Below are 57,671 nucleotides of genomic sequence, written 5' to 3' on the forward strand. Positions count from 1 at the left end.
ATAGCTTTGGCAATTCTATAATCAAAGTTAGTATCAATTTTGTTCTATATTATTTAATTTAATAGTTATTGTCAGATTGGATTTAAACTTCCTAAAAGCACAAAGTTATTTACAGACTCTTAAAACCTAAAAATCAATAGTTATTGGATGATTAAATCTAAAGAAAAATAATTGCCAACTATTACTTGACAGTAACCTGGTAATAGTAGCATTTGTAATAATTATATTTCTAATGATATTATTAGTATATCCCATTGATTTTAATAATCCTATTTCCATTGTACAATTTTTAATAGCTTTTATGGTTGTTATCATTATATAGCTACCTCCAATTCCAAACACAAATATACTTAACAAATTTCCAAGTACATATATATATCTTGCTAATTCACCTATATAACCTACCTTTGCTTGTCTTTTAAAATATACATTATTATTTTTTAAATCTTCAATTACTGTGTCCATATGTGCATAATTATCTACTAATGCATATATTTGTTTACTTTCAGTTTGTTCATTACTGTTTTGCTCAATATTTGTCTGTATTTTTTTCATATCTTTATAAGGAATATAAATATCGTAAGATTCATTAAGCGTATTAACATTATCATAAACACCGATAACTTTAAATGTATAATTATATGTTCTATTAATTTTAAATGTAGTATCCATATAATCATAGGAATAATATTCAACCGTTATAGTTTTATCTATATAATTTTCTCCATTCAAATACTCTATATCATCTTTTAAAAATTTAGTTTCATTAAAGTAATCTGGATAAAAATATTTAGGAATAACGGCAACATTTGTATCCTCTCTAATTGCCCTTCCAGCTATTATTTCTTTTGAAATTTCTTTACTATTACTATGCAATCCTATCTTTATTTATTGAAGTCTCTCCAAATATCTCTTCTGAATTAACTACATCAAATAAATTAGGCATGAAATATTCATGAGCTTCTATAATCCTATTATTATTACTTATGATTCTATATATTTCTTCTTCTAATCCTTTTTCCCATATCATAAAAGGTTCAGAAAGTAATGTTCTATGTAGTGGAGTATTTACAACTTTCTTATCAATATAGCTCTGTATAGAAGTTGATATGGAGCTCATTGTAAGTAGTATGGTAAACGCAATTGATATTAAAATAATATTAATTATCACAGACTTTTTATTCCGAATAATATTGAAATAAGCCATTTTAAAATAATATTTCATGTCCATTTATTTCTCCTCCAGACATCCATCAGACATGTGATATATCTTATCTGCATAACTGTCAATAACCTCATTATGAGAAACCACTATAACACTTTTGCCTTGTCTAGTTAACTCCTTTAATTTATTAAGTACTATCGTTTCATTATTAGTATCAAGATTGCCTGTAGGTTCATCTGCAATAATGCACTGAGGATCGTTGGCTAAAGCCCTCGCTATAGCAACACGCTGCTGTTCTCCAGCAGATAATTCTCTTGGAAAATGATTAATCCTGTTGCTTAAACCTAAAGAATTTAATAAATTAATTGCTTTCTCTTTCAAATCAACTTTTCCATATTCAGGATTAATATACATAGGAATCATTACATTTTCAAATGCTTTTAAACTAGGATTAAGATAAAATGCTTGAAATATAAATCCAATTTTCTTCATTCTTATTTTTGCTCTTTCATCTTCTTTTAATTTAGAAACATCTACATTGTTTATATAAATTTCTCCTGAATTAGGAGTATCAAGCAATCCTAACATGTTGATTAATGTGGTTTTGCCCGAACCTGAAGGTCCCATAATTCCATAAAACTTGTGATAATCAATATTTATACTAACATCTTTAAGTGCCTTAACATCAGTATATTCTTTATTAAGTTTATATGCCGAAATAATATAATCCATACGTTTTCTTCCTTTCCAAAATATATACCTAATCATTATATGTGCCAAGGAACTTATTATTAATAATAAGTTCCTTGGCATTGATAAAATTATCTGCATTTTTATCAAATTATATTCTACTAAAAAACAATGAATTTATAAAGTCACTTAATCATATGAAGTCATAGTAACATTTTTTGAAGTAAATGTATCACTTTTATATCCGTTTAATGTTTCCTTATAATTATAGTAATTATCAAAGTAGTATCTAAACTTTCCTTTTCCCTGTTTACCATATGAAAAATAATATGTGCTATCTACATTTTTACAATTTTTCCTAATTGTTTTGCAATCTTCATATGAAAAAGTTTTCTTTTTTTCCAGTGTTACATCAACATAATTTTTATCATCATCTCCATTATCGTAACCCCTTGAATCAATATGCATTGACATTTTATGATAAGGTTCAAAATAATCTCTAGTTTGTCCTGTAGCCGAACTTTGCATTGACAACGATAGAGTTGAAGTATATTTTGTTGAATTAGCTAAAGCAGTAATTGAACTTAGTACTAAAACTAATGACAATATTTACATACTAAAATTTTTTTTACCTTCATTTTTATCTTCCTTTCTAAAATATTTTATCTTATACATATCTAATAAACATACGCATAAGACTTCTATATAATAATTGTGCACAAACTATTATATGTGTGAAATATAGACAAGCTATCTATATTTATTATGTTACCATATCATTCCAATTTTGTAAACTAATTTCCTGCAACTACTTTACGACATTTTATTACAACAATATAACTGTATTAAATAACAAAAAAGTTAGTAGGCAACAGTTCGTAGTAAGTAGCTTAATGATGAAATCCATAGGATTTCTACCATAAACTACTAACTACTAGCTAATACCTACTAACTACAAACTCCTCATCCCAACACCACTTCTATATGATGATTATTTTTATCATTTTGTAATTCTATGATATTGTCCTTCACCATCTTGCCATCTATAATCATATATTTTACATTTCTATTTACATTATAGGGATTTTTAACTATTATATGATAATTTGTATCTTCATATCTATAATCTATTTTGTATTCATTCCACACTTTGGGTATGCAGGGTTCTATTTTTATCTTTTTACCCATTTTTCTAAATCCTAAAATATCTCTGACTCCTACTCTATACATCCAACCTGCTGCACCTGTGTACCATGTCCATCCACCTCTACCTATATGTTGGGGATTATAATATACATCTGCAGCAACTACATATGGCTCGACTTTGTAATTACTGGTCTCTATAGGCGTCCTACTGTGGTTTATTGGATTTATCATATTAAAAATCCTAGATGCCTTATCTCCCTCTCCCAATAATGCAAATGCACTTATTACCCAAGTAGCTGCATGGGTATATTGTCCCCCATTTTCTCTAACTCCCGGTACATATCCCTTTATATACCCTGGATTTAATGCTCCATGATCAAATGCAGGAGTAAAGAGTAGGACCATACCATTATCATATTTTACTAAATGAGATTCTACTTCACTCATCGCCTCTATAGATTTAGATTTGTCACCATTTCCTGATATGACAGACCAGGATTGTGCCAATGAATCTATCATACACTCTTCATTTTCTCTAGACCCTAAAGGAGTACCATCATCAAAATATGCCCTTCTATACCAGCTTCCATCCCACGCCTCATTTTCCAAGGCATTACCTATCTTTTCTAATTCATTACTATAATATTCTACTCTATCATAATCTTGTAATCTCTCACATAATGGTATCATCTTAGAAAGTATATAAGATATAAACCATCCCAGCCATATACTTTCTCCTCTACCTTCATTTCCAACCATATTCATTCCATCGTTCCAATCTCCAGAACCCATAAGTGGTATCCCATGGACACCATATTTTAATCCCCTATTTATTGACCTATTTATATGATCATATACCGTTCCTACTTCTGATGAAACAGCAGGTATGCCATACTTTTCATCTTCCCCCTCTTTTAGCAGTTCTCCTTCTATAAAAGGTTCTTTCTCATCCAATATATCATAATCACCTGTTATCTCTATATACTCCAATACTCCAAAGGCCAACCATAGTAAATCATCGGAAAATCTAGTCCTTATTCCTGGACTTCCTTGATCTTCGCCTCCAGGATGCCACCAATGTTGTACATCTCCTTCCTTAAATTGATGTCTACAATGCAGCAATATCTGTTTTTTTGTCAATTCACTATCTAGGTATATGGCATTTACAGAATCTTGCAATTGATCTCTAAATCCATATGCCCCTCCTGATTGGTAAAATGCAGATCTTGCCCATATCCTACATGCAATATTTTGATACATTAACCATCCATTTATCATCAGGTCCATTGATTTATCTGGAGTCTCAATCTGAATACTTGATAGCTCCCTGAGCCAATATTGTTTAATATTGTCTAGTTCTTCTTTGCACGACTGTATATCTCTATATTTATGGGCTATATTTTTTATAGTATCCATATTACTTTCCTGACCAAATATAAAACTTATATCTAAATCTTGATTATGTCCTATCTCTATAGATGTTTGAACACATCCACATGGAGATGTAAATATACCTGTTTCATTGGACAGTCCATCTCTCTTCAGTGCCTCTGGTGAATCTATAGAGCCATCAGCACCTATGAATTCCCACTCATTGCCAGTATAACTTCTAGATAAATTAGATACATCTAAAAAAGAAATATTATTTGAATAATCTATGCTATATTTATTATCCATACAAAATGTCCCTGTGTCTTCATCTATCCAAGTCTTTATATGCTGATTAGTTTTTGTATAGTTTTCTCCCAAAACTGGTCGAACAAAATATGTCAATGTCAATCTTCTGCTGAATCCAGATACATTTTTTATATTTATCAAATTGACCTTTACTGAATCCTTTTCTGGAACAAATACTGTAAGTTTATTTTCAAAACCATGGGTATTATGTTCAAAGGTTGTATATCCCTTTCCGTGCCTTATTATATATTTTCCTTTTTCTCTTATAGGCAAAGGTGTTATACTCCATACATCTCCTGTCTCTTCGTCTCTTATATATATAATCTCTTGGGGTGGATCTGTTACTGGATCATTGGACCACTGAGTTAATCTATTTTTCTGACTATTCTCCGACCATGTAAATCCTGAACCACTTTCTGTAACTATACAGCCGAATTTTTTATTTGATAATACATTAACCCATGGTGCTGGAGTATTAAAACCATCTTTTAACGTTATTATATACTCCCTACCGTCCTTACTAAATCCTCCATACCCATTATAGTAATCTAATGCTATATCCCTTTCCATATCCACATATATTATATTGTTTTTATAAAACTTCTTTATTTTTGGTAATTCATATGGAATTACTGATACCTTTATTTGTTCTTCTATCGGCCCTTTAGTTGAATCCAATATCAGTTTAGAACTTCCAAATATAAGGCATCTGTCTTCCTGAGACAATCCTTCATCATCTATTATAAATATGCCCCCTGAAACATTTTCTAGAGCATTTTCATTGTTTTTTTGTAACCTCTCTCTTATCTCATTTCTAACTTTATTAAAGTATACATCTTTACTATTGATTAAAAATACTAAATCAGTCTCAATACCTAAAATTCTCCAATATGAATGGGCATTTATGGTTTTATCTACGATATCCATATCCTCATCCTCTGATACACTCACCAAAGTTATAGGATTATCACCTGATATTCCATATTTCCAAAGTCCCCTTTGACTCTCTATATTTTTAACAATAAATTCTTTATAGTTCCTTCGTGTGGGACTATTAAATAATATATGAGGTAAAAGCTCTTGGTATAGTGTTATTTCATCAGTGGGTATATTTAGATACTTATATTCTCCTAGCCCTTTCATTTGGATATTTTCAAATACTTTATCTATTACATTGGAATTCTCATACTTCCTAGCTAACCTTATGGCAGATTTCTTATCTTCTGCTATTCCTGTTATGAAACTTAATGTATATTTTTTTCCTGCTTTTATATTCACATTGGTCCTCAATGACATCACAGGATCCAGTACTACAGACTTTGTATTGGTCAATGGAGTATTAATAGATTTAGGACTAGAGATGTCCTTACCTCTACCAATAAAATTATCCCTATTAGTTTCAAAATCTACTTTTAATTCTTCATCTAATACTACTTTATGAATAGCCCAAATACTGTCTTCTTCCTGAATTCTTGGTCTTCTCCATGCCAATAATGTGTTATATTCCTTAATAAAATCTGTTCTAACAAAAAGATTACTAAATGCACTATGGGCTAAATCTCCCAAATGAGAACCTATTACTGGTTCCATATAACTGGTAACCTGAAACTCCACATCTTTTGTACTATGATTGTTCAATGTCACCCTTCTTATTTCAATATTATCTTCAGGTGCAACTATTACTTCTGTTACAGTCTCTATATTATTATCTAATCTTATATACTTGGCTTTATTATCAGAAAATACCACTTTATATCCATCGGGAACCTTATCTATAGGTGCTGTTCCAGCAGACCAGTGGAGTCCCTCTTTCAAATTCTTTATAAATATAAATGTACCATATTGCTCTAAAAGGATATCTTTTCTCCATCTAGTTATTTGAATATCTTCCAACTTACTGTAACCTGTTCCCTTATGGGTAAGTAAAACTGTATATTTTCCATTTGATATCAAATGACAATGAGGTAAAGATTGACCTTCTTCTTCTGTATATATTCTAACATTTTCTTTACGATAATTTTCTCTATCTATATTTATAGGTCCCACATCTTCCTTATGCTGTTTAGTCATCACTGCTGTCAATGGCACTTTTTCCTCTAACAATATTTCCCCAGCTTTTACCATAGGTTCCCTATGGAATCGTTGTTTTATTATATCTTCGCAAATATAATTTACTATAGCTACAAATCCCATCCCTTGATGATGGGCCATATAACTCTTCACTAAACCCTTCTTTTCTCCTTTGGGTACTCTCTTAGTAGTATAATCCATTGCTTCATATAGTCCATATTCTCCCTCCATTTGTTCATCTATTAGCCTATTTATATTCATAGCCACATCCTTAGGAGAAATAGATAATGCCAATAGAGATGAATAAGGTGAAACTACAATATCTTCTCCCAGTCCTCTTTTCAATCCTAAATCAGGGACCCCAAATGCTTTATATTGGTATCTATAATTTATATCAAATCCAAAATATCCAGATTCTGATATCCCCCAAGGTATGCCTTTAATTCTAGCGTATTTTTTCTGTTCCATTATTACAGCATTGTATGTTTCATCAAACAATGTATTCCGTTTATTTTTAAATACCAATAATGGCATAAAATACTCAAACATTGTCCCTGTCCAAGATACCAAACTCCTATATTTACCTAAAGATGTCAATGCCCTAGATAATTTAAACCAATGCTTTACAGGTATTTCTCCCTTTGATATAGCAATAAAGCTAGATACTCTAGCCTCTGAAGCCAATAAATCATAGAATGAAGGTATTAATTTGCCCTCCTCCACATCATATCCCACAGAAAGAAGGTTTCTATTGTCATCATATAAAAATCCAAACTCCATATTATCAAAAAATAATTGAATATCATTTATAAGTTTATCTATTTTGTCTATATACGTATCTATACTATCTATATATTTTAATATATATTCTCTCAAATTTTGATTTTTACCAGCACTGTCTAGTAATTTTTTATAAAGTTTTTTTAAGTCTTTTAAGGACATAGATCTATCTAGTTTATTTAATTCATTTTCTACATCATCTAGCCCTCTATTATTTTCCAATTCAATAATTTCTGTTACCTTTGACTCATCTAAAAATACCATATCTATATCCTTCAGTATTGCTTCTACCATCTTTCTAAACTTCAATATCCATTTTTCTTCACCATTTATTTCTTCTAAAAGCTTATTGAGATTTTCTATAGTTTTTTCAATAGAATAATTGTATTCAAAGTCAATTAGTTGGAAAATATCACTATCTTTTTTATCCTCATATCCTGCTAAATACAAAGTATCTTTTAATCCATCAAAAATAGCTTTATTAATTAAAGGCCTATCTTTGTACTCTATTAATCCCTGTTTCAATACAAGTAAATATGATGCAAAGTTTCCACTATCTACAGTAGAAATAAATACTGGTTTCAAAGGTTCCAAAGTCTTTATGTCATACCAATTATATAAATGTCCTCTATATGTTTCCATATCTTTTAATGTATTTATAGTATTTATCAATTTCTCTACCATATTAGTAATAGTTATATATCCTAGGTCTACTGCTCCAACAATAGATATTAATAAAAATCCTATATTAGTTGGAGACGTTCTATAATCCACTGCATTTTTAGGCTCTTCCTGATAATTATCTGGAGGCAAAAAATTAGAACTTTCATTTACAAATTCTTCATAGTAATCCCATGTCTTTCTAGCTATCCTTCTTATTGTATTTTTATCTTTTTCCTCTAACTGAACTATTTCTTCTTCTTTGTCCTTGCTAATTGTATAAGCTATATATGGTGATATTGTCCATAATACTAAAAGGGGGACTAATAAAAACATATCACTTATTTTAAAGACAAAGATATAGGCTAAATATAAAATAGGTACTAATATACCAATATTCATCTTCCTTATATATCCCATTAAATCACTCTGAGATTTCTTTTCTACATCTTTAGCTGTAGTCCATTGAAGGATATTCTTTTTTGAAATACCCATTCTGTATATAGCCCTTATTATAGCATCACTATATACATATCCTCGATGAAATAAAAAAATTATATTTAATATTGTTCTATACAGATGCTGTATCATATTTCCCTTATTATTTTTATATTGTTTATCATAAAAATAACCTACAATATCTATAAAAAAAGGAAAAAACATAATTAAAGCTATTAATAAAAGCATTGTTCCTATAGCTTTAGGAAATAAAAAACCACCTAATAATATTAATAACACTAAAGAAGGTTCAAAAATACTCCTCCTGATATTATCTAATATTTTCCATTTAGACAGTCTATTTATGGGGCTTTTGCTACTTAGCCAAGATATAATTTGCCAATCTCCTCTTATCCATCGGTGCTGTCTCTTAATATGAGAAATATACTTTTTAGGATAGTCATCATATAGTACTATATCTGTAGCAAGTCCTGTCCTAATATAGCTACCTTCTAACAAATCATGACTTAATACTTTATTCTCTGGTATAGCTTTATCCAATACTTTATTAAATATATGTAAATCATATATGCCTTTTCCTGTAAATATTCCCTCTCGAAATAAGTCTTGATATACATCTGATGCAGCAGTGGTATATGGGTCTAATCCTCCTTGTCCTGCGAAAATCTTAGCAAAATTACTCTCATTTATGCTTTCTATATTTATTCCTATTCTAGGTTGTATGATCCCATATCCCTTTGTCACAATTCCCTTTTCACTATCTAAATATGCCTTGTTTAACGGATGAGATATAGTTCCTATAAGTTTCTTTGCTGTATCAAAGGGCATTCTAGTATCAGCATCTACTGTTATTATATATTTTATTTTATCTTTTATATTATCTATTTCTGGATATATTACATTGTAAGATGTATCTTTAGTACCCGTTAAAACTCTATTTAATTCAACCAAAGCCCCTCTCTTTCTTTCCCATCCCATCCATTTCTTTTCCACTTCAACATAGGATCTTGCTCTATGAAAATAATAAAATAAGGGCTCATTATCATGACTATATTTCTTATTTAAATTTTGTATTTTTTCCTTAGCGTATCTAATTATTTCCTGATCATTGCCATCTATCTTTTTATCATTGTCTTTAAAATCTCCTGCAATAGCAAAATATATATTTTTTTCTTTATTAGATAAATAATGCACTTCCAATTGTTCTGTTAATTCCTCTACTCCTCGTGTATCAGTTATCAAAGATGGAATAACCACTAAAGTAGTGCTTTCTTCAGGGATTTCTGATTTATATTTTAGCTTAGGTAATAATACTGGATTTATTCTATGAATAATGATCCAATTCAATATAGTAACAGCAATACTACTAACAGGTATAAATGCCATGAATAAAAATACTATTCCTATAGCTATATTATTGTAATATCTATATCCATAAATACCAAAAATCAATGACCCTATTAAACTTAAAATTATAATAGGTATTACATATGCCCCAACAGGATAATTATGATAATAATCACTGTCACTATTGTAATTTAACCCTTTGAATAATTTTTTTCTTCCAACGTCTACAAGATAATACCCCACATGCCGTTCTCTATAGTTATTTTGTTTCTTAGACAATTCTATTGCCTTCTTTGTAACTATTGATTCTGAAACCCCTATTTTTTCAGATATTAACTCTATCTCTTTTCTATAATAATCTCTAGAATCAAAATCCATTTTCTCATATATCCCAGATGGATCCTGTAATAGTATTTTATTTATTACACATATTGATTCAAATATATCCTTCCAATCTAATAAAGATACCATTCTTAAACTAGTTATGCAATTTCCCAGATATACAGACCAATCTTCCCTTTCTTCTGATATCTTATCTGCTTTTTTTATATTTCTACATATATAGTGTATATAATCTACTAAAGCAATTCTCATCATAATTGCTAAAGACCATACCTCACCTATTGATAATATATTACTTTTTTGATAATCCCTTATATAATCTATAAAATCTATTTCGTCTAGTTTCCCACTATTTCTATTTATATAATCCAATGTAATAGCAAAGGCCCTGGGATATCCCTCAAAAGGACCTTTGTCTATAATTTCTAATCTCAAAAATTTATTCTTTTTTACCTTCAATTTTAACTCATTTATTTGTTCTTCTACTATATAATAATTGTCAAGTAACCACTGATACTCAGGAATGTTTGTTTTGTTTTGGGAGTCTTTATTTATCTCCATATAAAAATTAGTAATTTCCTCAAAGTTTTTTTCAAGCCTTCTAATTAACTTTTGGGGAAATTTCTTTCTATCAGATATATTGTAGTATCCCTTTGTTTCCTTATCTCTCATATCCATTGTCTAATCTCTCCCTTATCAGCCTAAGTCTCCAAGGTACTGTTTTTTACCATTTCTTTCAATTTATCATCATAGAATATAGAAAGTTCTTTAGCAAATTCTTCTGAGTCTCCCTGGGCATATATCTTAAAAAGAGGCTTTTCACTATGGGGCAAAATTAATGCCCAACCCCTATCATCATTGATTTTAACCCCTTCAAACATCTCAATATTATCATTTTCGTGATCCTCAATAATCTTTCTCAGGATCTCTCCCTTTTTATCCCATTGACAATGTACATCCCTCTTTATGAAATGATAATCAGGTATTTCTTCCAATATTTTTGCCAATGATACATTTTCCTTTACCATATAATCTAATATTGTAACTGTCCCTAATATCCCATCAAAAATTAGATTATATTGATTTTTTGTTTTGTTTGCAGCAGATTTTAATGTCTCATTCATTATAGATGAAATATCGGATTTTACCCTTTTAGTCTCTATGTCATATTTTTTAGTCATTCTTTCTATTACATCTGGATAATGATATGGTACAATTATTTTTTCCTTAAAACCTTTTTTTAGCATAATGAGAACTGCTAATAAAAAATACCTATGTCCATTAACAATATTTCCTTGTGAATCAATGAGCCAAACTTGTTCTCCATTTCCACTAAGTATAATACCTAAATCATATTTATGCTTTTTAATCTTATTTGTCATCAGTTCTACATAGTCGTCTAATTTTGTTGTTGTATCTATAATATCTATTCCTTGAATATCTACTCCCATATAATCTAACATGCTTTGAGCTATATCTATAGCTTCTTTAGCATAAGAGGCCAATACAATCTTTATCTTTTTTCCATCACTTTTGTACCTTTCAATCTCCTCGATATTTCTTTTAATATAATAGATATTAAAATTATTTATCTCCAAAGGCACTTTTACATCTCTATATCCACATATGGGATAATCTCCCCTATTTAATAAATTTTCAACCTTTCTCTCCTTTGCCCTATCTATATTAGCTCCATTACTATTCATAAGCTCTATCTGTACTCTATCTTTATCCATATAATCAGTATCTACATATATCCCACCCTTAGCTCCAAAAAAATCAATAGCAAACCGAGTTATGGGCATTAATGTCTCCTTGATATCTATAACATATGCTCCAGTAGCCATTATGCCACTAATTAATGCATTTTTTAGATATTGAGTTCCGTAGGAACCATTGCAACCTATAACAAATATATCTTTATTGCCCATAGCCGAAGCAAATGCTCCTCCTAATTTGGATGCAAATTCCGATGTCATTTCTTTATTTAAATGCCCCGATATATTCCTTTGGCCAAAAATATTTTTAGTATATTTAGTACCCCATATTATGTCTTCATATACCTTAGTACCATCGTCTACTTTTTTATTAGGCCATATCTTTACCGAAGAACTTATAGATGCATTTGATAGTAGATGAGTAGAGGTACCTATTACAGCATCTTCATAAATAGAAACATTTTTATGGGTATGGACATGGTCACATAAAACAGATCCCCTTATCTCATTATTTTCTCCTATATCTACGCCATTCCACAATATACTTCTCTTTATAGAACTATTTGTCCCTATCTTGCAATTATCACCTATTATAGAATAACTATTCAATTCAACTCCATCTTCAATTTCACAATTATTTCCTATAAATATCGGGGGAGTAATTTTTACATTTTTACCTACAATTGTATCTTTACCTATCCATATATTGGGTTTTATTTCTTTTCCCTTTATATGAACATCTATATTCTTATCTAACATATAAAATTGAGTTTCTTTATAGGAATTTAAGTCCCCAATATCACACCAATAATTTTCAGTAACATAACCATATATAGGTACTCTATCCCTTAAAAGCTTAGGAAATAAATCCTTGCTAAAATCAAAATTCTCTCCTTTTTTATAGTAATTCAATACCTCTGGCTCTAATATATATATACCTGTATTTATAGTATCGCTAAATACCTCTCCCCAACTGGGTTTTTCTAAAAACTGTTTTACTTTGCCTTCCCTATCTAATAATATGACTCCATATTCCAAGGGCACTGGTTCTTTTTTTAACACCAATGTAGCTTTAGAACCTTTCCTTTTATGAAATTCTAAGGCCTTTTTTATATTCATATCTGTAATAGCATCACCACTAATTACTATAAAGGTATCATCTAAAAATTCTTCTGCATTTTTTACGCTACCTCCAGTGCCTAGAGGTATATCTTCTACAAAGTATCTAATATTTAATGGTCCATATTTATTAGAAAAATATTCTTCTATATTATCAGGCAAATATGCCAAAGTTACACCAACATCTGTTATGTCATATTTTTGTAAAAGCTCCAATGTGTATTCCATCACTGGTTTGTTTAATAATGGAACCATAGGTTTTGGCAAATCACATGTCAAAGGTCTAAGTCTAGTTCCCTTTCCACCAGCCATGATTACTGCTTTTATTTTGATCACATCCTTATGATTTTTTAGTCATACATAGTGATATTTTGTGAAACATATCAGTTTTATATTCATATAACTAAAATAAAAAACACATTTTATAAAATTATCTTAGAATATTGACAAAGATATAAAGATGTTAGTAGTTCGTAGCTAGTAGTTAGTAGTTTAACGATGAAATCCTATGGATTCCCACCATCAACTACTAACCACTAACTGTTACCTACTAACATCTTTATATTCTACGCACTATGGACTAGCTTTACAAAATCCTTGTTTTTTTATCATGTTTGATTATTTTATAAAGACCTATTGTCAATAATGGAATAGCATATACCAATATCATTCCATATGCCATTAAAGTATATCCCTTGCTTATGAGATCTACTATTCCTATTTTAGAAAGTCCCATTGCAAATATTAATACACCTACTGTAAGCCCTGCTTTTTGAGAATTTGTCATAGTCTTTTTTCCTATTTCTCTAAGTCCTCCATCTATTCTTTCCGCAAGTGCATGGAGTATTCCTGTGGATGTTTCTATAAAAGTCCAGCCCATGACCATTCCAAATACTGCAATTACCCATGACCCTCCAGCCTTTTGAAGCATCCCTAGCCATGGAACTCCAGCTTCAAGTATATCCTTCGAAGGATAATATCCCATAATAGAAAAATATGTCATAAACCAAGGTATGGTCATAAGGACTCCTGAAATTATTCCCGATATTATAGTTTCTCTTCTCTTTGTCTGTCGTTCAAGTGTAAAAAGAGTTGCTGGATAAACTACGACATTATATCCCACATATACTATCCCAGTCCAGAGCACAGTTCCAATCCCTATACTTCCCTGTATATAACTAGTATCTGTATTGATAAATACATTATGTATATTTTCCCTTGTGCTTGATATAACTATTACACTAAAAATTATATAACCTATATATAATGCTATTGTTCCATATGTTTCAAACCTCTCAATTAGCCAACTTCCATAAAAATTAAGGATACCAACCAAAACTACAACTCCACCTACTCCCACCCAATAGGACAGTCCCAATGTTTTATTTACAATTTCTCCAGTAGCTGAAGACATTACTGCTATTATAATTATAGACAATAAAATATATATCACATCATAAACAACACTTAATTTACCTGCTATCTGCTTAACTAAAGATTTATAGTTATAAGTTCTATATATCCTTGCAATTTCAAATGTCAATACGCTAATAAGAGTGAATCCAATAAATATACCTAATCCTCCAAGCCATCCAAGGGCACCAAATTTAGCTCCAAACGCCACAATTTCACGACCAGTTGCATAACCTCCACCTATTAAGACTGATTGAAGCACAATCCCTGGAATCAAATATCGCCCAAAAGCACCATCAAAGAAACTCTTTTTTCTTCCAACTGATTTTGCCATAATACATCTCCCTTCACTTTATTGATTTTGAAAATTCAGAATATTGTTCCGCTGCTGTTACATATTTTATAAACTTCCACTTACCACCCTTTAGTGATTTTAAATACCTCTTCACCTATCTGCCCATTTAAATATTCATTTATAGATTTTTCTACTATGTCCAATGCTTTATCCACTTGTTCCTTTGTTATAACTATTGGAGGCTGTACTCTTAACACCGACTGTCCTATGAATATGAGTATTAGTCCCCTTTCGATACATCTATAACATATCTTTGCAGCTGCTTCATAATTTTTCTCCATAGTATTCCTGTTTTTTACCAAATCTACAGCTATGGACATTCCTACTCCTCTTACATCACCAATAATTTCATATTTTTCTTTAAGTTCTAAAAATCTATTTTTGATGTATTCTCCCATTTCATACGCCCTAGTATTTAAATCTTCTCTCTCAAAAATTTCAATCATCTTTAAAGCAGCAGCACAAACAGTAGAATTGCCTGTCATAGAAAACAGATGCCCAGGTGCATCCAAGCTATCCATTATATCTGATTTTCCTATTACAATTCCAAGAGGAAGACCTCCTCCTATAGATTTACCTAGTACTATAAGATCTGGCTCTATATCAAAATGTTCAATCCCAAACCATTTCCCAGTTCTTCCAACTCCCTGTTGTATTTCATCAGATATAAATAATATCCCATTCTTTTTACATAATTCATGCAATGCTTTCATATATCTCTTAGGAGGAACTATCAGCCCAGCATCTCCAGCTATAGGTTCTATAAAAACAGCTGCCACTTCTTCTGCTGGTAAATAATAATTAAACGCATACTCTATATCTTTAAGACACTCCTTTTTACAACTTTTCTCTTTTTTGCCATATCTACATCTAATACAATTTGGATAGTTGAAATGGTATACTTCAGGAAGTAAAGGGCCGATATTTTTCCTCATATTTGTATTTATTGCAGATATAGATAAGGCCCCATATGTGCTCCCATGATATGATTCACAAAACGATATTATCTTACTTCTACCTGTATATGCTCTTGCCAATTTAATAGCACCGTCTATTGACGCAGACCCTGTAGTACTAAACATTACCTTCTTATTATCATCACCCGGTGCCACACTTATTAGTTTTCTTGCAAGTTCAACTGGTTCTCTGGCATAAAAATACGCCAATGTATATTGAGCTAGATTTTCCATCTGTTCCTTTACCACTTTTGCTATCTCTTTATTTCCATGTCCTATATTTGCTGAAGATGCACTAGATAGAAAGTCTATATATTCCCTATTTTCATAATCGTATAACAATGCTCCCTTTCCTTTTTGAAAAGCCACAGGATAATAGGGTATCTTCTGACTATTGGATACATACTTCTTTTCTTTAGAAGCAATAATATGATTCTGATTTACATTCTTTAACATAATTATTAAACCTCCTCAACACACTGGAATTTAAACTTATTTTTATTGACCCTTTAATCTACACCCATAGCATCATCCCTTTCTTTTATAAACTTGTTAATAGATTCTACATATAATAGTAGCAATTTACATACCAAAAATAATCAAAGCATAATATTAGCTACATGCAGCCATTTTACAGGATTAACTATATCCAATACACAAAAAAAGACTGTAAAGAATGTAAAATGATTTACACTCTTCACAGCCTAATATTACTTATTATCCTTATCAATCTAGATATTCTAACCAAATCTTTATATGTAAACCCTTTACATGTAAAGGATTTACATTATTTCACATCATATTTTTTAAGCATTTTATATAATGTAGGCCTTGAAATGCCCAATGCCTCTGCTGTTTTCTTTTTATTTCCCCCCATTTTTGACATCATATCCGTTAATATTTTTTTATCTATTTTTATAATGTTTCTTTTTATTATTTCGTCATATCCCTGTGCCTGCATTCCAGCATCATATAAAGTCTTCTCTGTTATCTTATTTCCCTCACATAAAAAAATAATCCTTGATATTAAATTTTCAAGTTCTCTTACATTTCCAGGCCATGAATAATTCAATAGGATTTCTATAGCACTATCTTCAATATCCATAGCCCTTTTGCCTGATTTTTTACTTATTTTTTCTATAAAATACCTAGCTAAAAGTATTATATCTTCTTTTCTCTCTCTAAGGGGAGATGCCACAATGCAAAGCACCTTAAGTCTATAATACAAATCCCTTCTAAATTTCCCCTCCTCTACAAGTCTTTCCAATTTTCTATTTGTTGCAGCTATTATTCTTACATCGAGCTTTACTTGACTATTACCACCTATTCTAGTTATACACATAGTTTCAAGTACTCTCAATAATTTAGCTTGAAGATGAATTTGCATTTCTCCTATCTCGTCAAGGAAAAGTGTGCCGCCACTTGCAAGTTCAAATTTCCCCTGTTTTCCACCTTTTCGAGCCCCTGTAAATGCACCCTCTTCATAACCAAATAACTCACTATCTATAAGCTCATTGGGAAAATTGGCACAATTCAAGGCTATAAAAGGCCCTTTGCTTCTACTACTATAATTGTGTATAGACTGAGCTATTAGCTCTTTTCCTGTCCCACTTTCACCTAATATAAGAATTGTTTCATCACTCTTCGCAAATTTTTTTCCACGATCTATTAGCCTAAGCATTTGTATACTTTGACCTATTAAATCATCAAATGTAAAGAATGCTCGATATCCTGCTATATTGTTGGCAAATCTTCTAGAACGCTCCATACTTCTAAATATATCTATCGCTCCAATCACCTTTCCATCATCAGAATACACTGGATATCCTGAATTTATAAAATGAAATTTCTTGCCATTGTATTTTATAAAATATTCAACATCTACTATGCTCTTTTTATTTTTTAATATCTCTAATAGCATCGGTTTTCCAATAGTAAGTTCTGACAGATGTTTTTTAAATAACTCCTGTTTATTAGTCTCTAATACCTTGAAACATGATTTATTGGCATATTTCACATAGCCATCCTTGTCACAGTAAGAAATACTGTCATTTACATTATCTAAAGCCTTTAGTACCATCTCTCCATACCGAGAATACTTTTGAGATATCTTAAAAATATTCTTAATTATATTAGATACTTTATCTAATAGTTTATTTACATTGTCACTTATTTTTTCATTGTCAATAAAATTCAAAATACAAATACTTCTGCCTTCATCAATGACTTCTTTGCTATAAAAACATATGTTAGCATCCTTTTCATAATCATATATAATTTTCTTACCTTGATACTGATACATATATGATTTGCTTTTGAAGTCATATACTAAAATAACATAGCCATCTTCAACATAAAGTACTAAAAGTCCAGAGCTTATATTCACTTGATCTATTGCAAAGTTAAAGCAATCCTTTAAAAGTTCATATTCCCTTTTATCATAAAGTTTATCTGTTGAAACAAAACATTTAGAGTAAGTAAACTTATCTTTCATATTGTTTATCACCCCATCCATTTTAATCTTTATATTATTTAAACTTATTATTATGTATAATATAAAAAATTCAGTACAAAATAAAAGCCTTATGCTTTTGCACAAGACTTAATAATAAGATTTATTTTATTCTATATCATATTTATCATATTTGGGTACAGTTTTATAAAATTCATCATAGATATCCTGTCTTAATTTTTCATCACTAAATATATCAAATCCTGTTAAAGCTAAGGCCTTGGCTCCTTTCATCATTTGATTATGGGCATTCTCAGTTATAGCTGCATTAGTAAATGCCATGGAATGACTAATAGTTCCTAGTTCTGCTATTTTTAGATATGAATGTATAGCTGGTACTACAAGACTTACATTTCCAATGTCTGACGAGCCATATTTTATATTTGGTTTTGGATAATGCATTTCTTCGCCAAATTGTGCTATGTTATCCTTTAGTTTTTCAGCTATAAATTTATTGGGATATCTCTCTGTATAAACAAGGGTCTTACTAATATTGGCCTTTACTCCCATAAAATTTTCTATAGACTTAACTATATGTTCTATATGTTTTACAACTATTTTCAAATCACTAACAGTATCTGCCCTTACACTAAAGGAACAACAGGCATAATCAGGGATAACATTGGGTACTTTTCCCCCTTCTGTTATTATTCCATTTATATTTGATTTTAAAGGAAGGATGGCCCTTATATGGTCTATGAAATTGAATGTATGTATTACCGCTTGTAATGCATTAATACCCTCTTCTGGAGAAGAAGAGTGGGCAGATTTTCCGTGATATTCTATCTTCAATTTTCTAGTTGCCAATCCTCCTCTGCATATAATGTTTGAAGTACTAGGGTGTATCATCATAGCATAGTCAATATCATCAAATACACCTTTATTGACCATGATTACCTTTCCTCCACCACCTTCTTCTCCAGGAGTCCCTATTACTACAATTTTTCCATCAATTTTATTTGCTACTTTACTTAGTCCTATGGCCGCCCCTACAGACATCGTTCCTATTAAATTATGGCCACAGCCATGGCCTATTTCTGGCAATGCATCATACTCTGCTAAAAATGCCACTGTAGGACCCTTGCCCTTGCCATTGTATTCCGCTCTAAATGCAGTTTCCAATCCTGCTATTCCCTTTTTTACATTAAAATTGTGTTTCTCCAACAATGATATTATATTTTCTACTGCACTGTATTCATTAAAAGCAAGCTCTGGTTTTTCGTGAATTCTTTTGCTCAAATCTATTAATTCTTCTCTAATGCCCTCTATTTCACCACTAATTTGTTGTTTTAGCATCATAAAATTTTCACCTCATAAATTTTAATATTGATGACAAGATACATAGTGTCCTGTTTCTACTTCCTTTTCTATTGGCATTTCTTGTGAGCATATTGCCTTAGCAAATGGACACCTCTCATGAAAATAACAGCCCGATGGCAAATTTATTGCGCTGGGAATTTCCCCCTCTATATTTTTAGAATTCTTCAAATTCGTACCCGATAGCTTAGGTACAGCAGAAAACAACGCCTTAGTATATGGATGTAGAGGATTTTTGAATATATGTCCCTTACTGCCCTTTTCTACAATCTTCCCTAGATACATAACTCCAAGGTCATCACTTATATGCTTAACCACTGATAAATCATGGGCTATAAATAAATAGGAAAAATTATATTCCTCCTTTAAATCTATCATTAGATTTAATATCTGAGCTTGAATAGATACATCAAGGGCAGAAACAGGCTCATCTGCTATTATAAACTCTGGTTCCACAGCCAATGCCCGTGCTATACCAATCCTCTGTCTCTGTCCTCCACTAAATTGATGAGGATACCTTGTGGCCTGTTCAGCCCTTATACCCACCTTTTGTAATATCTCAAATGCCTTTTCTATGGCTTCATTTTTAGAACTTACAACTTTATGAAACAACATAGGCTCTATCAATATATCTAATACCTTCTGTCGTGGATTTAATGAAGCATATGGATCTTGAAATATCATTTGCATCTTCTTTCTATATTTGAGCATCTCATTTCCAGTAAGATCTGTTATATCTTCTCCATTAAAATTAATCTGTCCACCTTTAGGATCAATAAGCTTAATCACTGTTCTAGCAGTTGTAGATTTCCCACATCCCGACTCTCCAACTAAACTAAAAACTTTACCCTTGTCAATGGAAAAACTTATATTATTTACTGCATTTACTATTCTCTCTTCCTTGATAAATTTCCCATTTCTAAACTTAATCTTATCTAAAAAGCCTTTATTAAGATCAAATTTCTGTTCTAAATTTTTTACTTCAAGAATTTTCTCCACCTATTCTGCCTCCTTTCTCAATGGGAAGTGACATGCAACATAGTGTCCACGAGAAACTTCTACAAGTTCAGGTTCTTGTTCTTTACAAATATCCTGACAGTGCTTACATCTAGGAGAAAAATTACATCCTTTAGGAAGATTAAACATATTTGGTACAATGCCAGGTATTGCTTCCAGTCTATCCTTATCTTTATCAAGATCAGGAATTGAACCTATAAGTCCCTTTGTATATGGATGTACGTAATCTTCTACGATACTCTTTGTATCTCCAGTTTCAACAATCTTTCCACAATACATAACATTTATTCTATCCGCTACTTCAGACACAACAGCTAAATCATGGGTTATTAACATCAATGAACAGCCTTGCTCCTTTACAAGATTTGTCATCAATCTTAATATCTGTGCCTGTATCGTAACATCTAGAGCAGTAGTTGGCTCGTCTGCTATTATAAGTTTTGGATTTGCTGCAAGTGCTATTGCTATAACTACCCTCTGTCTCATACCACCACTAAATTGATGAGGATAGCTTTTCAATCTACTTTCAGGATTAGAAATGCCCACTGATTTTAAAAGTTCTACACATCTTTTCCGTCTTTGTTCCTTTGTCAACTTTTCATGAAGTATCAATACTTCTTCCATTTGCTCTCCTATTGTATATACTGGATTCAATGATGTCATAGGGTCTTGGAAAACCATAGAAATCTCTTTACCTCTAATATTGTTCATTTGATTTTCTGATTTTTCCATTAGATCTTGCCCATCAAATATTATTTCTCCCGTTTCTATCTTTCCCGGCTTATCTATCAGTTTTATTACAGAGAAACCTGTAATAGATTTGCCTCCTCCAGATTCTCCTACAACACCCAATATTTCTCCTTCATCTATATCAAAACTTATATCATCTACAGCCTTTACCGTTCCTTTAAAGGTATGGAAATATGTTCTTAGATTTTTGACTTCCAATAATTTCTTTTTCATTCTATCACCTCTTTTATTTCAGCTTAGGATTTAATTCATCTCTTAAAAAATCACCTAACAAATTTATGCCAAAAACAATAATCATAATATACAATCCTGGAAAAATAGATACCCACCATAATCCACTGTACAGTACATTAAAACCATTGTTACACAGCATACCTAAAGATGGTTTAGTGACAGGAACTCCCAACCCTAAAAAACTTAAAGTTGCCTCTGTAAGTATAAAGGAACCCACCTGAATAGTTGATAATACTATAATAGATGTGAACACGTTGGGTAGTACATGTTTAAATATAATCTTAAAATTATGAAGCCCTATAACCTTTGTAGCCTCAATGAACTCTTTCTTTTTTACCGAAAGTGTCTCTCCTCTTACTGTTCTGGCGTATCTTACCCATCCCACTAAGGACAGTGCTATTAATATATTAATTATTCCTCTACCAATTAGAGACATTAAAAATATTGCAATTAACATCGTGGGAAAAGAAAGCTGTATATCAGCTATACGCATAATTATTACATCCACTTTTCCTCCAAAATATCCTGACATAAGTCCCAATACTATGCCTATGACACTGGCTAAAAATGTTCCAGCTATACCTATAATTAAAGAAACTCTACTTCCATATACTATAGCACTAAAAATATCCCTTCCCTGTTGGTCAGTGCCCAAGAAAAATCTTGCCTCTCCTCCTTCATTCCATGCAGGAGGCTTATATGCATTATTTAAATCTATATTAGACATATCATAGGGGTTTTGCACTGTAAATAATGGACCCAGTATAGCAATTAAAAGTACAGAGACAACTATAATTGAACCAATAATTGCCGTAGGGGATTTTTTATAATTATAAAAAAATTCCGAATCTAAAAATAATCTCCATTTACTAGTTTTCTCCTGAACCTTATTAGAAGTCTGTATTTGAGTTTCCATATTATCACCTGCCTTTTAATTATTTCAAATCTATTCTAGGATCTATAAAAGTATAAAGAATATCTACAATGAAGTTTATAAATACAAACATAACCGCAACAAACAATACATATGCAGCCACTATTGGTCTATCAGCACTATTTATAGCATCAATAAGTAATTTTCCCATTCCTGGCCAAGCAAATATTGTCTCTGTTATAGTAGTAAATGCTATTAGGGAACCTAATTGTAAACCAAATATAGTAACTACAGGTATTAAGGTATTCTTTAATGCATGCCCAAATAAAACCTTCCTTTGTGAAACACCCTTTGCTCTAGCAAATTTCACATAATCCTGTCTAACATTTTCCTGCATTCCAGCACGAGTTAATCGAATGATTGTAGCTATATTGGCCAGTGCAAGGGTTATGGACGGCAATATCAAATGTTTCCATCCAGTTACTGTAGCAAGACTAGTTTTGATACCTAAAATTGTACCAGTGTCGCCTCGTCCCGATACAGGAAGGATTCCTAAAGTAAGGCTAAATAAAAAAATCATCACCATACCCACCCAAAATGAAGGTAGTGATATCCCAGCAATTGATAAAGTCATAATTGTTTTGCTAGATATTTTTTCAGGATATGCCCCAGATATTACTCCCAAAGGGATACCTATCAATGCTGACAATAACATAGCTATAATTACAAGCTCCAAAGTAGCTGGAAATCTTTCTATTATTAACCCCAATGCTGGTTGATGATATATATATGATTTCCCAAAATCTCCTTTCAGGGCATTCTTTACAAATACACCATATTGAACTGGAAGTGGTTTATCCAAGCCTAGGTATTCTATAGCCGCCTGAATTTCTGCCTCTGTAGCATTTTCTCTAACCATTAAATATACAGGATTCCCCATAACACTTGTAAACATAAATACCAATATAGATACTACAAATAGTACTAAAATAAGTTGAGATATCCTTGTCAATAGATATCTAAGCATATTATCACCCTCTCTATCTATAATGTATTTTGAATATTATGTATTTTCTTATTGAATTGAATAAGGAAAGGAAAAATCCTTTCCTTATTCAATTATTTATTTTACAAATTCTATATCCCAAGCATGTATATAGTTGTCTTTTCGTGGATGATACTTTACATCTTTACTATGGGCATATATATCCTGTTGAAAATGAAGAGGTATATATGATACATCATCAGCTGCAACTTTCCATACTTCCTGCATTATTTTATCTCTTTCAGCGGGATCAGCTGTTGCTATAGCTTGATCTACTAATTTATCTACTTCAGGGTTTTGATAGTAACCTCTATTAACTGCACCATAGCCATCCTTTACATAACCATTCTGTGCCATACTATAGACAAGATCTAATCCCATAAGAGCACTTTCTCCACCACTGTCTGCCCATCCTGTCATACATAAATGGGTATTATCTCCTTCTTTATTAGTTCCACTTATATATGTGAAAAATATAGTTCTTGACATTAAATTTAGGTTTACCTTTATGCCTACTTTTTCAAAATAACCTGCTACTGCTGTTGCGATCTCTGCATCATTTATATACCTATCATTAGACGCATCTAGGGTAACCTCAAATCTGTAACCATCGTCCTGTCTTGAATAACCTGCTTCATCAAGAAGCTTCTCTGCTAATTCTGGATCATAACTCAATCTTTCTATATCTGGGTTATAACCATTAAATCCTTCAGGTATATAAGTAGCAGCAGGTGTAGCATAATTATTCATTATTTTTTCAACAATTTCTTCTTCATTTATTGCACGATACATCGCTTCTCTTACTTTAATATCTTTAAATGGATTAGAACCATCTGGAGATTTTAAAGGCATTTCTGCATCCTTACTTGGAGTATCTGTCCAACCTGCTAAATTAAGATATATAACCCTCAAACTAGGCTGAGATACGATTTCTATATTATCCTTTGACTTAAGTATTTCTATGTCTCTAACCGGTACATCTGCTATGAAGTCAACAGAACCTGAAACCATGTTTGCTGTACGTGTCCCCTCATTCGTAATAGGTTTGAATGTTACTTTTTCTACATCAGGTAATTCTCCCCAAAAATCATCATTTCTTTCAAATACAATTTTGTCTCCCCTCACATGCTCAACAAATTCATATCTTCCAGTTCCATTGGGATTCAATGCAATCCATTCATCACTCTGCCCTTCACATGTCTCTTTATCCAAAATCATTAAATCCTTTAAATGGGCAAGAAGTAATGCATTGGAGTCTTTACATACAACTTTTAGAGTATAGTCGTTAATCTTTTCATAACTTTCTACTGTAGATAAACAGTATTTAAAGGCAGACATTTCTTCTTTTGACCTATCAAATGAATATATTACATCATCTGCTGTAAAGTCGTTACCATTATGAAATTTAACCCCTTTTCTCAAATTAAAAGTCCATGTTTTTGCATCGTCAGATATCTCCCAGGTCTCTGCAAGAGAAGGCTCAGGTTGTAGATTTGCATCAGGTGCCACAAGTGAATCATATAAATGATTATTTATGGCATTGGTTATTGTCTCATTTAATGGATATGGATCTAAGGAGTAAGCATCTCCAGCTAATCCTATAACTACCTCCTTTGGCACATCAGTATTATCACCTTCATCAGTGCCATCACTGTTATTCACAGTATCGGTATTTCCTCCACAACCTGCGAATAAAGAAACTATAAGTACAGTAATTAAAAAAAGCACAGTTGTTTTTTTAAACATCTACATTCCCCCTATTTTTTATTCTCTTATGCTATGATAATACGTTAATTTATTAAAGTATGTCTTTAAATTAACATATTATTAGCAAAGAAATTTATTTTTCTGGATAAATAGATATCTATCCAGTTATTGATTGTTTAAATTTTGTGATAATAATGATTGTATTTCTTCAAGGTTATCAAAATGTGACATCAATTTGTCCTTCATGTTGAAACTTAATATTACTATCAATATCTCTATTAGACAGATAGTAGATGAAATAAAGTTATGAAATACAAGAGAGTCGCTATGACTCTTTAAAGAATATTTAGAATTCTTAGACAATGGTGAGTTATCACTATCTGTTATAGATATATATGTGAAGTTATTTTTAAAAAGATATTGAGCAAGATTGATAATACTATGAGAGTACTTAGGAAAAGATATGAGAATAAAACAATCATCCGTTGTGGCTCTTGCAAAATCTATACTTGACTCCATTATATCTCCTACTTCCAGAGTTACGCTATCAATATTTATAAGCCGCAATCTACTATTTATATATTCTGCGATAACTTTAGATATACCTTGACCACATATGTATATACGCCTTGATTTACTAATTAAATACGATATTTCTTGAAATTTCTCTATACTATTATGGCTAAGTGCCCTCTCATAGTTTAGTTTATGAATTTGAATAATATTATTATATACATCTTTTAGATTATCCAGCTCTTGAAGTGAAGACTTTATCTCATTAGGAACATGAAGCTGTTTCTTTATTAGTTCCTGAAATGATTTTTTTAATTCAGTAAAGGAATCTATCTCAATACTCTTACAAAAATTCAATATAGTTACTTCTGAAACATCTATTTCTTGACTTATATCTTTTAAACTCATAAAACCTACTTTACCTCTATTTTTTATGAGGTATTCAGCAATAATCTTTTGTTTATTGCTCAACCGTTCCATATTGTTCAATATATTATCAACTATCGTCAAATACACCCCTCCTTTTTAAAAATAATACTATATTCAATCGGTATAGTCAATATATTTTTTTATAATTTTAAAGTAATTACTTTAATTTCTGAATTTTATTCACATTTCCATCTATTGGTATGCCTTTTATTTGTATTAAATACTATAAAATTATTATAATTATATATCTTTATTAATAATTTTTAAAGTGGAATATAAAATATTATGATATAATATAAAATATATTTAATGCGAGGGGGCTTACAAATGTCTATAATAGCAAAAACTTATAGAGGAAATATGGTAGACCTTACTCATATAGGACATATTGCAGTAGTTAACCATAAAGGAGAGCTGCTGTATTATTATGGAGATCCTAACAGGGTAACATTTGCCAGATCATCAGCTAAACCTATACAAGCTATACCAGTTTTAGAAAGTGGGGCAATTGAAAAATATGGAATTACAGATAAAGAAATAGCCATATTCTGTGCTTCTCATAGTGGTGAAGATTTCCACGTGAAAACCGTGGAAAGTATTTTAAAAAAAGCCGAACTAAATAAAGACTATCTTCAATGTGGTTCACACTACCCCATAGCCAACTATGCCTCAAAGGAATTAAAAAGCAAAGGACTAGAGCCTGAAAATATACATTGTAATTGCTCAGGCAAACACTCTGGCATGCTAATAACGGCTAAATACTATGGTGAAGATTTAGATTCTTATTATAAACAGGAACATCCTGTACAAAGAAGAATAATGAATACCTTATCGGAAGTCTGTGAATATGATGAAAATAAGATAATCACAGCAATTGATGGATGTGGAGTGCCAGTTCATGCCATGCCTTTATATAAATTTGCCCATGGTTTTGCTAAACTATCTAAACCTGAAGTATTTAATCCCATTAGAAAAAAAGTGGTATCGAAAATTATAACATCAATGACTAAATATCCTGAAATGGTAGGAGGAACTAACAGAATTTGTACTGATTTAATGAAAATTTGTGGTGACAGACTTTTCGCTAAATCTGGAGCTTCTGCTTATTATGCCATTGGATTAAAGGATAAAGGCATAGGAATAGCTTTTAAAATTGAAGATGGAAATTCTAAAATTATGCCAGCAATAGTATTGGAAACATTAAAACAATTAAAAATTATAACAGACAAGGAATTGAAACAATTAGAAAAGTATTATATATTAGATATTAAAAATCATAAGAAAGAAATAGTTGGTCAAACAAAAACAGAGTTTGATTTGATTAAAAATAACTAAAAGTCTTAAAATAATTCCTCTGTCCTTTTTATAAAAAAGACAGAGGAATTATAAATTAAAATTCTGCTGATTTTACTGTTCTTGGGAATGGTATTACGTCTCTTATATTTGACATCCCAGTAATATACATAATTATCCTTTCGAACCCTAATCCAAATCCTGCGTGTTTTGTTCCTCCATATTTCCTAAGCTCCATATACCACCAATAGTCTTCTTTGTCCAATTCCATTTCATCTATTCTACTTTCTAATACATCTAATCTTTCTTCCCTTTGACTTCCTCCTATAATCTCTCCTACTCCTGGTACTAATAAATCCATTGCTGCTACAGTCTTATTGTCATCATTTAATCTCATATAAAAGGCCTTTATTTCTTTAGGGTAGTCCGTTACAAACACAGGTTTTTTATATATTTTTTCTGTTATATACCTCTCATGTTCTGTTTGAAGATCACATCCCCATTCTACAGAGTATTTAAACTCCTCTTTTGATTCCTTCAACAACTCTATGGCCTTTGTATAACTTATTCTTTCAAAGTCAGAATTTACAATATTTTTAAGTCTATCTATTACTCCCTTAGCTATAAATTTATTGAAGAATTCCATCTCCTCTGGAGCATTTTCAAATACATAATTAATTATGTATTTGATCATATCCTCAGCCAATTCCATATTGTCTATTAAATCGGCGAAGGCTATCTCTGGCTCTATCATCCAAAATTCTGCCGCATGTCTTGCTGTATTAGAGTTTTCTGCTCTAAATGTAGGACCAAAGGTATATACATTTCTAAATGCCAATGCAAATATCTCTGCCTCTAATTGTCCACTAACTGTAAGATTCGTTTCTTTTCCAAAAAAATCCTTTGAATAATCTATTTTACCCTCTTCTGTTTTAGGTACATCTTTTAGATCTAAAGTAGTTACCTTAAACATTTCTCCTGCACCCTCTGCATCACTTCCTGTTATTATAGGGGTATGGGCATATACGAACCCTCTATCTTGAAAAAATTTATGTATAGCATATGCAACCAATGAACGCACCCTAAATACGGCAGAAAATGTATTGCTTCTAGGTCTAAGATGGGATATAGATCTTAAATACTCAAATGTATGTCTTTTCTTTTGCAATGGATAATCTGATGCTGATTCCCCTTCTACTACTATATTAGTTGCACGCATCTCAAAGGATTGTTTAGCTTGTGGAGTTTCTACTAATTTTCCCTGTACTATTACAGATGCACTTATATTTAACTTAGATATATCTTCAAAATTATCTAAATCCTGTTCAAATACCACTTGAATATTTTTGAAAAAACTACCATCATTTAATTCCATAAACCCAAATTTTTTAAGCACCCTAGATGTCCTAATCCATCCAGCTATTGTTATTTCTTTTTCTAGATATTTTTCTGGATTCCTAAAAATATCTTTAACCATTATAGTTTCCATTGTCTTTCCCTCCTTTTATACACAAAAAACTTCCGTCTCCTTATAAAAGGGACGAAAGTTATCATTCGCGGTGCCACCCTTATTGTCAAAATGACCACCTCTTTGGACAGTATCTGCCCCCAGTATTTAACGAACTGGCATCGTCTAATCCTACTTTCTAATAAGATTTCAGTTAGAAACTCAGAGATGTTCTTCAATATAAGGCTAGTATCGACCTTTCACCGTCGTCGACTCGCTCTAACATCACCTTAAATCTACTCTTCTCGTCATAGTCAATATGATTATATACTTTTCCTTTGATTATAATATATTGTACCCATTATGTCAAAATATACTTATTAAAAAATAAATTTTAAAATACCATTACAACTAATGCCACAATAAGCATTATAGCAAATATAAATATGGAATAAGTCAAACTATTGAGATTGCCCCTTACCCTTAACATTATATCTGAAATAGAACTAACTTCATGTTCTACATATCCATTTATTTCATCTGTTTTAGAGGCCAATACTACAGCCTTTGAATTCATCCTTTGTTTAAATTGTTCTCTATGTTTCCCAGTACCTATCTCCATTTCACTAATCTTCTTCATAAAATCTGTTATACGTTTCACCACTGTTATTACCGCTTTATCTATTATATGAAACACCAATGAACTGGATTCAAATGTTATCTTTATTAAAGGTTTATATATATTTTTTTCTAAAGATGGCCATTTTAGAGATGGATTGACATATATCTTTTCTCCATTGTCCATCGCCTTCCATAGATATCTTTTTATAAATCCTATATATATGACTACTCCTAACAATGTGGTTATTATAGTCCCCTTTATTATTTCAAAACTATAAAAATGAGGAGTTATATCATGGGATACATCAAATAGTGGTAAAACACCCTTGAGCATATTAAATATTTTATATGGCCGTATACCAATATATATAATAACTATACTCAGTATTACCATTGGTAGTATTGCCCTCTTTTTTATATATTTTTTATATTGCCCAGTATATTTTTCATTTTGCTCTATGAATAAAGATACAAATATCTTCAAAAGATAAGCAACAGTAAATGCACTACTTATAGTAAAAATTACATTTGCAAATGTAAGCCATGGATTATGATATATATGCATAGCCTCAATTAAAGCTTCATGAATCAAATTCTTACTTATGAATCCATTAAACCCAGGTATCCCTGTTATTGCAAACATGCCTACTATAAACAATAATCTAAGTCTTTTTTTATGTTTCCCAAATCCTCTGACTATATTTATACTTAAATCATGTAAAACCATATATACAATACCTGCAATCAAAAATAATAGTACCTTAAACAGTGCATGATTTATAATATGATATAAGGTTCCATATACTGCAAAAGCCTTGTGATCCCCCAATATTCCCACTAAACCTATTCCTACAAATATATATCCTATTTGACTCATACTACTATAAGCCAATATACGTTTTACATTCCTCTGAAACATTGCTAAAAATCCACCTACAAACATATTTATAAAGCCTAAAACAATTATTATAATAGAGAGTGTCATATCCGATTCCATCATTATATTTACTGTTATAATTATACCAAATACTCCTGCCTTTACTAATATACCTGATAATATTGCACTGGCTGGTGTAGGTGCTGCTGGATGAGCCTTGGGCAACCATATATGCAAAGGAAACATCGCTGCTTTAACCCCAAAACCAATTATAAAAAAGACACTTACTAGATATCTTATATTCCCCAAACCTTCCATAGCCTTAGGCAACTGAGTTATGTTCAATGTAGCAGTATAGTCATACAATATGAATAATCCCAATAACAACACCAATCCACAGGCTACAGCCATGCTTAAATAAGATCTTCCTGCTTCATGGGCATATTTGTCTTCATCATGGATCACTAATATATATGAAGTAAAGGACATAATCTCAAAGAAAGTAAATAGATTTAATAAATTCTCTGACAAAAAAATACCTATAGTACTTCCTAAAGTAAGCATAAAAAACGCATAATATCTATTTCTATTTTTATACCTTATTAAATACTGATTAGAGTATATGGATATTAAAAACCAGACAAATGATGTTATCCATACAAAGATATATCTAAATACATCTAATTTTAAATACAGTCCTATACCCATTATATCTGGTATAAATACATCTATACCTCCATGGGTTGCTTTATTAAAAAGCATTGATACAAATACTAGTTCTATACCTGTAGATATAATATTTAATACATCTCTATAGTTTTCATTCTTTTTTCCTATTATATATCCCAAAAAAGCTGAAATAAATGGTAATAATAATATTAGCAATAAACAATTTTGATAATCCAAAAGCCTCACCTCTTTTTTATATCTATATAAGGGCTCTAGCTATATCCTGTATATAGTGCAGTACAGCATTAGGGAATAGCCCCAAAATAATTACTATAAATGTAAGAGCTACTATAGGTCCTAACATCTTTATATTTGGATCTTTGTTTTCATATTGGATATCTGGATCTGAACCAGAGAAAAATGCCGTAACAACTATGGGCACTAAATAAGCTGCAGTTAAAAAGGCACTCAATAATAGTATTACTGGAAACATAACTCTATTGGCATTTAGTCCACCCAATGCTAGATACCATTTGCTAACAAAACCATTGGTAGGTGGTATCCCCACTAGAGAGATAGATGCTATAGAAAAACAAATCATAGTTATTGGCATTTCCCTTCCTATACCCTTTATTTCTTTTATACTTTTCTTTCCAGTCTTAAAATATATTGCCCCTGCACAGAAAAATAATGTTATCTTTATTACAGCATGATTTATAAGATGTAATAATCCCCCCACCAAACCATTTTCATTCAATAGTAATATACCTAGCAATATATATCCCAATTGACTTATTGTAGAATATGCCAATCTTTTTTTCAGATTATCTTGATGCAATGCTAGCAATGACCCCATAAGTATAGTTATTATAACCAATATCAAAATGTATATATCTCCATCTATCTTCTGTATTATATCTACTCCAAATATAAAATAAGTAACTCTAATAAGGGCGAATATTCCCGATTTAACCACTGCCACAGCATGTAATAAAGAGCTTACTGGAGTAGGTGCTACCATTGCGGCAGGTAACCAAGAATGAAAGGGTACCAATGCAGCCTTCACTCCAAACCCTAAAAATAATGATATAAACACAATAAGCAGAAGACTATATTCATTACTAGATATGTTATTAAGTATTCCCTGAGGTATAAAGCTTAAATCGTTGGCTATATAAAAAAGTAAAATCATGCCAAAGATAACCAATGTCGCTCCTCCGAAGGAATATATTAAATATTTTTTACCACTATCCAATGCCTCCTTAGAGCCTGCATGAATAACCATTGGAAATGTGGCCAATGTAAGAAACTCATAAAAAATATATAAAGTTATAAGATTGCCAGCAAAAGCTATACCTATGGTTATAGCTAATGTAATAGTGAAAAAAATAAAAAATTGCTTTTCCTTTCCCTCATGCTCCATATACTTTGAAGAATAAAATGTAGTAAATACCCAAAGTATCGATGCCAATGTTGAAAACATTATGCCCAATTTATCTATTTTAAAATATATATCCAAAAAGCTATTAAATTTAAAAATATGTATCTGAGTTTCTCCCTTTACATATAATACTGCTGTTAGCAATATTAGATTTATTATTACTGAAGATATTACGAATATATTCCTTGCATTTTCTCTTTTGGGACTTATTGTAACCATAAAAATCGCTGCCAACACTGGAAATAATACTGGAATCAATATTATATAATCAGTCATAACTACACCGTCCTCTATCCTTTAATTCCTGTCATTATAATACCTATTATTTCTTTAGACATAATACCTACTATTATCATACTGGCTGTTAACAATAATACAGGCAATAACTCTTTTATAGGCTTATTTTTACCTTTATATATTTTGCCCTTTAGATTTTCTTCTCCAAAATATCCATTAATAACTACAGGAAAATAATAAATAGCATTTAATAAACTACTTAAAAGCACCACTCCTAAATAGACTATTTTACCACTTTCTATACTGGCCAAAGATAAATACCATTTACTAATAAATCCTGGCAATACTGGTATCCCTACCATGGATAATGCCCCTAAAGTAAATATAGCCAATGTTACAGGCATTTCTTTTCCTATGCCTTTCAAATCATCTAGTTTTTTCTTTCCTGTCTGTTCTATCATAGACCCTACTGATAAGAATAGAGAAGATTTAGTTACAGCATGACCTATAATATGAAAATATGCTATGCCCAATCCCAATTCATTGCCTAGCCCTATACCATAAAATATATATCCCATCTGTGCCACACTAGAATATGCAATAACTCTCTTTATATCTTTTTGTAATATAGCCAATACTGAGCCCACTATCATGCCAAGACTACCTAATATTAGTATTAATTTAAGTATGGGGAATACACTAACTATCTCAAACCCAAACATCCTATATAATATTTTAATCAAAAATAATACAAATGCCTTTAAGACAAGAGCAGACAATAATGCACTAGATGTGGATGGAGCACTGGAATGAGCATCGGGAAGCCAGACGTGTAACGGAAACATTGCGCTCTTAACTCCAAGACCAATAGTAAATAATCCCATAGTTATCAAAATAGTCTTTTGATATGATTCATATACATTTATTATCTCTTTATGAACAAATGTCATATTCAAATTACCAGTTATAGAATAAATAAATGCTATACCCATCAGTACAAGACCTGAACCTAAGCTACCTAGTACTAGATATTTTAATGTTGCCTTTATATTTTCTTTTTTATCCTTTACTACTATAATTCCACATGAAGCCAATGTGCTTACTTCTACAAATACAAATCCATTAAATAAATCATTTGTATAGGCAATCCCCAATAGTGACCCTATTAATATATTTATCAATAAATAGTATAGAGGTATTCTATTATCTTTAATATCTTTTTCAGCACTATATATTGAATACCACAATATCAATGTAGCTACTCCAGTAAATAATATAGACATTATTCCTTCTATGATTCCTATCTGAAATTCAATACCCCAAGGAGCATCCCAATGTCCTACCCTATAAAAGAAGCTACCATTGGTCCTTACATATACATAAGTTAGTACAGACAATATCATTGATATGATCATCGAAACTATACTTAGTCCTTTAACAATCTTTTTATTTTTTATTATAGGCATAGTAAAAGAAGTAATAAATAGCATCAAAATAATTATTAACGGAAAATTCTTGAAAAATTCTATGTTAATCACTCCTCATCTTCATTATTTCGTTTAATTCTATAGTTCCATATTTTTCATATAATCTAATAGTAAGAGCCAACGCAAAGGCCGTTATACTCACTGCTACTACTATTCCTGTAAGCATTAATGCTGTAGGCACTGGATTTATATATGCATCAACTCCCTTGTGCGCCCCTCTTATAATGGGTGCCTCTCTTCCAGCTATATATCCCTTAGCAATAAAGAATAAGAATACAGCGGTATCCATTATATTCATTCCAATAATTTTTTTTATTAAATTATTATGCATAAGTAAAGTAGCAAAACCTACTCCAAATAAGATTATAGACCCTGTCTCTAAATAATTAGTAATCAATCCTTCCATGTACATTACCCTCTCTATATATGTCCTTCATAAAATAAACTGAAAAAGAAATAAACTGTAACAGATACTATAGCTCCTACACATATATTAAGTGGTAAAAGATACCCACCACTCAATATATTTCCTGCATTACCCAATGGCATAGAAAACCCCTCTATATGACTCCCCCCTGTAATAAAACTAAATCCCTTTAAAATCCCATATATTATCAATGCAAAGGACAATATCTTAATAAGCCTATTATAGCTAAATTTCTTAGATGCCTTTTCACTTCCCATAACCAACCTATATAGTATTAAACTAGCTCCGATTATAGTTCCACCTGCAAATCCCCCTCCAGGAGATAAATGTCCATGAAATATCACATATATACCAAATACCTGAATAAAAGGTATTACAAGTTTTGTAACTTCCTTCAATATAACTGTATTCATTTTTTCCTCCTGTCCATTTCATCTTGATCCTTCTTCAAAACTACTAAGACTGTCATTGCACCAGTAAATAAAACCGTGGCCTCAACAAATGTGTCCAATGCTCTATAGTCTAATATTATGCCTGTTACAATATTTAACGCACCTGTTTCCTCTACACCTTTTTCAACATACCTATGTTCCACATAATTATCTGATGGATTATGGGGTCTCCCAAATTTAGGGAGTTCATTTACTCCTACTAACAATATTACGATAATACCTATAGCTAAAAGTATAGATACTGCCTTTCTCATTTTCCGACCCCCTTAATCCTTTTCAATGTAAGCACAAATAGCAATGTTGTTATCCCTGCACCTACAGCTGCCTCTGTAATGGCTAAATCTGGTGCATTGAGCTGCTGCCATAATATTGCCATTATAAGACTATAAACCATAAACACAATAATACTACTTAACATATTCTTTAAAGCAGAAACTGCTATTGATGAGCCAATAAGTATTAAAAGCATTACAATACTAAATATCTTCATTTTCATTCACTCCAAAGGATTTTTTTGTATTATATGCTGCCTTAGCTATTAGATGAGTTGCAGTGGGATTTGTCAACCATAGAAATAAAATTATCAACAAAAGCTTTAAACTTGAAAAATTAAATCCACTATATATAATAAGTGCCAATAAACATAAGAATGCCCCCAATGTATCACATTTTGCAGCACTATGTGCCCTAGTAAACAAATCTGGAAATCTCAAAAGACCTATTGTTCCAACGCAAAAGAAAAATAATCCTCCACATAACAATATAGTCATAATTAAAATTTTCAATGGCTTTTTCCTCCACTTCTTTCAATAATATTTGATATAGCAATAGATGCTATGAAGCTAATAAGGGCATATACTAAAACCACATCTATAAAATAAGTTTCCCTTAATATAAAGGACACTATGGAAATAATAACTATGGTCTTAGTTCCTATAACATTTATAGATATTAATCTATCAGCAGGAGTAGGTCCCTTTACTGCCCTAATCATACATAAAATTACAGTTATCGATAAAAAAATAATTGCAAAAACAAATAATTTATATTCCATATTCAATTACTCCTCTATTTTTAAAAGTATCTTCTCAAATTTAGAATTAACAACACTGTCAACGTATTCCCTTTCTAAACAATGTATAGTAAAAGTATCTCCCTGTAAAATTACTGTTAATGTTCCTGGAGTCAATGTTATAGAATTTGCTAAAACAGTTTTTGTAAAGTCTTTCTTCAGTCTAGTATCAAATTTAACTATGGTAGGAGATATTTTCATCTTTGGACTCAATACTATTGCAGCCACATGAAAATTGGCCATTACTATTTCCTTTAATAAAGTAAAAATATATATAGTTAAATAATACATTTTATGGTATATATTGTATACTTCTTTTCTTTTAGAAAACATATTATCTTTATTAAGTATATAAATTAATGCAATAATAAATAGTCCTATTCCTATCACTTCTAAAGTTAACTTTTCAGAAAGAATTATCCAAAATAAAAGTAACACTATTATTTGTCTCATTGTTCTTCTTTTAACAATTTCCAACACGCACATCCCCTCTGTTTTAAATAATATAGTATATTTTTCTCCATCCAGATTATATAATTGCAACAATTATACCAATGATAATTCTGAATATTTGAAATATAGTTCAGTTTTAGTAATAATCACAAATAAAAAAATAAAAAAAATATATAGGAAAAGACATACCTCCCATTGCATATCTTTTTCTATATATTTTGTTTCAATTTGATACATATTTATTATATTATTTTATTATTTGGTGTTTCATTATGGCACATGTGTATCATTTTAACACATGGTCCAGTCCATACTTCCTTATTTTCCTGTAAAGTGTACTTCTTCCAATGCCTAGAATTTTCGATGCCATAGACATATTTCCTGATACTTCTTGTATAGTTTTTGCTATAGCACTCTTTTCTATCTCTTCTAAAGTTAATAATTTATCATATCCATTGGCATTTTCAACATGATTTACCTCTATCATATGTGTAGGTAGTTGTTCATACCTTAATACTTGATTATTTTCAGCTGTATTTATAACTAATTGCATTACATTCTGTAACTCTCTCACATTTCCTGGCCAATTATACTTTAGCATCCCTTGATAGAATCCATTATTTATACCCTTTATATTCTTTCCCATTCTCTTACTAAACTTTTTTAAGAAATAGTCTATGAATATCCTTATATCCTCTTTCCGTTCTGTTAAAGAAGGTATTTTTATAGGCATTACATTTAATCTATAATATAAATCCCTTCTAAAATTTCCTAGTTCAACCTCTTTTTTTAAATTCTTATGAGTGGCTGCAATTACTCTAACATCTACTGGTACAACATCATGCCCTCCCACTCTTACCACTTCTTTAGTCTCTATAACCCTTAACAAATTTGCTTGAGTATCTAAAGGCATATCTCCTATCTCATCTAAAAAAATAGTTCCTCCATCGGCCAATTCAAACTTTCCAGGGTGCCCTCCCTTCTTTGCACCTGTGAAGGCTCCTTCCACATATCCAAATAATTCACTGGCAACTAACTCTCTAGGGATAGCTCCGCAGTTTAAAAACACAAATGGATTTCTTCTTCTATTGCTTTCATTGTGTATGGCTTGAGCAAACATTTCCTTGCCTGTTCCACTTTCACCCAATAATAAAATAGTAGCATTAGTTTTGGCTGATACCTTTGCCAATTTTATAGCTTGTTTAATCTGTTTACTTTCTCCTAATATGTCATCGAAAGTAAATCTAGCAACTGCACCTACAATCTTATTTACCAAATTATGCACTACTTTAGCTTCTTTAAATGTTATAACTATACCTTCTACCTTATTGGATTCTATATCCTTTATAGGCGTAACATTTACTATACATGCTATCTTCCGTCCAGATTTACTTTTAAAATATATTTCTTCTTCTTCATATCCCCTACCTAATTCGATTCCTTTAAAGATTTTAGTACTATTTCTTTTATCCAATATATAATTTATATTTCTTCCTATTACTTCTTCTTCTTTTATATTTAAAAGATTCCTAGCAAAAAAATTTACCCTTTTTATTATACCTTTATTATCCATAGAAATAAGTCCTTCGGATATGGATTCCATAATGGCATGAAAATGCTTATTAGCCATTCTAAGTTTTTTATTGGTTTTATCTAATTTAAGCTCATATTCTATAGCCTCTGCAGATGCTATAACCATTCCCAATGTATGGGGATGCACTTTATCATAAATTCCAGACATACTCAATACACCTATAGTTTTACCCTTTCCATCTTTTATGGGACATGCTGATGATGTCCAATTATGGTAAAGACTACAATAATGCTCTGCTGCTAATACTTGAATAGGTTGGCCAGTAACAAGAGCCGTACCTATTGCATTGGTACCTATTATATCTTCCGTTACATTACAACCTTTATGCATATTGATATTGTCATGCTGTTCCAATAGCTTAGTATCTCCTCCAACTTGAAGTACATAGCCTTCTTTGTCTGTAAGTCTAACTATAAATCCAGTATTGCCTACAATTTTATATAGACTTTCCATAAAAGGCTGGGCCATCTTCAATAAAAATTCAAACTTTTCATATCTTTTAGATAATTCCTTGTCTGTTAATTCTGTTTTTATATTTGGTTTAAAGGCATTTACTCCCTTTTCTCTACACCTTAACCATGAATTGGCTATAGTATCTCCTACTATTTCCCTCTTTAATACACCTTCATTAATAAAGGCCTTCCTTGCCTGTAGAATTTTTTCATTCTTTTCTAGCAGGAATTTGTTGGGCATAAAATTCCTCCCCCATAATAATTTAAATTTAATATTTAATTGGGCACAAAGAATACTCTTTGTGCCCAATTACTAAATTCATATTCTTCTATTTTATATTTTACTACATGTTAAATTTAAGTTCAAATCCTAATCTATTGAGTTTAATCTTTTCTTTACCTCTGTAGCTATTAGATCTAACTTATTTCTACCATGTGGTAATGAATCTGATTTCCCATATATATATATTTTAAGTTTTGGCTCTGTTCCCGAAGGTCTTATGGCATACCACGAACCATCCTCCAATATAAATTTAAGTCCATTAGTCTTAAGATTTCTTTTATCTTGAGCTATACTTCCATCTTCTATATCCTTTATCTCTCCCGTTCTGAAATCTATAACTTTTTTTACTTTAATTCCATCAAAATCTATGGGATAATCTCTTCCGTACTGTTCCATCATCCTAGATATTCTATTTTTACCTTCTACTCCCTCTAATATAATATTAACTAAATCCTCAACATAATATCCATGAGTATCATATATGTCCATAAGCACATCTAATAATGTCTTATCCTTTGTTTTATAATATGCTGCAGCTTCTGCCAAAAGCATAGAAGATATTACTGCATCTTTATCCCTTACGAAGGTTCCATATACATAGCCTATACTCTCTTCATATCCAAATATAAACTTTTCTTCTCCATTTTTTTCTATCTCATTTACTTTTCCACATATGTTTTTGAATCCTGTCAATGTCTCTATAGTTTTAACTCCATAACTCTCCGCTATTACTTTACCTAAGTCACCAGTAACTATAGACTTTATTATTACGCCATTTCTAGGCAATGTCCCCTGCTCTTTCCTTGATTCCAATACATAATTTATAAGCAAGGCACCTATCTGATTTCCATTTAAAGCTATATATTCTCCACTATCCATATTAACCATACACGACACCCTATCACAATCAGGGTCTGTCGCTATAAGCAAATCTGCATCTACTTTTTTTCCCAATTCTTGTGCATATTTGAATGCCTTTGGATCCTCAGGATTTGGATATCCCACTGTTGTAAAATCAGGGTCTGGATTTTCTTGTTCAGGTACGACTATTATATTATTAAAATTCCTTTCTTTTAATACCCTTCTAACTGGTTCGTTTCCTGTTCCATTTAGTGGAGTATATACTATCTTTATATCCTTATCTATTTCTTCTCTAATAGCTAAATCCTTAACCTTTTCGATGTATTCATTATCTATTTCAGTACCTATATATTCTAAGAGGCCTTTTTCTTGTGCCTCTTCTTCATCTATAGTTTTAATCTTAGAATAGTCTGATATATTTTTAATATTTGAAGTTATTTCATCTGCAATATTAGATAATATTTGAGATCCTTCTTCCCAATACACCTTATACCCATTATAATCTTTGGGGTTATGACTAGCCGTTACTACTATCCCCGAAATAGTATTAAGCCTTCTAACTGCATAAGACAGTTCAGGAGTTGGTCTAACATCTTCAAACAAATACACCTTTATGCCATTTGCAGCCAATACCAATGCAGCAGTTTTAGCAAAAAAATCCGAAAAATGTCTAGTGTCATAGGCTATAGCCACTCCTCTATCCATAGCTTGTTTTCCTCTAGATTTAATAGTATCTGCAAGACCTTGAGTTGCCTTAGATATTATGTATTTATTCATCCTATTGGTTCCTGCCCCTATCTTGCCTCTAAGTCCAGCAGTGCCAAATTCCAATTCCTGATGAAACCTATCCCTTATCTCTTCCTCATCGTCTTTTATATTTTCTAATTCCCTCTTGGTATCTTTATCAATATAATCATTTTCAATCCACTGTCTATATGTTTTTTTAAATTCCATAAATACACTCTCCTCTCTTCTATATTTCTACCCAATTATCATTATAATATAATATTATTCTATAATAAATTAGAACTTAATTTTAATCAATTAAAACACAGGAAATAATAATTATTACATAGTTAAAGATATTATTGAAAGGTTATTTTCTATAAAGTTAAAAAATTTATAATTTTTAGAGGAATAAAACAACTTTTGTTGAAAATAAAAAATAAAGAACTTTTAGGAGGTAAAAAAATGTATTTTTTAACTTATAACTACAATAAAAAAACTGAACCAGGATTAATGGACAATGATAAGAATAATATCATACCACTAAAAAACATTTTTAATAAATTAGATTTAGACTTTAATGGAGATTTGAATTCTCTAATAGACATTTTTAACAAGGATTTATTTGAACAAATAAGTGAAATAATAAAAAATTGGGATGGAAAATTAATTCCATTGGATGATGTTAAACTATGTGCTCCTATACCTTACCCAAAGAAAAACTTAATATGTCTTGGGAAAAATTACTTAGACCATGCCAAAGAAACGATGGGGCTTAAAGGGTCAGAAGATAATATCCCAAAATATCCAATATATTTTAATAAATCCGCTAACCCTGCCATAGGAGATGGGGACATTATTTTAAACCATAGAGATATAACTAATATGATAGATTATGAAGTAGAACTAGCAATTGTTATAGGTAAAGATGGAATAAATATCCCAAAAGAGGATGCTGAAGATCATATATTTGGATACACTATAGTAAATGATATATCTGCAAGAAATATTCAGAGAAAACATGGACAGTGGTTCAAAGGAAAAAGTTTAGAAACCTTTTGTCCCATGGGCCCATTCTTGGTACACAAATCTCAAATTCCATTCCCAGTTGAGCTAAACCTAATTTGTAAAATAAATAGTGAAATAAGACAAGATTCCAATACTAAAAACCTTATTTTTGATATTCCCTATATAATAAGCGATTTATCTAAAGGCATGTATTTAAGAAAAGGAGATATTATCGCTACAGGTACACCTTCTGGCGTAGGTTTAGGATTTAAGCCCTTTAAGTTTTTAAAATCTGGTGATTTAATAGAATGTACTATAGAAAAAATAGGTACCCTTAGTAATAAAATGGCTTAACCCATCCACCAAATATATCTTCTAATTTTTTGGCCACTGCAAAGGCTATATCTTCTCTAAAATGTCGTGCAACTACCTGTATAGCTATGGGAAGTCCATCTGATGATGTGCCACATCTGACTGTCACTACGGGATTTCCAGTAAGATTAAAAGTCTTAGTATAGCTATACGCCCTCCTATTTTCCTTATTTGATGCCTCTCCATGCTTCATAGCTGGATATGCATTAACTGGACATAGTATTACATCATAACTATCCATAAATATAGCCATATTGGCTCTAATTTTGTCCTTCATATATAATAATTCACTGAGTTCTTCAGCACTTATCCCTTTATTTTGAGTAAATGCCCATTTCAATGATTGATGAATTTCTTTTGTATTATATTTATCTAAAATTTTTCTAACCCATTTTCCTCCATCAGAAGCAAAAATTTTACCATATACTCTATCTGTATACTCTATATAAGATGGTAAATCCTGATCTACACTGCTAACTATATTCTTTAGTACCATAGCCCCTTCTTTTATAACATCAATAGTGTCTTTTGAAGGTGTCAATATCCCATTATCTATAAAATATGCGATCCTAAGGGTGCTTAAATCTACATCCCTACTATCATAAATGGGCATATTAACAACTGTTGAAGGATCATTAGCATCATATCCTGACAATATAGGTAATAAATATTCTAAATCCTCTATATACTTGGCCATTGGACCTATTTGGGTCATGAAATCTAATACTCCACCAAAGGACACTATATGCCCCGCCCTAGAAATTCTCCCATAAGTAGGCTTTAATCCTGCTATCCCACAATTATGGGCTGGCAATCTTATGCTTCCTCCTGTATCACTTCCTATCCCTAATATGGAACACCCCGACGCTATCATTGCAGCTTCTCCACCACTGCTCCCTCCAGAAGTCCTCTCTAAATCATAGGGATTATTAGTCCTTCCATATACAATATTATCCGTTTCAAATATAAGAGTTAACTCAGGAGTATTAGTTTTACCTAAAATCAATGCCCCTTGTTCTTTTAATCTTCTCACTACCTCTGCATCTTTATCAGGTATATAGTCTTTTCTCCCTAATGTACCCGCTGTTGATACTATCCCACTGGTATCAAAAGAATCTTTTATTGTGACTGGAATTCCATGCAATTTACCCAAATACTCACCTTTATTTAATCTTTCATCGGCTTTTTTTGCTTCTTTTAAAATGTCTTCATTTATTTGTACTAAACCATTTAAACTGGGATTAAAACTTTGAATTCTATCTAATATAATCTTAACCAATTGATATGAAGATATTTTTTTCTCTATTATGGCATTATATATCTCTTTAATGGGCAAGTCTAATATTTCTTTCACAATGTCAACTCCTTAAAATATCTTTCTCTTCAAGACATCTATTTGCCTTCTTAAAAAGTTCCAACAGTATAATCATTTTTACTATAGCACCTATAAATATAGGTAAAAAAAGTAAAATTAAAACTTGTGGCATAACACTACCTATCAATGTAAATATAAATACTCCCATAGTTATATATAAATATATTTCCCATCTTTTAATTGCCATCTTTTCTAAGGGATACTCTTCTTTATTTCTTGCCATTTCAGCTATACCATAACATATATTATATATCATCATTAAACTTAATACTGTGGCAACTATACTTGAAATGAACAAAACCACGTATAATGGGTCAAACATCCCTGTATCTATCTTAAATTCATAGATGTCTGCAATAGATATAATAGCCAATGGTAATGCAAATCTTCTAGCCTGATAAAAATAATCACTTTCAGAGGCAAGATAATTCAATGCTGAATAGATCATAATATAGCCTATAATATCTGGTAATATATCCACACCTTGAATTCTAAAGTCAAATAAAAATATGAATCCCCAAAATATTTTATTAAACATATTTAATATCCTACCCCCTTTAATCTTTAATCCATTTTTCTATTTTTACTGGTTTAAAAGATTCCATTTTTTCTATTAATGTATATGGATTTTCATCATGAATAATTATATTTTTATGTTCTTCTTTTAAAAACTTTTCTTTTACCATATGACTCAACAATTTTATGTAATTATCAAAATAATTGTTTATATTAAGTATGCCTACAGGCTTATTATGATATCCCAACTGATGCCAAGTGAACACCTCTGTTAGTTCTTCTATGGTACCTATCCCTCCAGGTAATGCTATGAAGCCATCAGACAGTTCATACATTTTAGATTTTCTCTGGTGCATATCATCTACTATATGTAATTTAGACAGTGATACATGTTCAACTTTCTCATACAATCTTTTAGGTATCACCCCTATGGCATGTCCTCCATTATCCATTATACTCCTGGCCAATTCTCCCATTAGACCAACATTTCCACCTCCATAAACTAGCTTTATATCCTTTGAAACTAAATATTTTCCTAACTCCCTTGCTATCTCTCTGTATTCAGGTATTCTGCCAAAACTAGATCCACAAAATATACATAAAGTATTTAGTCTTTTTGTCAAAAATATTACCTCCATCTGTAGTTTCTTTTAATTCAAATTTTCTATAATATCATATCAAATTATTCAAAATAAAGAAAGCATGGTAATAATAACCATGCCTTAATCCTATCTATAGATCTAATAAATAATCTGTAACATTATATATCTCATTGTCTTTTACATAAACTCTGGGGATCCTCTTATTTAACATACACAATACAGCTGCTGGTATATTGCCTATTTTATTTGCTATCTCCTCTATAGTTATTTCTTTTTTACCTTTACTTCCCATAAGTACAACCTCATCACCTCTATTTACATCTAATCCAGTAACATCTACCATGCATTGATCCATACACAATCTTCCTACTATAGGAACTATGGTATTTTTAACAATACAACTACCTTTATTACTAAGCAACCTACTAAAACCATCTGCATATCCTATGGGCACTGTAGCTATCTCAGACTTTTTCTTTGTCTCATATGTTAATCCATAGCTTAATTTTTCACCTTTGTCCACTTCTTTCACATAGGATATCTGTGCCTTTATTGTCAAAATATTTTTTAGCTTCAATACCTCTCTATCTGCTTCAGGATAGGGATATACTCCATATAATATTATTCCTGCCCTTACCATATTATAATTTAACTCTGGAAAATTCATTATAGCTGCACTATTGCACACATGTTTTAATGGAATATCTATATTAAGTTCTTGTAACCCTTTACAGACATGATTAAATTTTTCAACTTGTTTTAAAGTATATTCTCTGTCATCGTCTGCTGCTGGAAAATGTGTAAATATCCCTTCTACCTCTACATTCTTCATGTTAAAAATATCTTTAATGATCTTTATATTTTCACTATTAGGCATGAATCCTAGCCTATTCATCCCTGTCTCAATCTTTATATGTAGTTTAACCTTATTATTTGTTGCCATAGCCACTTCTGAAAAAAACTTAGCCTGATCATACGTATATACTGTCAATGTTATGTTGTTTTTTATAGCCTTTTCCGCTAGATACTCTGGAGTATATCCCATTATAAGTATATCTACATCCTCTACATATTTTCTTATATGCAATGCCTCTGAGAGGTGGGCCACACCATATCTTCTAACTCCTTCTTTAGCCAATGTCTTTACTATTTGAATAGCTCCATGCTCATAGGCATCAGCCTTTACTATTGCCATTAGTTCTGTTTCCTTTTTTAATAGCTTTCTGATCTCTTTATAATTGTAGATAAGCCTATCCAAATCAATCTCGGCCCATACAGGTCTAGTTAACTTTTTCATCATAATTCCCCCTTAATCATTTTTCTTTTGTGACTTTTCTGAATTTTATTCCTTTTATTTATTTTCGCTATATTTCTACAAAATCCTCTATTATAATTAAAACTGAATAAAAAAAATAACCTTATATAAGGTTATTTTTTCTAATCTAATTGGTCTATCCATATCTGATAATCTGCATCTGAAGGCATTCTCCAGTCTCCTCTAGGAGAAAGACTTACTGTACCAACCTTTGGACCATCGGGTAAACATGACCTTTTAAACTGCTGAGTGAAAAATCGTTTATAAAACATCTTTAAGTATTTTTTTATATTTTCCAATGAGTATTTGTTACCAAAGGCCCTCTCTGCCATTATCATAAGCTTTTTAGGCTCTGTGCCTTGTCGAATAGTATAATATAAAAAGAAATCATGCAATTCATAAGGGCCAATTATACTTTCTGTCTTCTGGGCTATTTTTCCCTCTTTATCGGGAGGCAACAGTTCAGGACTTATAGGAGTATTAATAATACTATATAATATCTTTCTAGTTTCCTCGTCTATATTATTATCTGCTACCCATTGTACTAAAAATTTAACTAATGTCTTTGGTATACTACAATTTACTGAATACATAGACATATGATCTCCATTATAGGTTGCCCATCCCAATGCTAGTTCTGATAAATCTCCAGTTCCTATAACCAAACCATTTGACTTATTGGCTAAATCCATAAGTATTTGTGTCCTTTCTCTGGCCTGTACGTTTTCATATGTTACATCATGTATATCTGGATCATGTCCTATATCTTTAAAATGCTGCAAGCAGGCATCTTTTATATCTATTTCTTTAAATGTCATTCCCAGTGATTTTATAAGACCAACTGCATTATTGTATGTATTATCTGTAGTTCCAAACCCTGGCATAGTTACTGCTATGACATTTTCCATAGGTATATCTAATAAATTAAAGGTTTGATATACTACTAATAGTGCCAATGTAGAATCTAATCCTCCTGATACCCCTATCACTGCCCTTTCCATGCCTATATGTTCCAATCTCTTTGCCAATCCTGAAACTTGTATATTAAATATTTCTTTACATCTTTCATTTATTTGTACATGGTTAGATGGTACAAATGGTGTAGGAGATATATTCCTATTTACTCTGTCCATATCTATATGGCTTTGTTCTTCAATGTCTACTACAGTATAGTTATTATTTTGATTAAATCTCTGACCATCAGAAAAAGTCCTGTTAACCCTTCTTTCAAAAGATAATCTATTTACATCCAAATCAGCAAATATAATCTCATTTTTTCTACTGAATCTGTTAGAAGTGTTAATTTGTTCCCCATTCTCACAGATTATACAATCCCCTCCAAAAACTGTATCGGTAGTAGATTCATATACACCTGCAGAACTATATACATAACCACATAGAGAACTTGCACTAAACTGTCTTATCAATTGTCTTCTATAATCAGATTTGCCAACTAATTCATTACTAGCTGATAAATTCACTATTATATTGGCTCCATTCAAAGTTAAATAACTACTCCTTGGTATAGGCGCCCACAGATCCTCACAAATATCTGCTGCAACACCATATCCCATTTCTTTATTCTTAAATATTATATTTCCAAAGGGATATTTTTCTCCAAATACTTCTACTTCCTTAATTTCATCCATTATATTTATTCCACTGGCAAACCATCTTTTTTCATAAAATTCATTATAGTTTGCTGTATATATTTTGGGAACTATTCCTCTAATCTTACCTCTTTGTATTGCCACTGCACAATTGTACAAATCATCTTTTACATTAATAGGTAACCCCACAAATATTAAAGTATCTTGATCTGTTGTACTATTCATTAATCTTTTTAATTCTATCAATGCTCTATCTAATAATGTATTTTGACTAAACAAATCCCCACATGTATACCCTGTTACACAAAGCTCTGGAAACACTAATATATTAGCCTCTTTTCCTTGCTTACAAGCCTCTATTATCTGGTCTACATTATATCTCGTATTGCCTACTTTTAATTTTGGAGATGCCGCAGCCACTTTGATAAACCCATAATTATTCACTATATGTTTCACTCCTTTGTACAAATCTTCAGCTAAATAAAACCACATAATATATATTATCAAAAAAAATCTATTTATACTATTTCTTTCAGCTTAAAATTTCAATAATTTGTTCATACCTATCTTCTATAATCTCTTTAAGATTATCTGGGTTATTATTTATGGAATCTTCCTTTTGTTCCCTTAACATAGATTTTGCCCTTTTTCTATCCTTTTTTTTCACAAACTCTGGTGCATTTTGATATATATATCTAAAATTATCTTTTTTCTTTCTATTCCTATAGCCACTTATGGATTTATAAGTTGAAGATATATTATCTATGGACTCTTTATACAACACAGTTAACACCTCTGGATGATAGTATTCCAACAATGACATAGACTCGTCACATAGACCATATATCCTTATTCTCTCATCGTATCTTTTACTATTGTACTTCTTTTGTAATTCTTCAGGTATTCTCTCGTTATTATCAGTTCTTTCTATATAATAAATATTCTTATTAAAACTATATTTTTCTATTATAACCATGGGATTTAACTTATTTATTAGTCCCTTATCTATTTTTTTTCCTATATCATTAAATATATATCCATTATAATCTTCACAATTATATATAGTTATTGAATCATTTATTTTATATTTATATTTTATATCTCCCCACATCTCTACTGCTAGCTTGTCCTGAATCTTATCAATGTTTAATCTTTTTTTCATTTTATATACCCCCTAACAATATTATAGTATAACATATAATAAAGAACATCTGTTTGTTTTTTTTTCAAAAAAATAAAGGGACCATATTATTGGCCCCTAAGTTCTTATTTCATATTTCCTTGACTTAATTGAGATTTTAATTGCTGTCTATCTTGTTGATTTATTGTCTTAGCTGTATTATAATATCCTTTTTGTTCTGCTATTTTATATAAATCATAATGGAACTGCTCAGCTTCATCCCTTAGCTGTTGTAATGCTCCCCTAAGTTGTGGATTAGATGAACAACCTATTGCCTTTGTGTAAGCATCCATACTGGATTTAGTCATAGAAAGTACATCATTTACTATTTGCTTTTCATTCATTATAAATTTTACCCTCCTTATAAATTAATACCCATTAAAGGGAATCAGTTAAATTTTGTGCAGTAGTTTGGGCTTCTTGAGCTGCTTGCTGGAACATTTGTTTTATTTGTCCATCCTGACATCTTTGTGCATAATCATTGAATTTTGCTACCATATTTTGATGGCTTCCAATGATTTCCCTTAAATTTTGTGCTTCCAATTCATTTAATTGATTAAGGTTTAATTTGTTTTGTAATGTCACAGGCAATTCTCCTTTCTATTTTTAATCCTTTATTATTGTTTCCTTTACTATAAAAAATATAATTGAAAAAACTATCCATTTTTTTAATGGATAGTTAAATTATTGAAAACAAAGTTAGTGGTCTAATAATGAATAATTTGTCATTTTATGAATTTTTTTCAAAAATATTTTTTAGAGTATCTATATATGTCTTATAATCCTTTTCACTAAAAAGTATAAATCTTATCTCATCGAAATCTTTTTTAGATATGATATCCTTTGTAGTTTCAAGAGCTATAATTGAAGCCTTTTCTATTGGATATCCATATACACCTGTGCTTATAGAAGGAAAAGATATACTTTTTATACCCTCACTATATGCTAAGTTCAAACTATTTCTATATGCATTTTGTAAGAGTTGAGGTTCATTTTTATTTCCTCCTTGCCATATTGGTCCTACTGTATGTATTACATATTTGGCGTTTAAATTACCACCTGTAGTAATAACAGCTTCACCAGTGGAACATGTACCCTTTGTTTTTCTTATTTCTTTGCACTGTTCAAGAATTTTAGGCCCTCCAGACCTATGTATGGCACCATCCACACCTCCACCACCTAATAGAGAACTATTGGCAGCGTTTACTATGGCCTCAGTATCTTCCTTAGTTATATCTCCTTTTAATACTATTACCTTAGTACCACAAAACATAATTTCTAGCATTTATAATAGACCCCCTTTAAAATTAATATATCTAATTAAAATAATATCATATATTTTTTGTTTTTCATGTTATAATATTTGATGAATATTTTATAAAGGGAGGATTTAAAAATGGATATGTTAGGACAGTTTGTAAAATATATTAAACTAGATGATGAAAAACGAATTTTAGTATCTGTCAATAATCAATTTGAAAATTATCTACAAGACAAAAAAAACCGTACTATGATAAAGGATGGTTGCAAATCTATACTTAAAGACAATTTTATAAAATTAGAAATAGGTAAAAATATTTGTCGCATTACAGTAAAAGAAGGTACTGAAGAAAAAAATATGGAACTCATAAAAACAGAATTAGTTAAAGGTTTAGAAATGGCCATGGCATTTCTATCCCAAATGCAAAATAACCAGGAAGATTAATCTTCCTGGTTATTTTTCTATATTATTTCCTAAGAACTAAAAGCTAGAAACTAATAACTTATTTTATCCTACCAATACGATAATAGTACCTAAAAATATAAATATATCTGCTATATTAAAAATGGGCCAACCCTTTAATTTGATATATATAAAATCTAAAACTCCATTGTCTCTTATTCTATCTATTAAATTTCCTAATGACCCTCCCAATATAAATGATAGCCCTATCTTAATCCATATCAATCCATCATATTGAAAGGAAATATATATATAATATGTCAGTAATATTATAGACAATATAGTTAGAGACTTTATCAATCTCTGTCTGCCCTTCAATATACTAAATGCTGCCCCTGTATTTTTAACTACCCTTATAAATAATAAATTTCTATATACTTTTATATTATCTCCTAGATTGTATCTAGAAGATATGATATGTTTTGAACCTTGGTCTAAAATTATAATTAATATAATAATTCCAATATAAATTAAATTATACAAATTTATTTTTTATCAATCCTTCCATATTTCTCAAATAATTCACTCTCTCTTTTATAAAGGGGTATACCTAATTTTTTATGGAGCTTAATCATCCAAGGTTCCTTTAGCATAGCCTTTTCTATTATGCCTTCTTTCATAAACACTTCCTGTGGACTACCTTCTCCTATTATCTGTCCACTAGACATTACATATATATATTCACATAACTCATATATCATATCCATATCATGACTTGATATAACTATTTTTTTATTACTTTTAGCCAATTCCATTATTATTTCAACTATTTTTGTTGTACTTACTGGATCTAACCCTGCTGTAGGCTCATCAAACAATATTATGTCATTTTCCATAGCCAGTGTACCAGCTATAGCTACCCTCTTTTTTTGTCCATGACTCAAAAAATGCACAGGTTTTTCTTTAAACTTTTCCATTCCAACCATAGCTAGAGCCTTTTCCACCCTTTTGTTTACTTCTGTTTCTTCAATATCTAAATTCCTTGGGCCAAATGCAACATCATCATATACCTTTGAATAAAAAATTTGTTTGTCTGGGTCTTGAAACACTATTCCTATTTTTTTTCTGACTTCTATTAATGCCTTTCTACTATACTTCATCTCTTTATTTCCCAAGAAAATCTTACCTGTACGTGGCCTTAAAAGTCCCATAAGATTAAAAAAAAGAGTAGTTTTTCCTGAGCCATTTGCTCCAACTATTCCTACAATATTGTAATTTGTTATATCTAAGTTTATATCCTTTAAAGCTACTGTACCATCTTCATAGGTATAGTATACTCCCTTTGTTTTTATCATTATTATCACCTACATATGAAATTCTCTATCAAATCCCCGTGCATCCAAGCTATATTGTAATGATTTATATCTATCCATTACCCTTATAAATAATGAGGCAATAAGTGCCGATAGAGAGTTATATCCCTTTTTTATATCCATATATCCTAATTTTAACTTCTGTGCAACAATTATATTATTGGCTTCATCTAACAATATAAATATAAATCTATATATCAACACCATCATTTCTATTGCTATAGTAGGAACTCTATGCCTTCTAAAAATATATATCAAGTCATTCATTGGAGTAGTTAAAATCAAAAAAAATGTACAGGAAATAGAAGACAACGCCCTTAGTAACAATATAACAGTGTCATTAATTCCCTGTCTTGTTACCCCTACATAAATATTCCAAACATTTGTCACTAAAATAAAATTATTACTATCTTTAGATAATGATACCAATAATGGAATACTGCCCATAATCAAAAAAGATATTGGTATCAATAATATCCTAAAATATCTTTTAATAGATATCTTAGCTATAGTAGTTATAATTATAAAGTTCAATATAAATACCATTCCATATAAAACCTTTTTATTTACAATCATTGCTAATATCATTAGTCCAATGGCAAAATAAAATTTTGCCATTGGATTATAGTCCTTTAACCCATTAGTATAACTATATTTATCTATTATAAGCATTTTTGTTATCCTTTTTTCCCTTCATATATCCAAAATAATATGCTATTATGCCTGCTCCAAGAGCAGCTTGTAGAGAAAATAATAGACTTTCTATCTCTCCACTTGGTGGCTCCCAAAGAGGTTCAAACCATGGTTCGTATTCTGGTACTATCTCAGTTATAGCTTCTTCTGCCATGCCATCTGCTCCACCAAATTCAGCCCCTGCCTTTATAAATAAAGGAAGAATAATTATTACAGCTAAAACTATTAATAAAATCATGTTTTTATTGAAGGTTTTCAATTAAGTCTCCCCCTTCTTTATTATATTCAACTATTAAATTATAAACTATCACTGTAATTATACCCTCAGCAATAGCTAGAGGTATTTGTGTAACTGCAAATATTGACATAAACTTACCCAATGATGCCATTATACCCAAATTAGGATCAGGATATGCCATGGCCAACTGAGTAGATGTCACCATATAAGTTACTAAATCTCCCAATGCTGCTGCTAAAAATACACAATAGTCTTTTTTAATACCTCTTTTAGACATAATCTTAAATATCCCATATGCTACTATTGGTCCAACTATAGCCATTGAAAAAGTATTAGCTCCTAAAGTGGTTATTCCTCCATGGGCCAAAAGTAGTGCTTGAAACAATAAAACTATTACCCCTAAAAAACTCATCACAGCAGGACCAAATAATATGGCACCCAATCCAACACCCGTTGGATGTGAACAACTACCAGTTACTGATGGAATCTTGAGAGCCGACAATATAAATACAAATGCCCCTACCAATGCCAGTAACATCTTCTTTTTTGGTTCCTTATTAACTATCTTATTGATATTCATCATACCTTTAATAACAAAAGGTATGGCTACAATGGCCCAAAACATAGCCCATTTTGGAGATAGATATCCTTCCATAATATGCATTGCTAAGGATATCTTAGGTGTCATAAGCACCAATACAAATATTAATAATGCTTTTAACTTTTTACTACTTCCCATACTATCTACCCCTTTCTCAACTATCTTTAACTACACTTAATGATTCATGTGCAGCTTTTAACATATTATCTAGATCTTCAAAACTATGGGCTTGTGATATAAATATACCCTCAAACTGAGAAGGTGCCAATAATACCCCCCTAGATACCATTTCTCTAAAAAATACAGCATATTTTTCTGTATCACATTTCATAACATCTACATATTTTTCTATAGGACCTCTAGCAAAAAACATAGATATCATTCCACCAGCCCTGTTTACTGTAGCGTCTAACTTTAATTTATCTATTATTTCATTTAATCCTTTTTCTAAATAAATAGCCTTTTTCTCCAAGGACTTATATACATCATTTTTACCTTTAAGATTTTTCAATGTCTTATACCCCATATACATTGCCAATGGATTTCCAGATAAAGTTCCTGCTTGATAAACAGGGCCTGTAGGAGAAACCATATTCATAATCTCTCTTTTTCCTCCATATGCTCCCACTGGTAATCCGCCACCTATAATCTTTCCATAACAGGTCAGATCACTATTAACCCCATAATATTGTTGAGCACCACCAGCAGAAAGCCTGAATCCAGTTATAACTTCGTCAAATATAAGTAAAGCACCATACTCCTTAGTTATATCTCTAAGTCCTTGTAAAAAGCCCTTAATAGGAGGTACTACCCCCATATTTCCTGCAACAGGTTCTACTATAATTGCCGCTATATCATTTCCCATCTCTTCAAAAACTTTTCTCACTGAATCCAAATCATTATAAGTGCATACCAATGTATCCTTAGATGTACCTTCTGTTACGCCAGGACTTGTAGGAACAGAAAATGTCAATGCCCCTGACCCTGCCTTTACCAATAAGCTATCAGAGTGTCCATGATAACATCCTTCAAATTTTACTATTTTATCTCTCTTTGTATATCCCCTTGCAAGTCTTATAGCACTCATTGTAGCCTCAGTACCCGAATTAACCATTCTAACCATTTCTACCGATGGGCTAATCTCAGTAATTAATTTTGCCATCTCAAGTTCTATAGCTGTAGGCATACCATAACTTGTCCCTCTACCTATTACAGTATCTATATCAGAAAGTATGTCTTTGTTACTATGACCAAATATCAATGGTCCCCAAGAACAGATAAAATCTATATACTCATTGCCATCCTCATCATAGAGCCTGCTTCCCTCACCTCTATTTATAAATATGGGATTCATGCCCACAGAATTAAATGCCCTCACTGGACTATTAACTCCTCCAGGTATATATTTTTTTGACTCTTGATAAATTTCCTTAGATTTTTTTAAATTCATTTTTTTCACTCCTTAATCTTGGCCGCCAATTCTTTGGCAAAATATGTTATTATCATATTGGCTCCTGCCCTCTTTATAGATAATGTGGATTCATAAATAACATCTTCACTTAATAGTCCATTTTCTACTGCCATCTTAATCATGGAATACTCTCCACTTACACTATATGCTGCTATGGGTATATTTCTATTATCTTTAACCCTTCTGATTATATCTAAATACGATAAGGCTGGTTTAACCATTACTATATCTGCCCCTTCTTGTATATCTAAGTCAACCTCTCTCATAGCCTCATCACTATTAGCACTATCCATTTGGTATGTCTTTCTATCGCCAAATGATGGAGCCGAATTAGCTGCATCTCTAAAGGGCCCATAAAAACTTGATGAATATTTGGCACTATATGACATAATAGGTACATCTGTATATCCCTCTCTATCTAAGGCCTTTCTTATATACCCTACCCTTCCATCCATCATATCCGATGGTGAAATCATATCCGCTCCAGCATTAGCATGACTAATGGCTATTTTAGCTAAATACTCCAATGTCAAATCATTTTCAACATATCCAGTATCATTTATTATTCCACAATGCCCATGATCTGTGTACTGACACATACAAACATCTGTTATTACATATATGTCATTAAATTTACTCTTTATAGTTCTTAATGCCCTTTGTACCACACCATCTTTACTATATCCTTCACTTCCAAATTTATCCTTATTATTTGGTACTCCAAAAAGTAATATGCTCTTTATCCCCAATTCTCTTATCTCTTTAATTTCTTCGATAAGCATATCTACAGAAAAATGGTAATTTCCCTTTAAAGATGGGATTTCTTTTTTGATGCCTTTGCCTTCTACTACAAATAAAGGATATATGAGGTCCTCTATATTTAACCTTGTTTCTCTAACCATATCCCTTATCATGCTATTCTTTCTAAGTCTTCTGGGTCTATTTATCAACTCCATCTGTTACTTCCTCCTTAACTATAATGCCTTTTATTATTCCTGCCATATCATATCTATGGGCTTCTAAGTCTACCCTTAAGCCAAATTTCCTCATGGTATTACTAGTTACTGGACCTATAGACACTGTATTTACATCATTTAATAACTCCACATTTTTTTCTCCTAATAAATCCATTACTCCTTTTACTGTAGATGAACTTGTAAAGGTTATATAATGTATGTCTTGTTCCTTAAATGTATTTATTAATATCTCCCTATTATTCTTTGCACTTTCTGTATAATAAAGATGTACCTCTTTTACTTTACATATCTTTCTCAATTCATCTACCAGATATGGTCTGGCATCTCTAGACCTTGGAATTAATATCTTGTCATCACTATTTAATACTTTTACTAATTCCATATATATGTCTTCAGCTATATATTTTTTAGGAACTATATCAGGCACTATCCCATTTTCCTTAAGGGCATTAGCTGTGGCAGGACCTATGGCAACTACCTTGGTATTGCCTAATCTCCTTAAATCATAACCTTTATCATATAATCCCTTCATAAAAACCCTTACCCCGTTCACACTGGTAAATATAATATAACTATACTCTCCCATATTTTCTATAGATTCCATCAATGGAGCATTTGGCCAAATATCCTTTATTTCTATAGATGGAATAGGTATTGGGTTACCTCCCAAATCCAATATAGCATCTGTAATACTTTCATTTTGAGCCTCTGGCCTAGTAATAATTATGTTCTTTCCAAATAGAGGTTTTCTTTCATGGAAATTCAATACTCTCCTAAGTCTTACCACATCTCCAACAACTATAAGACTTGGGGATGTGATATTATGTTTTTTTACTTCATCTACTATATTAGACAAATCACCTGTCACTACTTGCTGATTTGAATGGGTTGCCCAGTGAATCACCGCCACTGGTGTATCTATTTTCTTATGGTTTTGGATTAAACCTTTACATATCTTTTCCAAGTTTTTCATTCCCATGAGAAATACCAATGTTCCATCCAGTTTTGCCAAATTACTAAAATCCAATTCATTACTTTCATCCTTCAAATGACCAGTTATTACATGAAATGATGTATTATAACCCCTATTGGTTATTGGTATGCCCCCGTAACACAGTCCTCCTATGGCTGAAGTTATCCCAGGGATTACTTGAAACTCTATGCCTTCATTAAATAGATATTCCCCCTCTTCTCCTCCTCTACCAAATACATAGGGGTCTCCTCCCTTTAAACGTACAACATCTTTTCCTAACTTGGCCTTTTCCGCTAATAATTTATTTATATCCTGCTGATTCATGGTATGATTTCCTGCTTCTTTTCCTACATAGATAAATTCACATCCATCCTTTGCCCATTTTAAAAGTCTAGGACTGGAAAGTCTGTCATATACTATTACATCACACATTTTAATAGCTTCTAGACCTCTAAATGTAATCAATTTATAATCTCCAGGTCCTGCTCCCACAAGGTAAACTTTACCCTTTTTCACAGGCCATCACCTCCATAATACCATTGGCCAATCTTTGTCCCAATTCCTTTTCTTTACCTACTTGTCCCACCACAGTATCTTTTACTAATATAGAACCATCCTCAGGACCCAATATACCCATTAAAGTAATTTTATTCCCGTCTATATTGCATATTGCTCCCACAGGCATATGGCAACCTCCATTTACGGCTTTTAAAAATGCCCTTTCACACTTAGATTGTATATCAGTCTTTTCATCGCCTATGACTTGTAAAATTTTCTCCAATTCACTTCTACCCTGTTTTATTTCTATGGCCAAAGTCCCTTGTGCAGGTGCTGAAATCATTATTTCATCTGGCAAATAATAACTGATTCTGTCTTCTAACCCCAATCTTTTCATACCTGCCGCTGCCAAAACTATTCCATCATACTGACCCTCGTCTAATTTTCTAAGCCTTGTATCAACATTACCTCTAATTGGTAGTATATTTAAGTCAGGTCTATACTTCAAAAGTTGATACT

General features: G+C 31.2%; 50 protein-coding genes and 1 other annotated feature (1 of these 51 only partly in view). Of the genes, 3 read left to right on the top strand and 47 right to left on the bottom strand.

Annotated features, from left to right (window positions below; all coding sequences use genetic code 11):
- Nucleotides 1-126: 126 nt before the first annotated feature.
- The 16 genes from Q326_RS0105855 to Q326_RS0105930 all read right to left on the bottom strand — a co-directional run bounded on the left by Q326_RS0105855 (nt 127) and on the right by Q326_RS0105930 (nt 26,376).
- On the bottom strand, nt 127-876 hold the full coding sequence (locus Q326_RS0105855) for an ABC transporter permease family protein (protein WP_026894519.1): 750 nt from the start codon (nt 874-876) through the stop codon (nt 127-129).
- Complete coding sequence (locus Q326_RS0105860; protein ID WP_026894520.1) at nt 869-1,231, bottom strand: hypothetical protein; 363 nt, start codon at nt 1,229-1,231, stop codon at nt 869-871. Before Q326_RS0105860 ends, Q326_RS0105855 begins: the two co-directional genes overlap by 8 nt.
- A complete protein-coding gene (locus Q326_RS0105865) occupies nt 1,232-1,897 on the bottom strand; it encodes an ABC transporter ATP-binding protein (protein WP_026894521.1) in 666 nt (221 codons plus the stop codon).
- A gap of 147 nt (nt 1,898-2,044) precedes the next feature.
- Nucleotides 2,045-2,461 (bottom strand): hypothetical protein, encoded by a 417-nt coding sequence (locus Q326_RS0105870; RefSeq protein WP_026894522.1) that lies wholly within the window; start codon nt 2,459-2,461, stop codon nt 2,045-2,047.
- Nucleotides 2,462-2,818: 357 nt separating this feature from the next.
- Entirely contained in the window at nt 2,819-11,014 is an 8,196-nt protein-coding gene (locus Q326_RS16840; RefSeq protein ID WP_051531215.1) for a glycoside hydrolase family 94 protein, read from the bottom strand.
- 23 nt (nt 11,015-11,037) lie between these two features.
- Nucleotides 11,038-13,509 (bottom strand): sugar phosphate nucleotidyltransferase, encoded by a 2,472-nt coding sequence (locus Q326_RS0105880; protein WP_084489552.1) that lies wholly within the window; start codon nt 13,507-13,509, stop codon nt 11,038-11,040.
- A gap of 250 nt (nt 13,510-13,759) precedes the next feature.
- Nucleotides 13,760-14,920 (bottom strand): membrane protein, encoded by a 1,161-nt coding sequence (locus tag Q326_RS0105885; RefSeq protein WP_026894524.1) that lies wholly within the window; start codon nt 14,918-14,920, stop codon nt 13,760-13,762.
- Between the two features lie 80 nt (nt 14,921-15,000).
- Complete coding sequence (locus Q326_RS0105890) at nt 15,001-16,353, bottom strand: aminotransferase class III-fold pyridoxal phosphate-dependent enzyme (RefSeq protein ID WP_026894525.1); 1,353 nt, start codon at nt 16,351-16,353, stop codon at nt 15,001-15,003.
- A gap of 331 nt (nt 16,354-16,684) precedes the next feature.
- Complete coding sequence (locus Q326_RS0105895) at nt 16,685-18,391, bottom strand: sigma-54 interaction domain-containing protein (protein WP_051531219.1); 1,707 nt, start codon at nt 18,389-18,391, stop codon at nt 16,685-16,687.
- Nucleotides 18,392-18,517: 126 nt separating this feature from the next.
- Entirely contained in the window at nt 18,518-19,708 is a 1,191-nt protein-coding gene (locus tag Q326_RS0105900) for a M20 family metallopeptidase (RefSeq protein WP_026894527.1), read from the bottom strand.
- Nucleotides 19,709-19,729: 21 nt separating this feature from the next.
- The gene (locus Q326_RS0105905) at nt 19,730-20,725 is read right to left on the bottom strand and encodes an ABC transporter ATP-binding protein (protein ID WP_026894528.1); all 996 of its coding nucleotides are present in this window, start codon (nt 20,723-20,725) and stop codon (nt 19,730-19,732) included.
- On the bottom strand, nt 20,726-21,706 hold the full coding sequence (locus Q326_RS0105910; protein ID WP_026894529.1) for an ABC transporter ATP-binding protein: 981 nt from the start codon (nt 21,704-21,706) through the stop codon (nt 20,726-20,728). It abuts the gene before it with no gap.
- Nucleotides 21,707-21,719: 13 nt separating this feature from the next.
- Nucleotides 21,720-22,643 carry an ABC transporter permease gene (locus Q326_RS0105915; RefSeq protein ID WP_026894530.1) on the bottom strand — a complete coding sequence of 308 codons (924 nt, stop codon included), beginning with the start codon at nt 22,641-22,643 and terminating at the stop codon, nt 21,720-21,722.
- A gap of 19 nt (nt 22,644-22,662) precedes the next feature.
- Nucleotides 22,663-23,628 carry an ABC transporter permease gene (locus Q326_RS0105920; protein WP_026894531.1) on the bottom strand — a complete coding sequence of 322 codons (966 nt, stop codon included), beginning with the start codon at nt 23,626-23,628 and terminating at the stop codon, nt 22,663-22,665.
- 96 nt (nt 23,629-23,724) lie between these two features.
- Entirely contained in the window at nt 23,725-25,392 is a 1,668-nt protein-coding gene (locus tag Q326_RS16845) for an ABC transporter substrate-binding protein (RefSeq protein ID WP_084489554.1), read from the bottom strand.
- Nucleotides 25,393-25,518: 126 nt separating this feature from the next.
- Nucleotides 25,519-26,376: a MurR/RpiR family transcriptional regulator gene (locus Q326_RS0105930; protein ID WP_026894532.1), complete on the bottom strand. Its 858-nt coding sequence runs from the start codon at nt 26,374-26,376 to the stop codon at nt 25,519-25,521.
- Nucleotides 26,377-26,622: 246 nt separating this feature from the next.
- On the opposite strand from Q326_RS0105930, the gene Q326_RS0105935 reads away from it, so the two are divergent.
- Complete coding sequence (locus Q326_RS0105935; RefSeq protein ID WP_026894533.1) at nt 26,623-27,630, top strand: asparaginase; 1,008 nt, start codon at nt 26,623-26,625, stop codon at nt 27,628-27,630.
- A gap of 55 nt (nt 27,631-27,685) precedes the next feature.
- On the opposite strand, the gene asnS is transcribed toward Q326_RS0105935, so the two are convergent.
- The 13 genes from asnS to Q326_RS0105995 all read right to left on the bottom strand — a co-directional run bounded on the left by asnS (nt 27,686) and on the right by Q326_RS0105995 (nt 40,915).
- Nucleotides 27,686-29,077 (bottom strand): asparagine--tRNA ligase, encoded by a 1,392-nt coding sequence (asnS, locus tag Q326_RS0105940; protein WP_026894534.1) that lies wholly within the window; start codon nt 29,075-29,077, stop codon nt 27,686-27,688.
- Nucleotides 29,078-29,121: 44 nt separating this feature from the next.
- Nucleotides 29,122-29,356, bottom strand: a binding site (T-box leader).
- 73 nt (nt 29,357-29,429) lie between these two features.
- A complete protein-coding gene (locus Q326_RS16850) occupies nt 29,430-31,439 on the bottom strand; it encodes a complex I subunit 5 family protein (protein WP_051531220.1) in 2,010 nt (669 codons plus the stop codon).
- Nucleotides 31,440-31,461: 22 nt separating this feature from the next.
- Complete coding sequence (locus Q326_RS0105950) at nt 31,462-32,919, bottom strand: proton-conducting transporter transmembrane domain-containing protein (protein ID WP_026894535.1); 1,458 nt, start codon at nt 32,917-32,919, stop codon at nt 31,462-31,464.
- Nucleotides 32,920-32,933: 14 nt separating this feature from the next.
- Nucleotides 32,934-34,418, bottom strand: a complete 1,485-nt coding sequence (locus tag Q326_RS0105955; protein WP_051531222.1) for a complex I subunit 5 family protein — start codon at nt 34,416-34,418, stop codon at nt 32,934-32,936.
- Nucleotides 34,411-34,773, bottom strand: a complete 363-nt coding sequence (locus tag Q326_RS0105960; protein WP_156936257.1) for a sodium:proton antiporter — start codon at nt 34,771-34,773, stop codon at nt 34,411-34,413. Before Q326_RS0105960 ends, Q326_RS0105955 begins: the two co-directional genes overlap by 8 nt.
- A gap of 14 nt (nt 34,774-34,787) precedes the next feature.
- The gene (locus Q326_RS17905; RefSeq protein WP_051531224.1) at nt 34,788-35,207 is read right to left on the bottom strand and encodes an MnhB domain-containing protein; all 420 of its coding nucleotides are present in this window, start codon (nt 35,205-35,207) and stop codon (nt 34,788-34,790) included.
- The gene (gene mbhE, locus Q326_RS17910; RefSeq protein WP_051531227.1) at nt 35,204-35,500 is read right to left on the bottom strand and encodes a hydrogen gas-evolving membrane-bound hydrogenase subunit E; all 297 of its coding nucleotides are present in this window, start codon (nt 35,498-35,500) and stop codon (nt 35,204-35,206) included. The genes Q326_RS17905 and mbhE overlap by 4 nt, the downstream gene beginning before the upstream one ends.
- Nucleotides 35,497-35,736: a hydrogenase subunit MbhD domain-containing protein gene (locus Q326_RS0105970; RefSeq protein ID WP_026894538.1), complete on the bottom strand. Its 240-nt coding sequence runs from the start codon at nt 35,734-35,736 to the stop codon at nt 35,497-35,499. The genes mbhE and Q326_RS0105970 overlap by 4 nt, the downstream gene beginning before the upstream one ends.
- Nucleotides 35,723-36,031, bottom strand: coding sequence for a monovalent cation/H(+) antiporter subunit G (gene mnhG / locus Q326_RS16860; protein WP_245592062.1), 309 nt, complete (start codon nt 36,029-36,031; stop codon nt 35,723-35,725). The genes Q326_RS0105970 and mnhG overlap by 14 nt, the downstream gene beginning before the upstream one ends.
- A complete protein-coding gene (locus tag Q326_RS0105980) occupies nt 36,028-36,300 on the bottom strand; it encodes an MrpF/PhaF family protein (protein WP_026894539.1) in 273 nt (90 codons plus the stop codon). Before Q326_RS0105980 ends, mnhG begins: the two co-directional genes overlap by 4 nt.
- A gap of 6 nt (nt 36,301-36,306) precedes the next feature.
- On the bottom strand, nt 36,307-36,795 hold the full coding sequence (locus Q326_RS0105985; protein WP_169733576.1) for a Na+/H+ antiporter subunit E: 489 nt from the start codon (nt 36,793-36,795) through the stop codon (nt 36,307-36,309).
- A 262-nt stretch (nt 36,796-37,057) separates the two neighbouring features.
- A complete protein-coding gene (locus Q326_RS0105990; protein ID WP_051531230.1) occupies nt 37,058-39,058 on the bottom strand; it encodes a sigma-54-dependent Fis family transcriptional regulator in 2,001 nt (666 codons plus the stop codon).
- A 129-nt stretch (nt 39,059-39,187) separates the two neighbouring features.
- Entirely contained in the window at nt 39,188-40,915 is a 1,728-nt protein-coding gene (locus Q326_RS0105995; protein ID WP_026894542.1) for a phospho-sugar mutase, read from the bottom strand.
- Between the two features lie 237 nt (nt 40,916-41,152).
- On the opposite strand from Q326_RS0105995, the gene Q326_RS0106000 reads away from it, so the two are divergent.
- Nucleotides 41,153-42,049, top strand: coding sequence for a fumarylacetoacetate hydrolase family protein (locus Q326_RS0106000; RefSeq protein ID WP_026894543.1), 897 nt, complete (start codon nt 41,153-41,155; stop codon nt 42,047-42,049).
- Here Q326_RS0106000 and Q326_RS0106005 read toward each other — a convergent pair.
- The 9 genes from Q326_RS0106005 to Q326_RS0106045 all read right to left on the bottom strand — a co-directional run bounded on the left by Q326_RS0106005 (nt 42,030) and on the right by Q326_RS0106045 (nt 49,950).
- Nucleotides 42,030-43,421, bottom strand: a complete 1,392-nt coding sequence (locus tag Q326_RS0106005; protein WP_051531232.1) for an amidase — start codon at nt 43,419-43,421, stop codon at nt 42,030-42,032. The genes Q326_RS0106000 and Q326_RS0106005 overlap by 20 nt on opposite strands.
- 4 nt (nt 43,422-43,425) lie before the next feature.
- A complete protein-coding gene (locus Q326_RS17915) occupies nt 43,426-43,980 on the bottom strand; it encodes a hypothetical protein (protein WP_026894545.1) in 555 nt (184 codons plus the stop codon).
- 19 nt (nt 43,981-43,999) lie between these two features.
- A complete protein-coding gene (locus Q326_RS0106015) occupies nt 44,000-44,581 on the bottom strand; it encodes an LOG family protein (protein ID WP_205687649.1) in 582 nt (193 codons plus the stop codon).
- Between the two features lie 109 nt (nt 44,582-44,690).
- On the bottom strand, nt 44,691-45,857 hold the full coding sequence (gene alr, locus Q326_RS0106020) for an alanine racemase (protein WP_026894547.1): 1,167 nt from the start codon (nt 45,855-45,857) through the stop codon (nt 44,691-44,693).
- Between the two features lie 140 nt (nt 45,858-45,997).
- Entirely contained in the window at nt 45,998-47,929 is a 1,932-nt protein-coding gene (locus Q326_RS0106025) for an NAD(+) synthase (protein WP_250160313.1), read from the bottom strand.
- An 88-nt stretch (nt 47,930-48,017) separates the two neighbouring features.
- The gene (locus tag Q326_RS0106030; protein ID WP_026894549.1) at nt 48,018-48,647 is read right to left on the bottom strand and encodes a hypothetical protein; all 630 of its coding nucleotides are present in this window, start codon (nt 48,645-48,647) and stop codon (nt 48,018-48,020) included.
- A gap of 104 nt (nt 48,648-48,751) precedes the next feature.
- Entirely contained in the window at nt 48,752-49,009 is a 258-nt protein-coding gene (locus Q326_RS0106035) for a spore coat protein (RefSeq protein WP_026894550.1), read from the bottom strand.
- Between the two features lie 34 nt (nt 49,010-49,043).
- Complete coding sequence (locus Q326_RS0106040) at nt 49,044-49,250, bottom strand: hypothetical protein (RefSeq protein WP_026894551.1); 207 nt, start codon at nt 49,248-49,250, stop codon at nt 49,044-49,046.
- A gap of 145 nt (nt 49,251-49,395) precedes the next feature.
- Nucleotides 49,396-49,950: an O-acetyl-ADP-ribose deacetylase gene (locus Q326_RS0106045; RefSeq protein ID WP_026894552.1), complete on the bottom strand. Its 555-nt coding sequence runs from the start codon at nt 49,948-49,950 to the stop codon at nt 49,396-49,398.
- 111 nt (nt 49,951-50,061) lie between these two features.
- Between Q326_RS0106045 and Q326_RS0106050 the strand changes: the two genes are divergently transcribed.
- Nucleotides 50,062-50,370, top strand: a complete 309-nt coding sequence (locus tag Q326_RS0106050; RefSeq protein ID WP_026894553.1) for a hypothetical protein — start codon at nt 50,062-50,064, stop codon at nt 50,368-50,370.
- Between the two features lie 63 nt (nt 50,371-50,433).
- On the opposite strand, the gene lspA is transcribed toward Q326_RS0106050, so the two are convergent.
- The 9 genes in view from lspA to hemC are tightly spaced (at most 16 nt apart) and all read right to left on the bottom strand, a layout consistent with a single transcriptional unit that may run on beyond the window.
- Nucleotides 50,434-50,871, bottom strand: coding sequence for a signal peptidase II (gene lspA, locus Q326_RS0106055; RefSeq protein ID WP_034601359.1), 438 nt, complete (start codon nt 50,869-50,871; stop codon nt 50,434-50,436).
- A gap of 2 nt (nt 50,872-50,873) precedes the next feature.
- Complete coding sequence (locus Q326_RS0106060; RefSeq protein ID WP_026894555.1) at nt 50,874-51,683, bottom strand: energy-coupling factor ABC transporter ATP-binding protein; 810 nt, start codon at nt 51,681-51,683, stop codon at nt 50,874-50,876.
- A 9-nt stretch (nt 51,684-51,692) separates the two neighbouring features.
- Nucleotides 51,693-52,373, bottom strand: a complete 681-nt coding sequence (cbiQ, locus tag Q326_RS0106065; protein ID WP_026894556.1) for a cobalt ECF transporter T component CbiQ — start codon at nt 52,371-52,373, stop codon at nt 51,693-51,695.
- Nucleotides 52,357-52,653 (bottom strand): energy-coupling factor ABC transporter substrate-binding protein, encoded by a 297-nt coding sequence (locus Q326_RS0106070; protein ID WP_026894557.1) that lies wholly within the window; start codon nt 52,651-52,653, stop codon nt 52,357-52,359. Before Q326_RS0106070 ends, cbiQ begins: the two co-directional genes overlap by 17 nt.
- Nucleotides 52,637-53,371: an energy-coupling factor ABC transporter permease gene (locus Q326_RS0106075; protein ID WP_026894558.1), complete on the bottom strand. Its 735-nt coding sequence runs from the start codon at nt 53,369-53,371 to the stop codon at nt 52,637-52,639. Before Q326_RS0106075 ends, Q326_RS0106070 begins: the two co-directional genes overlap by 17 nt.
- Before the next feature lie 16 nt (nt 53,372-53,387).
- Nucleotides 53,388-54,683: a glutamate-1-semialdehyde 2,1-aminomutase gene (gene hemL / locus Q326_RS0106080; RefSeq protein WP_034601362.1), complete on the bottom strand. Its 1,296-nt coding sequence runs from the start codon at nt 54,681-54,683 to the stop codon at nt 53,388-53,390.
- A gap of 5 nt (nt 54,684-54,688) precedes the next feature.
- Nucleotides 54,689-55,660, bottom strand: a complete 972-nt coding sequence (gene hemB / locus Q326_RS0106085) for a porphobilinogen synthase (RefSeq protein WP_034601365.1) — start codon at nt 55,658-55,660, stop codon at nt 54,689-54,691.
- Nucleotides 55,644-57,170, bottom strand: a complete 1,527-nt coding sequence (gene cobA, locus Q326_RS0106090; protein ID WP_026894561.1) for a uroporphyrinogen-III C-methyltransferase — start codon at nt 57,168-57,170, stop codon at nt 55,644-55,646. Before cobA ends, hemB begins: the two co-directional genes overlap by 17 nt.
- Nucleotides 57,157-57,671, bottom strand: the 3' portion of a protein-coding gene (gene hemC, locus Q326_RS0106095; RefSeq protein ID WP_026894562.1) for a hydroxymethylbilane synthase. It continues 391 nt past the right edge of the window; the window shows 515 of its 906 coding nt (coding positions 392-906); its start codon lies off the right edge, out of view; it ends in the stop codon at nt 57,157-57,159. The genes cobA and hemC overlap by 14 nt, the downstream gene beginning before the upstream one ends.

This window comes from Clostridiisalibacter paucivorans DSM 22131, from assembly GCF_000620125.1.
GTDB classification, from domain to species: domain Bacteria; phylum Bacillota; class Clostridia; order Tissierellales; family Clostridiisalibacteraceae; genus Clostridiisalibacter; species Clostridiisalibacter paucivorans.

Bases quoted from the DNA above. Each gene is read 5' to 3' on its own strand.
- Q326_RS0106035 (WP_026894550.1), bottom strand. From the start codon at position 49,009: ATGAATGAAAAGCAAATAGTAAATGATGTACTTTCTATGACTAAATCC.
- Q326_RS0105915 (WP_026894530.1), bottom strand. From the start codon at position 22,643: ATGGAAACTCAAATACAGACTTCTAATAAGGTTCAGGAGAAAACTAGT.
- Q326_RS16845 (WP_084489554.1), bottom strand. From the start codon at position 25,392: ATGTTTAAAAAAACAACTGTGCTTTTTTTAATTACTGTACTTATAGTT.
- Q326_RS0105920 (WP_026894531.1), bottom strand. From the start codon at position 23,628: ATGCTTAGATATCTATTGACAAGGATATCTCAACTTATTTTAGTACTA.
- Q326_RS0105900 (WP_026894527.1), bottom strand. From the start codon at position 19,708: ATGATGCTAAAACAACAAATTAGTGGTGAAATAGAGGGCATTAGAGAA.
- Q326_RS0105895 (WP_051531219.1), bottom strand. From the start codon at position 18,391: ATGAAAGATAAGTTTACTTACTCTAAATGTTTTGTTTCAACAGATAAA.
- Q326_RS0106000 (WP_026894543.1), top strand. From the start codon at position 41,153: ATGTATTTTTTAACTTATAACTACAATAAAAAAACTGAACCAGGATTA.
- Q326_RS0105890 (WP_026894525.1), bottom strand. From the start codon at position 16,353: ATGTTAAAGAATGTAAATCAGAATCATATTATTGCTTCTAAAGAAAAG.
- Q326_RS0105995 (WP_026894542.1), bottom strand. From the start codon at position 40,915: ATGGAATTTAAAAAAACATATAGACAGTGGATTGAAAATGATTATATT.
- mbhE (WP_051531227.1), bottom strand. From the start codon at position 35,500: ATGAGAAAGGCAGTATCTATACTTTTAGCTATAGGTATTATCGTAATA.
- hemB (WP_034601365.1), bottom strand. From the start codon at position 55,660: ATGGAGTTGATAAATAGACCCAGAAGACTTAGAAAGAATAGCATGATA.
- Q326_RS0105960 (WP_156936257.1), bottom strand. From the start codon at position 34,773: ATGGAAGGATTGATTACTAATTATTTAGAGACAGGGTCTATAATCTTA.
- Q326_RS0105970 (WP_026894538.1), bottom strand. From the start codon at position 35,736: ATGAAGATATTTAGTATTGTAATGCTTTTAATACTTATTGGCTCATCA.
- Q326_RS0105980 (WP_026894539.1), bottom strand. From the start codon at position 36,300: ATGGAATATAAATTATTTGTTTTTGCAATTATTTTTTTATCGATAACT.
- Q326_RS0105935 (WP_026894533.1), top strand. From the start codon at position 26,623: ATGTCTATAATAGCAAAAACTTATAGAGGAAATATGGTAGACCTTACT.
- hemL (WP_034601362.1), bottom strand. From the start codon at position 54,683: ATGAATTTAAAAAAATCTAAGGAAATTTATCAAGAGTCAAAAAAATAT.
- cbiQ (WP_026894556.1), bottom strand. From the start codon at position 52,373: ATGCTTATAATAGATAAATATAGTTATACTAATGGGTTAAAGGACTAT.
- Q326_RS0105950 (WP_026894535.1), bottom strand. From the start codon at position 32,919: ATGACTGATTATATAATATTGATTCCAGTATTATTTCCAGTGTTGGCA.
- asnS (WP_026894534.1), bottom strand. From the start codon at position 29,077: ATGGAAACTATAATGGTTAAAGATATTTTTAGGAATCCAGAAAAATAT.
- Q326_RS0105910 (WP_026894529.1), bottom strand. From the start codon at position 21,706: ATGAAAAAGAAATTATTGGAAGTCAAAAATCTAAGAACATATTTCCAT.
- Q326_RS0106075 (WP_026894558.1), bottom strand. From the start codon at position 53,371: ATGGGAAGTAGTAAAAAGTTAAAAGCATTATTAATATTTGTATTGGTG.
- Q326_RS0106050 (WP_026894553.1), top strand. From the start codon at position 50,062: ATGGATATGTTAGGACAGTTTGTAAAATATATTAAACTAGATGATGAA.
- alr (WP_026894547.1), bottom strand. From the start codon at position 45,857: ATGAAAAAGTTAACTAGACCTGTATGGGCCGAGATTGATTTGGATAGG.
- Q326_RS0105860 (WP_026894520.1), bottom strand. From the start codon at position 1,231: ATGGACATGAAATATTATTTTAAAATGGCTTATTTCAATATTATTCGG.
- Q326_RS0106045 (WP_026894552.1), bottom strand. From the start codon at position 49,950: ATGCTAGAAATTATGTTTTGTGGTACTAAGGTAATAGTATTAAAAGGA.
- Q326_RS17915 (WP_026894545.1), bottom strand. From the start codon at position 43,980: ATGTTTAATAAAATATTTTGGGGATTCATATTTTTATTTGACTTTAGA.
- Q326_RS0105865 (WP_026894521.1), bottom strand. From the start codon at position 1,897: ATGGATTATATTATTTCGGCATATAAACTTAATAAAGAATATACTGAT.
- Q326_RS0105885 (WP_026894524.1), bottom strand. From the start codon at position 14,920: ATGGCAAAATCAGTTGGAAGAAAAAAGAGTTTCTTTGATGGTGCTTTT.
- Q326_RS0105990 (WP_051531230.1), bottom strand. From the start codon at position 39,058: ATGCCCAACAAATTCCTGCTAGAAAAGAATGAAAAAATTCTACAGGCA.
- Q326_RS16840 (WP_051531215.1), bottom strand. From the start codon at position 11,014: ATGGATATGAGAGATAAGGAAACAAAGGGATACTACAATATATCTGAT.
- Q326_RS17905 (WP_051531224.1), bottom strand. From the start codon at position 35,207: ATGAATACAGTTATATTGAAGGAAGTTACAAAACTTGTAATACCTTTT.
- Q326_RS0106030 (WP_026894549.1), bottom strand. From the start codon at position 48,647: ATGAAAAAAAGATTAAACATTGATAAGATTCAGGACAAGCTAGCAGTA.
- Q326_RS0106060 (WP_026894555.1), bottom strand. From the start codon at position 51,683: ATGATAAAAACAAAGGGAGTATACTATACCTATGAAGATGGTACAGTA.